The sequence below is a fragment of the Brachybacterium avium genome (genome assembly GCF_002216795.1).
Taxonomy (GTDB): Bacteria; Actinomycetota; Actinomycetes; order Actinomycetales; family Dermabacteraceae; genus Brachybacterium; species Brachybacterium avium.
The window spans coordinates 2,737,031-2,793,006 of record NZ_CP022316.1; the positions used below are offsets into that span (position 1 = coordinate 2,737,031).

Annotated in this window: 52 protein-coding genes and 3 pseudogenes (2 of these 55 running past the window's edge); 33 read left to right on the plus strand and 22 right to left on the minus strand. The window is 70.8% G+C overall.

Features of this window, described 5'->3' with window-relative positions:
* The 3 genes from CFK39_RS12240 to CFK39_RS12250 all read right to left on the minus strand — a co-directional run.
* Positions 1-238, minus strand: partial view of a DUF4129 domain-containing protein gene (locus tag CFK39_RS12240; protein WP_089065698.1) — the 5' end (the start) only. 521 nt of this gene lie to the left of the window's left edge; 238 of the gene's 759 nt are visible here — the first part of the coding sequence; it begins with the start codon at positions 236-238; its stop codon lies off the left edge, out of view.
* Positions 235-1,518, minus strand: coding sequence for a class I SAM-dependent methyltransferase (locus CFK39_RS12245; RefSeq protein WP_089066429.1), 1,284 nt, complete (start codon positions 1,516-1,518; stop codon positions 235-237). The genes CFK39_RS12240 and CFK39_RS12245 overlap by 4 nt, the downstream gene beginning before the upstream one ends.
* Positions 1,519-1,582: 64 nt before the next feature.
* Entirely contained in the window at positions 1,583-2,569 is a 987-nt protein-coding gene (locus tag CFK39_RS12250; RefSeq protein WP_089065699.1) for an NADP-dependent oxidoreductase, read from the minus strand.
* A gap of 83 nt (positions 2,570-2,652) precedes the next feature.
* On the opposite strand from CFK39_RS12250, the gene CFK39_RS12255 reads away from it, so the two are divergent.
* Both CFK39_RS12255 and CFK39_RS12260 read left to right on the plus strand, forming a co-directional pair.
* A complete protein-coding gene (locus CFK39_RS12255) occupies positions 2,653-3,864 on the plus strand; it encodes a molybdopterin molybdotransferase MoeA (protein WP_089065700.1) in 1,212 nt (403 codons plus the stop codon).
* 60 nt (positions 3,865-3,924) lie between these two features.
* On the plus strand, positions 3,925-4,602 hold the full coding sequence (locus CFK39_RS12260; protein WP_089065701.1) for a PH domain-containing protein: 678 nt from the start codon (positions 3,925-3,927) through the stop codon (positions 4,600-4,602).
* Between the two features lie 52 nt (positions 4,603-4,654).
* Here the strand turns inward: CFK39_RS12260 and CFK39_RS12265 are convergent, their stop codons facing one another.
* From CFK39_RS12265 to CFK39_RS12280, 4 genes are all read right to left on the minus strand, one after another.
* Positions 4,655-6,373, minus strand: coding sequence for an ABC transporter family substrate-binding protein (locus tag CFK39_RS12265; protein WP_089065702.1), 1,719 nt, complete (start codon positions 6,371-6,373; stop codon positions 4,655-4,657).
* A gap of 102 nt (positions 6,374-6,475) precedes the next feature.
* Positions 6,476-8,572: an ABC transporter ATP-binding protein gene (locus tag CFK39_RS12270; protein WP_089065703.1), complete on the minus strand. Its 2,097-nt coding sequence runs from the start codon at positions 8,570-8,572 to the stop codon at positions 6,476-6,478.
* Positions 8,565-9,563, minus strand: a complete 999-nt coding sequence (locus CFK39_RS12275; RefSeq protein WP_245822555.1) for an ABC transporter permease — start codon at positions 9,561-9,563, stop codon at positions 8,565-8,567. The genes CFK39_RS12270 and CFK39_RS12275 overlap by 8 nt, the downstream gene beginning before the upstream one ends.
* Position 9,564: 1 nt before the next feature.
* Complete coding sequence (locus CFK39_RS12280; RefSeq protein ID WP_089065704.1) at positions 9,565-10,554, minus strand: ABC transporter permease; 990 nt, start codon at positions 10,552-10,554, stop codon at positions 9,565-9,567.
* Between the two features lie 438 nt (positions 10,555-10,992).
* Between CFK39_RS12280 and CFK39_RS12285 the strand changes: the two genes are divergently transcribed.
* A complete protein-coding gene (locus CFK39_RS12285) occupies positions 10,993-12,078 on the plus strand; it encodes a ThiF family adenylyltransferase (protein WP_157697163.1) in 1,086 nt (361 codons plus the stop codon).
* A 28-nt stretch (positions 12,079-12,106) separates the two neighbouring features.
* Here CFK39_RS12285 and CFK39_RS12290 read toward each other — a convergent pair whose 3' ends face one another.
* Both CFK39_RS12290 and moaA read right to left on the minus strand, forming a co-directional pair.
* On the minus strand, positions 12,107-12,412 hold the full coding sequence (locus CFK39_RS12290) for a MoaD/ThiS family protein (protein WP_089065706.1): 306 nt from the start codon (positions 12,410-12,412) through the stop codon (positions 12,107-12,109).
* A gap of 11 nt (positions 12,413-12,423) precedes the next feature.
* The gene (gene moaA / locus CFK39_RS12295; protein WP_089065707.1) at positions 12,424-13,524 is read right to left on the minus strand and encodes a GTP 3',8-cyclase MoaA; all 1,101 of its coding nucleotides are present in this window, start codon (positions 13,522-13,524) and stop codon (positions 12,424-12,426) included.
* On the opposite strand from moaA, the gene CFK39_RS12300 reads away from it, so the two are divergent.
* From CFK39_RS12300 to CFK39_RS12320, 5 genes are all read left to right on the plus strand, one after another.
* Entirely contained in the window at positions 13,508-14,998 is a 1,491-nt protein-coding gene (locus CFK39_RS12300) for a molybdopterin molybdotransferase MoeA (RefSeq protein ID WP_245822557.1), read from the plus strand. The genes moaA and CFK39_RS12300 overlap by 17 nt on opposite strands.
* Entirely contained in the window at positions 14,995-15,516 is a 522-nt protein-coding gene (gene moaC, locus CFK39_RS12305; RefSeq protein WP_089065708.1) for a cyclic pyranopterin monophosphate synthase MoaC, read from the plus strand. The genes CFK39_RS12300 and moaC overlap by 4 nt, the downstream gene beginning before the upstream one ends.
* Entirely contained in the window at positions 15,513-16,061 is a 549-nt protein-coding gene (locus CFK39_RS12310) for a MogA/MoaB family molybdenum cofactor biosynthesis protein (RefSeq protein WP_089065709.1), read from the plus strand. Before moaC ends, CFK39_RS12310 begins: the two co-directional genes overlap by 4 nt.
* 188 nt (positions 16,062-16,249) lie before the next feature.
* Positions 16,250-16,621, plus strand: a complete 372-nt coding sequence (locus CFK39_RS12315) for a molybdenum cofactor biosynthesis protein MoaE (RefSeq protein WP_420836223.1) — start codon at positions 16,250-16,252, stop codon at positions 16,619-16,621.
* Positions 16,621-17,475, plus strand: a complete 855-nt coding sequence (locus CFK39_RS12320) for a metallophosphoesterase (RefSeq protein WP_089066431.1) — start codon at positions 16,621-16,623, stop codon at positions 17,473-17,475. The genes CFK39_RS12315 and CFK39_RS12320 overlap by 1 nt, the downstream gene beginning before the upstream one ends.
* Positions 17,476-17,584: 109 nt before the next feature.
* Here the strand turns inward: CFK39_RS12320 and CFK39_RS16280 are convergent, their stop codons facing one another.
* Positions 17,585-17,758: a hypothetical protein gene (locus CFK39_RS16280; RefSeq protein ID WP_157697164.1), complete on the minus strand. Its 174-nt coding sequence runs from the start codon at positions 17,756-17,758 to the stop codon at positions 17,585-17,587.
* Between the two features lie 465 nt (positions 17,759-18,223).
* On the opposite strand from CFK39_RS16280, the gene groES reads away from it, so the two are divergent.
* From groES to CFK39_RS12345, 5 genes are all read left to right on the plus strand, one after another.
* Entirely contained in the window at positions 18,224-18,520 is a 297-nt protein-coding gene (gene groES / locus CFK39_RS12325; RefSeq protein WP_089065710.1) for a co-chaperone GroES, read from the plus strand.
* A 22-nt stretch (positions 18,521-18,542) separates the two neighbouring features.
* Complete coding sequence (gene groL, locus CFK39_RS12330; RefSeq protein WP_089065711.1) at positions 18,543-20,129, plus strand: chaperonin GroEL; 1,587 nt, start codon at positions 18,543-18,545, stop codon at positions 20,127-20,129.
* Between the two features lie 232 nt (positions 20,130-20,361).
* The gene (locus CFK39_RS12335) at positions 20,362-21,063 is read left to right on the plus strand and encodes a hypothetical protein (protein ID WP_245822559.1); all 702 of its coding nucleotides are present in this window, start codon (positions 20,362-20,364) and stop codon (positions 21,061-21,063) included.
* Entirely contained in the window at positions 21,060-22,064 is a 1,005-nt protein-coding gene (locus CFK39_RS12340) for a pseudouridine synthase (protein WP_245822561.1), read from the plus strand. Before CFK39_RS12335 ends, CFK39_RS12340 begins: the two co-directional genes overlap by 4 nt.
* Positions 22,065-22,089: 25 nt before the next feature.
* Positions 22,090-22,872, plus strand: coding sequence for a hypothetical protein (locus CFK39_RS12345; RefSeq protein ID WP_245822562.1), 783 nt, complete (start codon positions 22,090-22,092; stop codon positions 22,870-22,872).
* Positions 22,873-22,898: 26 nt separating this feature from the next.
* On the opposite strand, the gene CFK39_RS12350 is transcribed toward CFK39_RS12345, so the two are convergent.
* Positions 22,899-24,542: an inorganic phosphate transporter gene (locus CFK39_RS12350; RefSeq protein WP_089065713.1), complete on the minus strand. Its 1,644-nt coding sequence runs from the start codon at positions 24,540-24,542 to the stop codon at positions 22,899-22,901.
* 351 nt (positions 24,543-24,893) lie between these two features.
* Here CFK39_RS12350 and guaB point away from each other — a divergent pair, with 351 nt between their 5' ends.
* Positions 24,894-26,393 carry an IMP dehydrogenase gene (gene guaB, locus CFK39_RS12355; RefSeq protein WP_089065714.1) on the plus strand — a complete coding sequence of 500 codons (1,500 nt, stop codon included), beginning with the start codon at positions 24,894-24,896 and terminating at the stop codon, positions 26,391-26,393.
* 53 nt (positions 26,394-26,446) lie between these two features.
* On the opposite strand, the gene CFK39_RS12360 is transcribed toward guaB, so the two are convergent.
* The gene (locus CFK39_RS12360) at positions 26,447-26,881 is read right to left on the minus strand and encodes a VOC family protein (RefSeq protein ID WP_089065715.1); all 435 of its coding nucleotides are present in this window, start codon (positions 26,879-26,881) and stop codon (positions 26,447-26,449) included.
* Positions 26,882-27,020: 139 nt separating this feature from the next.
* On the opposite strand from CFK39_RS12360, the pseudogene CFK39_RS12365 reads away from it, so the two are divergent.
* A pseudogene (locus CFK39_RS12365) lies at positions 27,021-27,736 on the plus strand (exonuclease domain-containing protein).
* 78 nt (positions 27,737-27,814) lie between these two features.
* Here the strand turns inward: CFK39_RS12365 and CFK39_RS12370 are convergent.
* Positions 27,815-28,432: a hypothetical protein gene (locus CFK39_RS12370; RefSeq protein WP_157697165.1), complete on the minus strand. Its 618-nt coding sequence runs from the start codon at positions 28,430-28,432 to the stop codon at positions 27,815-27,817.
* Between the two features lie 80 nt (positions 28,433-28,512).
* Here CFK39_RS12370 and CFK39_RS12375 point away from each other — a divergent pair, with 80 nt between their 5' ends.
* Genes CFK39_RS12375 through CFK39_RS12385 form a run of 3 tightly spaced genes read left to right on the plus strand, consistent with a single transcriptional unit; the run spans position 28,513 to position 31,044 of the window.
* Positions 28,513-29,622, plus strand: coding sequence for a GuaB3 family IMP dehydrogenase-related protein (locus CFK39_RS12375; RefSeq protein WP_089065716.1), 1,110 nt, complete (start codon positions 28,513-28,515; stop codon positions 29,620-29,622).
* Positions 29,603-30,514 carry a hypothetical protein gene (locus tag CFK39_RS12380; protein ID WP_089065717.1) on the plus strand — a complete coding sequence of 304 codons (912 nt, stop codon included), beginning with the start codon at positions 29,603-29,605 and terminating at the stop codon, positions 30,512-30,514. Before CFK39_RS12375 ends, CFK39_RS12380 begins: the two co-directional genes overlap by 20 nt.
* Positions 30,511-31,044: a hypothetical protein gene (locus CFK39_RS12385; protein WP_089065718.1), complete on the plus strand. Its 534-nt coding sequence runs from the start codon at positions 30,511-30,513 to the stop codon at positions 31,042-31,044. Before CFK39_RS12380 ends, CFK39_RS12385 begins: the two co-directional genes overlap by 4 nt.
* 55 nt (positions 31,045-31,099) lie before the next feature.
* Here the strand turns inward: CFK39_RS12385 and CFK39_RS12390 are convergent, their stop codons facing one another.
* Positions 31,100-32,317 (minus strand): acetate kinase, encoded by a 1,218-nt coding sequence (locus CFK39_RS12390; protein WP_089065719.1) that lies wholly within the window; start codon positions 32,315-32,317, stop codon positions 31,100-31,102.
* 35 nt (positions 32,318-32,352) lie between these two features.
* A pseudogene (gene pta, locus CFK39_RS12395) lies at positions 32,353-34,451 on the minus strand (phosphate acetyltransferase).
* Between the two features lie 384 nt (positions 34,452-34,835).
* Here pta and CFK39_RS12400 point away from each other — a divergent pair.
* The 8 genes and pseudogenes from CFK39_RS12400 (at position 34,836) to CFK39_RS12435 (ending at position 43,264) form a co-directional block, all read left to right on the plus strand.
* Positions 34,836-36,164, plus strand: a complete 1,329-nt coding sequence (locus CFK39_RS12400) for an ABC transporter substrate-binding protein (RefSeq protein WP_089065720.1) — start codon at positions 34,836-34,838, stop codon at positions 36,162-36,164.
* A gap of 240 nt (positions 36,165-36,404) precedes the next feature.
* Positions 36,405-37,304, plus strand: a complete 900-nt coding sequence (locus CFK39_RS12405) for a carbohydrate ABC transporter permease (RefSeq protein WP_245822564.1) — start codon at positions 36,405-36,407, stop codon at positions 37,302-37,304.
* Positions 37,301-38,149, plus strand: a complete 849-nt coding sequence (locus CFK39_RS12410) for a carbohydrate ABC transporter permease (RefSeq protein WP_172805668.1) — start codon at positions 37,301-37,303, stop codon at positions 38,147-38,149. Before CFK39_RS12405 ends, CFK39_RS12410 begins: the two co-directional genes overlap by 4 nt.
* 92 nt (positions 38,150-38,241) lie before the next feature.
* Entirely contained in the window at positions 38,242-39,174 is a 933-nt protein-coding gene (locus CFK39_RS12415) for an SURF1 family protein (protein WP_089065723.1), read from the plus strand.
* Positions 39,175-39,177: 3 nt separating this feature from the next.
* Positions 39,178-39,579: a DUF3817 domain-containing protein gene (locus CFK39_RS12420; protein WP_089065724.1), complete on the plus strand. Its 402-nt coding sequence runs from the start codon at positions 39,178-39,180 to the stop codon at positions 39,577-39,579.
* A 103-nt stretch (positions 39,580-39,682) separates the two neighbouring features.
* Positions 39,683-41,271 (plus strand): annotated as a pseudogene (gene guaA / locus CFK39_RS12425) (glutamine-hydrolyzing GMP synthase).
* A 212-nt stretch (positions 41,272-41,483) separates the two neighbouring features.
* Entirely contained in the window at positions 41,484-43,010 is a 1,527-nt protein-coding gene (locus CFK39_RS12430) for an MFS transporter (protein WP_089065725.1), read from the plus strand.
* Positions 43,010-43,264: a hypothetical protein gene (locus CFK39_RS12435; protein WP_172805669.1), complete on the plus strand. Its 255-nt coding sequence runs from the start codon at positions 43,010-43,012 to the stop codon at positions 43,262-43,264. Before CFK39_RS12430 ends, CFK39_RS12435 begins: the two co-directional genes overlap by 1 nt.
* Before the next feature lie 22 nt (positions 43,265-43,286).
* On the opposite strand, the gene CFK39_RS12440 is transcribed toward CFK39_RS12435, so the two are convergent.
* Both CFK39_RS12440 and CFK39_RS12445 read right to left on the minus strand, forming a co-directional pair.
* Complete coding sequence (locus CFK39_RS12440) at positions 43,287-44,381, minus strand: GNAT family N-acetyltransferase (RefSeq protein WP_089065727.1); 1,095 nt, start codon at positions 44,379-44,381, stop codon at positions 43,287-43,289.
* A 12-nt stretch (positions 44,382-44,393) separates the two neighbouring features.
* Entirely contained in the window at positions 44,394-46,169 is a 1,776-nt protein-coding gene (locus CFK39_RS12445; RefSeq protein ID WP_089065728.1) for an MDR family MFS transporter, read from the minus strand.
* A gap of 174 nt (positions 46,170-46,343) precedes the next feature.
* On the opposite strand from CFK39_RS12445, the gene CFK39_RS12450 reads away from it, so the two are divergent.
* A complete protein-coding gene (locus CFK39_RS12450) occupies positions 46,344-46,955 on the plus strand; it encodes a TetR/AcrR family transcriptional regulator (protein WP_245822597.1) in 612 nt (203 codons plus the stop codon).
* A gap of 40 nt (positions 46,956-46,995) precedes the next feature.
* Here the strand turns inward: CFK39_RS12450 and CFK39_RS12455 are convergent, their stop codons facing one another.
* From CFK39_RS12455 to CFK39_RS12470, 5 genes are all read right to left on the minus strand, one after another.
* Entirely contained in the window at positions 46,996-47,670 is a 675-nt protein-coding gene (locus CFK39_RS12455; protein ID WP_245822599.1) for an acyltransferase domain-containing protein, read from the minus strand.
* Positions 47,661-47,993 (minus strand): hypothetical protein, encoded by a 333-nt coding sequence (locus tag CFK39_RS16970; protein WP_245822601.1) that lies wholly within the window; start codon positions 47,991-47,993, stop codon positions 47,661-47,663. The genes CFK39_RS12455 and CFK39_RS16970 overlap by 10 nt, the downstream gene beginning before the upstream one ends.
* A 155-nt stretch (positions 47,994-48,148) precedes the next feature.
* Positions 48,149-48,895, minus strand: coding sequence for a phosphoglyceromutase (locus tag CFK39_RS12460; RefSeq protein ID WP_089065729.1), 747 nt, complete (start codon positions 48,893-48,895; stop codon positions 48,149-48,151).
* A 68-nt stretch (positions 48,896-48,963) separates the two neighbouring features.
* Positions 48,964-49,389 carry a D-aminoacyl-tRNA deacylase gene (dtd, locus tag CFK39_RS12465; RefSeq protein ID WP_089065730.1) on the minus strand — a complete coding sequence of 142 codons (426 nt, stop codon included), beginning with the start codon at positions 49,387-49,389 and terminating at the stop codon, positions 48,964-48,966.
* 64 nt (positions 49,390-49,453) lie between these two features.
* Entirely contained in the window at positions 49,454-51,118 is a 1,665-nt protein-coding gene (locus CFK39_RS12470; protein WP_089065731.1) for a phosphotransferase, read from the minus strand.
* 54 nt (positions 51,119-51,172) lie between these two features.
* On the opposite strand from CFK39_RS12470, the gene CFK39_RS12475 reads away from it, so the two are divergent.
* From CFK39_RS12475 to purF, 6 genes are all read left to right on the plus strand, one after another.
* Complete coding sequence (locus CFK39_RS12475) at positions 51,173-51,598, plus strand: DUF3151 domain-containing protein (protein ID WP_089065732.1); 426 nt, start codon at positions 51,173-51,175, stop codon at positions 51,596-51,598.
* Between the two features lie 126 nt (positions 51,599-51,724).
* Complete coding sequence (locus CFK39_RS12480) at positions 51,725-53,023, plus strand: adenylosuccinate synthase (protein ID WP_089065733.1); 1,299 nt, start codon at positions 51,725-51,727, stop codon at positions 53,021-53,023.
* Between the two features lie 4 nt (positions 53,024-53,027).
* Positions 53,028-53,489, plus strand: a complete 462-nt coding sequence (locus CFK39_RS12485) for a sterol carrier family protein (protein WP_420836206.1) — start codon at positions 53,028-53,030, stop codon at positions 53,487-53,489.
* Positions 53,486-54,283 carry a copper homeostasis protein CutC gene (locus tag CFK39_RS12490; RefSeq protein WP_089065734.1) on the plus strand — a complete coding sequence of 266 codons (798 nt, stop codon included), beginning with the start codon at positions 53,486-53,488 and terminating at the stop codon, positions 54,281-54,283. The genes CFK39_RS12485 and CFK39_RS12490 overlap by 4 nt, the downstream gene beginning before the upstream one ends.
* Positions 54,280-54,678, plus strand: coding sequence for a hypothetical protein (locus tag CFK39_RS12495; RefSeq protein ID WP_245822603.1), 399 nt, complete (start codon positions 54,280-54,282; stop codon positions 54,676-54,678). Before CFK39_RS12490 ends, CFK39_RS12495 begins: the two co-directional genes overlap by 4 nt.
* 97 nt (positions 54,679-54,775) lie before the next feature.
* A protein-coding gene (gene purF / locus CFK39_RS12500) for an amidophosphoribosyltransferase (protein WP_089065735.1) crosses the window boundary here: on the plus strand, positions 54,776-55,976 show its 5' portion. Its footprint extends 290 nt past the window's final position; only the first 1,201 of its 1,491 coding nucleotides appear in the window; it begins with the start codon at positions 54,776-54,778; the stop codon falls past the right edge of the window.

The following is a 55,976-nucleotide window of genomic DNA, read 5'->3' on the forward strand; positions in this document are numbered from 1 at the left end:
TGGACCAGTCCGGTTCCGAGTAGTCCTCCCGCTGCGGCCCCCAGTTGTACGAGCCCTCGGTCTTGCCGGTGTAGACCGCGCCCGGGCCGCGGTCGGCGGCGGCTCCGAGCGCGACCAGTCCGAGGGCTCCGAGCGAGACCATCAGCAGCAGCACGACCACCAGCCGGCGGTGCGCGGTGGTCCGGTCGGGGCTCCCGGCCCGGGACTCGGTGCCGGTGTCGGGCTCGGCACGGGTCACGCGGGCTCCTGCCTCGGGTTCGAGTCCGCGCGCCCCGGATGCGGGGAGGCGACGATCACGGACTGCTCGCCGGCGATGCGGGTGAGGATCAGCGTCGCGGACTCGTCGCCGAAGCGGCGCGGGCGCAGCTTGCGGCGCAGCTCGTCGGGTTCGACGGCGGTGCCGCGCTTCTTGATCTCCAGCACCCCCAGGCGGTGCTCCCGCAGATAGGAGGTGAGGCGCTTGAGGCCGAAGGGCATGACGTCCCGCACCGTGAAGCCGCGGGTGAAAGGGCTGGCAGTGTGCTGGTCGCTGGTGAGATAGGCGATGGTCGGGTCCAGCGTGTGCGCGCCGAGCTGCTCGGCGAGGCTGCCGATGAGGCCGGCTCGGATCACCGCGCCGTCGGGCTCGTAAAGGTGGTCGCAGAGCGGTCCGGGCTCGGGATCGGCGGCGGCGCCGGCCAGGCGGTCCAGTCGGTGGGCGCCCTGGCGATCCACGAGCACGGCGGAGGAGAGCACGCCCTGCCGGGCGAGCGGTCCGAACCAGGCGCTCGCCTCGAGCACCTGGCCGTGGAAGGACAGCCACTGCACTTCGACGTCCTCGGGCAGGGCATCCCGGGCGATGCCGGGGCCGAGCTTCGCCCCCAGCGGACCGGCTCCGCCGTCGCGCCCGAGACGCCGGGCGAGGTCGATCACCGTCGACAGCGGCGGCTCGTACTCCTCGGGATCGTGGAGGCGTCGGGTGCCGCCGCGGGCAGGAGCCCGCCGGGCAGGATCCAGCCAGATCCCCTCGGTGTCGTGAGGGTCGTGGCTCTCGGCCTGCCCCAGCTGGGCACGGGCGTGGGGGAAGGGGAGGAGGTTCACGGTGGCCACGGCGACGGTCACGGGGTCGCGATCCACGGCCTGGACGTCGAGTCCGAGGCCTGCCAGCGCCATCGAGTCCCCGCCGATGCCGCAGCCGAGGTCTGCGACGCTCGCCACGCCGGCACGCTGGAAGCGCTCGGCATGCAGTGCGGCGATCGGCAGTCGGGTGGCCTGCTCGAGACCGTGCGGGGTCAACAGCATCGTGGCCGCGAACTCCCCGAACTTCTCCTGGGCCCGGGTGCGCAGCCGGGACTGGGTCAGCACCGCGGAGACCAGCTCCGGCGCGTGCCCGGCCTCACGCAGCTGCGCCGCCTGCCGCAGCGCCTCGTCCTCGCGGTACGGGGGCAGGGAGTTCAGCAGTGCCCAGCCGGCGGGCTGCAGCACGGGTTCGAGGGCACGGAGCGCCGCCTGGGCATCATCGACAGGGGGCACGACCATGGGCACGAGCGTACCCGCCATGCGGCTGTCCGGTGGCGCGCAGCGCTGTGGGTACGGGTGGGGCTCAGCCGCTGATCTCGAGCACGAGCTTGCCGCGGGTGTGCCCCTCGGCGAGCCGATGATGCGCCTGCGCGATCTCGTCCATCGGCAGCACCTCGGAGACCTCGAGCGGGTAGCGGCCTGCGCGGATGCCCTGGGCGAGGCGGTCCAGGCGATCCCGCCCCGGGACGATCGCGGGGATCCGCGCCTCGATCCCGCGCTGCAGGGCGGGGGAGAGGTCCGCGAGCGAGGGCAGTGCGACGATCCGGCCGCCCCCGGCGAGCTGGTCGAGGCTGGGCAGGAACGTCGAGTGGTAGTGGGTGTCCAGCACGACGTCGACCCCGCGGCCGTCCGTGAGGTGCTGGACCTCCTGGACCCAGTCGGTGGTGTCGTAGGCGATCGGGATCGCTCCCAGTTCGCGGATCCGCTCCGCGTTCGCCGAGCGCCCGGTGGCCAGCACCGTCGTCGCGCCGGCCTCCAGGACCATCGGGATCAGCAGCTGCCCGACGCCGCCGGCGCCGCCGTGGATCAGCACCGTCTCCCCCTCCTCGATCCCGGCCGTGTCCCGCACGGTCGCGATCGCGGTGAGCCCCACCAGGGACAGGCCGGCCCAGCGGGGCAGGTCCTCGTCCGGGATCTCCCCGGGGATCGGGGCGAGATCATCCGCCGAGATCGCGATGACCTCGGCCGCCACGCCCCGTCCATCTCCGGGCGCGCGCATCCCGAACACGCGGGTGCCGACGGTCAGCCCGCGGGAGCCCAGCTCCGCCTCGTCCAGGTCGGAACCGGCACCGATCACGGTGCCCGCCATCTCGCGCCCGGTGCCGGCCGGGAGCTCCAGGTCCTCCGCCCGCCCGGAGGAGCCGTCGCGGATCTTGAAGTCCAGCGGGTTCAGGCCCGCGAAGGCGACCCGCACCAGCACCTCGTCGGGGGCCGGTTCGGGCACCGGCGCATCGGTGTGCAGGGTGAGGACGTCGGGGCTGCCGAAGCGGTCGAAACGGATCTCTCGCATGCCTCCATGATGCACCCCGCGCCGTCATCGCGGCCATGGGGGATCATGGGGGGCAGCCCGCCGGCCCGCCACCCAGGAGGATCATGTCCGAGACCCGCCCGGATCCCCAGCACTGGCGGGACCTCCTGCGCCGCGAGATCACGCTGCCGTCGGCCCTCGAGCAGGTGCCCACACAGCAGGCTCTCGGCCGCACCCTCGCCGCCGAGGTGCGCAGCCCGGAGGCGATGCCGGTGGTGCCGATCGCCGCGATGGACGGTTTCGCGGTGCGGCGCAACGACCTCACCGCCCCCGGCCGGACCACCCTGCCGGTGAGCGCCGAGCTGCCCGCTCGCCCCGGCGAGGTGCCCGCCCTCGTCCCCGGCACCGCGGCGCGCATCATGACTGGTGCCGCTGTGCCCCACGGGGCGGATGCCGTCATCGAGGTCGAGGCGAGCGACGCCGATCCCTTCGGGCCGGTGCCCGCGAGGGTGACCTTCACCCTCGATGTGCGGCCTCCCGCGCAGCGGCACGTGCGCGCCCCCGGCGAGGAGGTCTCCCGCGGCGAGCTGCTCGCCGCGGCCGGGGACCGGGTGGGGCCCGGCCTCGTGGGCCTCGCCCGCGCCCTCGGGGTGGCGGCCCTGCCCACTCGCCGTCGTTGCCGAGTGAGCGTCGTGGTCACCGGGGACGAGCTCACTGCGGAGGCCGACTCACCGGGCAGCGTGCGAGAGTCCAACGGCGCCATGCTCGCCGCCGCGCTGCGCGCCGACGGAGCCGAGGCGCTGCCCCCGCTGCACAGCGGTGACGACCACAGCGGCCTGCGTGCCGCGCTCTCCCGCGCCGCCGCGGACTCCGACCTGGTGCTCACCACCGGCGGGATCGGTCACGGCGCGTTCGACGTGGTCAAGACCCTGCTGGGCGAGCACGGCAGCGGCACCTCCTGCTTCGCGCACCTCGCGCTGCGGCCCGGCGGCCCGCAGGGGTGGGGCCGGCTCGACGGCGGGGTGCCGGTGGTGCACCTGCCCGGCACCCCGGTCGGTGCACTGGTGGGATACCACCTCTTCGTCCGGCCCGTGCTGGGCGGGGCCGCTGCCGCGGAGGTCGCTGTGCGCCTCGGCGACGTCAGCGCAGACACCGCTCGCCGACCGCCCGGCGCGGTGCACGCGATGGCCGGTCGCCTGCGCCCCGGCGAGGACGGGCGCGAGGTCGTCGACCTGCTGCCGGGGAGGCGCCTGGCGCCCTACGGGCGGGCCGACGCGATCGTGCTGCTCGGGGCACCCGGGACCGAGGACGGCTGGGCCCGGGTGGTGCGGCTCTGATGCCGAGGACGTGAGACCACGCGCTCACCGTCGATCACTGCGCTGGATTACCGTGGACCCATGTCTGCGCCGCTCACTGACCCCGATCCCGGAGGCACCCTCCACCTGCGCCCGCACGGGGCGACCATCCTCTGCGTGGTCGTCGCCGTGCTGGGGCTGGGGCTCACCCTCGATGCGGTGATCCGCGCCGGCTGGCAGGGCGTGCTGGTGCTGCCGGCGCCGCTGCTCTTCCTCGCCCTGGTGTGGATGGTGCTGTGGGCGCCGCGGGTAGTGCTGCACGAGGACTCCGTCGAGGTGCGCAACGTCCTGGTCACCCACCACCTGCCCTTCGCCGCGATCCAGGAGGTGCGCCTGGGCGCGATGCTCCGCTTCGAGGTGGCGACCGATCGCGCCGCCGCGTCGACGGTCACCGCCTGGAACGCCCCGGCGCTGGGACGGGACGCGCCCTGGCGGCGCGAGGTGGTGATGCACGAGCAGCGGCTGCGCGGGCGCGGCAGCACCCCGCAGGAGCGACTGGTCGCCGATCAGCGGCGCAGCCGGTCCGCCGTGGTCAAGCAGCGCTGGAAGGACTGGATGGACCGTCGGGACCGGCAGGGGAGCTCCCCGGTCGACGCCGCCGACGAGGTGATGACCACGCGCCCCAACGTGCTGCAGATCGCCGTGGTGGCGATCCTCGGGCGCTCGTGCTCGCGCGGGCGATGCTCTGAACGGGCGCGACCGGGCATGACCCGGGCATGAGAGGAGGGGCCGGACCGCGGCAGCGGTCCGACCCCTCCTGTCGATCAGAGGATCAGGCCTTGATCCCGACCTGGGTCCAGTCCGTGGTCTCGAACTGCGAGGCGCCGGTGTTCACCAGGCCCTCCTTGACCGCGAAGATGATCGGCGTCGCGTAGAACGGGATGATGACGAAGGACTCGGCGACGATCGTCGACAGCTCATTGGCGAGCTCGCGACGCTCGGTGTCGTCGAAGGCCCCCTTCAGCTTCTCGTTGATCGGGCCGATGCGGTCATCGGCGTAGCCGGTGAAGTTCTGCCCGGAATCGATCGGGTAGACCAGGTTCGCCGCCGAGCTCTCCGGGAACGCCGTGCCGACCCACGAGAAGGTCACCATGTCGAAGGAGCCGGGCATGACGTAGTCGGGGAAGTAGCCGTCGGACGGGACAGTCTGCAGCTCGCAGTTGAAGCCGACCTCGTTGAGGTTGGTCTGCACCTGACGGGCACGATCGGAGTTCGACTTGGTGTCCGCCGGGATGATGACCTTCAGGTCCATCGTCTTGCCGTCCTTGGACCGCTTGTCCCCGTCGAGCGCCCAGCCGGCCTCGTCGAGGATCTTGCCCGCCGCGTCCTGGTCGAACTCGAGACCGCCGAAGGAGTCCTCGTAGCCGTCCTGGCCGGGCATGTAGACGAAGTTGTTGACCAGCACGATCGGCGCCTCGAGCGGGCCCACCACGGCGCGGCCGATGGCGTCGCGGTCGATGGCGCGGGCCATCGCCTCGCGGACCTTGACGTCCTCGAGCAGGCCGTCGCCGCCCTTGACGTTCATCGTCAGGTGCGTCCAGGTCAGGCCGTTGGTGGTCTGGATGGAGGCATCCTTGCGGGTCTTCGCCTGCGAGAGCACGTCACCGGTGCCGACCTCGAGCCAGTCGATCTCGCCGTTGGCGAAGGACTGCGGCTGGGTGGTCTGGTCGACGACCTGGAAGATGAGGCTCTCGAGCTTCGGCGCCCGACCCCACCAGTTCTCGTTGCGCTCGAGGGTGACGACGCCGCCGGAGGCATCGAGGTTGCCCACCTTGAACGGGCCCTTGCCCGGGGTGGGTCCATCGGCGAAGCCGGTGTTGAAGGTCTCCGCATCCGCGAACACCGAGGCCGGCGATTCGGGGTGGAGCACGGTGATCCAGTCGATGTACGGGCTGGCGAAGACGATCTCGGCGGAGAACTCGTCATCGGTCTGGGTGATGGACTCGATCTGGTCCCAGCCCACGGTGGAGACCACGAGGTAGTCCTCGTCGGTGCCGTTGAGCGCCTTCCACTGGGCGATCAGGTCGTCGACCACGATCGGGTCGCCGTTGTCCCACTTGCCCTTGGGGTTGAACTTCACCGAGACCTTCTGCGGGTCCTCGGAGGTCATCTCCGCGGACTCGATGTAGTCCGGGTTCAGCGTCTTCTCGCCCTCCTCGGACAGGATGATCTCGGCGCCGGCGCCGCAGGGATCGGCGATGTCGGAGGTGTCGGCGTTGTTGCCGTCGACCTGCGAACGGTTCCAGTTCGCCGGGAAGGTGAGGATGGCCTTGCGCAGGGTGCCGCCGTCGGGGACCTCGTCGTAGTCCATGCGCTCCCAGCCGGTGGAGGGGAGCTCCCCCTGCTCCTCAGCGGCCTTCTCATTGGCCTCGGCAGCCTTGGACTGCTGCTCCTCCTCGGAGGCCTGGCCGCCGCAGGCGGCGAGGGCGGCGGCGGAGCCGACCACGCCGGTTCCGGCGAGGAAAAGTCGACGAGTGCTCGTGATCTTCATGGGTTTCTCTCTTCCTGGTGAGATGTGCAGCTCTGCACAGGGTCTTGGGATCGTGGGGTGGTGGACGGGTACTGCGGTCTGGGGGTGCTGGGACGCGGGGCGTCAGTCGCCGGTGGGGGACAGTGCGGAGATGTCGATGTCATCGAGGCGCCCGATCTGGTCGACGTGGTGGCAGGCCACCGTGGACCCGCCATGGGGCAGAGCCACCGGGTCCTCCCCGAGGCACCGCGCCTGGCGGTCCTCGTCGAGCATTCGGAACAGGGGGCAGCGCGAGGCGAAATTGCACCCGGGGATGTCCTCGGTGGGGCTGGGGAGATCACCGGTGAGCAGGATCCGCTGCCGCTCCCGCTCGACCGCCGGATCCGGTACCGGCACCGCGCTCATCAGGGCGCGGGTGTAGGGGTGGCGAGGGGACTCGTACACCTCCTGCACGGGGCCGTACTCGACGATCCGCCCCAGGTACATGACCGCGATCTTGTCGGCGATCTCCCGGATGATGGCGAGGTCGTGGGCGACGAACAGGTAGGACAGTCCCAGGCGGTCGCGCAGATCCTGGAGCAGGTTCATCACCCCGGCCTGCACCGACACGTCGAGTGCCGAGACCGGCTCATCCAGCACCAGCACCTTCGGGTTGGTGATCAGCGAGCGGGCGATGCCGATGCGCTGGCGCTGGCCGCCCGAGAACTCGTGCGGGTAGCGGTCGGTCATCTCCGGTGCCAGGCCCACCAGCTCGAGCATCTCGATCACGCGCCGGCTCCGCTCCGCGCGGGGGACCCGGTGGACCGTCAGCGGCTCGGCGATGATGTCACCGACCGGCATGCGCGGATCGACCGCGGCCATCGGGTCCTGGAAGACGATCTGGACGTCCTGCCGCATCGCGAGGCGCTCGGCCCGCGAGAGCGTCCCGACGTCCTTCCCGTCCACCTCCAGGCTGCCGCGCTGCGGCGTGACCAGCTCCATGATCTCGAGCGCGGTGGTGGACTTGCCCGAACCGGACTCGCCCACCAGCCCGAGGGTCTCGCCGGGCAGGACCTCGAAGTCCACGCCGTCGACGGCCTTCACGCTGCCCACCACGTGGCGGAAGACCGCACCCTTGTAGAGCGGGAAATGACGCACCAGGTCCGTGGCCCGGACCACCGGGTGCAGGGTGTCCGACTCCTTGAGCGCACGTTCCTCATGCGGCGGTCGCGGGAAGATGTCCGAGGGCTTCAGGGTGCCGGCGACGATCTCGTCGGCCCGGTGGCAGGCGACCTCGCGCCCGTCCCCGAACTCGGCGATCAGGGTGGGCTCGGTGACGCGGCAGCGGTCCTGGACGGCGGGGCAGCGATCCGCGAAGGGGCAGCCCGGCGGCAGGTCGGCGAGGTCCGGCGGACGCCCCTCGAGGGGCACGAGTCGTTCCTTGCCGGCGGTGAGCATGTTCGGCACCGAGCGCAGCAGGCCCATCGTGTAGGGCATCCGCGGCGTGCGGAAGACGTCGTCGACGGGGCCCTTCTCGACCAGCTTGCCCGCGTACATCACGGCCACCCGGTCCACGTTGCCGGCGACGACGCCGAGATCGTGGGTGATCAGCACAACGGCGGCCCCGGTGACCTCCTTGGCCTTCTGCAGGACCTCGAGGATCTGCGCCTGGATCGTCACGTCCAGCGCGGTGGTGGGCTCGTCGGCGATGATCAGCGTCGGATCGTTCGCGATCGCGATCGCGATCATCGCGCGCTGGCGCATGCCCCCGGAGAACTCGTGCGGGAACGCCTTGACCCGGCGCTCCGGGGCCGGGATCCCGACGATCTTCAGCAGCTCCACGGCCCGCTTCTCGGCGGTGCGCGGAGCGAGCTTCGTGTCGTGGAGGGTCAGCGCCTCCTGGATCTGCTGACCGACGGTGTAGACCGGTGTCAGCGCCGAGAGCGGGTCCTGGAAGATCATCGCGATGTCCCGGCCGCGCAGTCGGGACAGCTGACGATCGCTCATCCCCAGCAGGGACTCGCCGCGGAAGGTGATGTCGCCGTCGATCTTCGCGGAGCTGGGCAGCAGGCCCATCACCGCGAGGGAGGAGACGGACTTGCCGGAACCGGACTCGCCGACGATGCCGAGGAACTCGCCCTCGTCCACGGCGTAGTCCACTCCGCGCACGGCGCGCACGCCGCCGGTGGCGTTGGGGAAGGTGACGGTCAGATCTTTGACCTGGAGCAGCGGCTCAGGCACGGTTCACCTCACTGGTGGGGTCGATGGCGTCGCGCAGGGCGTCGCCCACGAGGGCGACCCCGGTCAGCAGGGCGACGAGGAAGGACGCCGGGATCACGAACAGCCAGGGGCGGGACACGGCGGCGCCGGTGCCGTCCTGCAGCAGCGTGCCCAGGGAGACGTCCGGGGCCTGGATCCCGAGGCCGAAGAAGGACAGCGAGGTCTCCGCCAGGATCGCCATGGCGACGCCGAGGGCGCCGTCGATGATCAGCAGCGAGGCGACGTTGGGGATGATGTGGCGACGCAGGATGGTCGGGGTCCGCACCCCCATGAACCGCGCCGCCTTGACGTACTCGCGCTCCTTCAGCGACTTCGTCTGGTTCTTCACGATCTGAGCCATGATCATCCAGCTGAACAGACCGATCGCGATGACCAGCAGGCCCCAGGCGGGGAGGAATCCGAGCCACTGGAGGGCTGCGGGCAGGTTGCTGGGGTCGGCGATGGCGGGCGAGACGATCATCAGCACGTAGAAGACCGGCAGCACCAGCAGCAGGTTGATCAGCCAGTTGGTGAACATCTCGAACACGCCGCCGAGGTACCCGGCCAGCGATCCCATGATCGCCGCGATCAGCGTCGAGGTGGGGGCGGCGAGGAAGCCGATCAGCAGCGACTTGCGCAGCGCCGAGGTCATCGAGGCGTAGAGATCCACGCCGATCGCATCGGTGCCGAAGTAGTGCTGCGCGCTCGGCGGCGAGTTGAAGTTGAAGTTGTCCTGCTGGCCCTGCGCATAGATGTTGAACAGGTCGCCGAACAGGGCGAAGGCCACGATCACGACCACGATCACGCCGCCGATGTAGAAGTTCGGCTTGGTCTTGAGCCGACGCCACACCAGACGGCCGCGGGAGATCGGGCGATGCGGGGTGGCCCTCTTCTCCGTCATGGCGGCGGTGGGTTCGATGTCCTGGGCGAGATCGGCGCTGTGATCGGCAGGCTGCTGAGCATTCATCGACATGTCAGACCCTCACTCTCGGGTCGAGTGCCGCATAGAGCACTTCGGACAGGGTCGAGCTGAGCAGCAGCAGCACTGCGGTGAAGCAGACATTGCCGGCCAGCGCGTTGACGTCGGAGGTCTGCACGGCGACGATGCCGTACTTGCCCATGCCGTCCCACGAGAAGATGATCTCGAGGAAGGCCGAGCCGGCCACCAGGGTTCCGAAGCTGTAGGCGAAGTAGGTGGACATCGGGATCAGCGCCACCCGCACGCCGTGCTTGATCAGCGCATGGTTCCGGGTCGCGCCCTTGGCGCGGGCGGTGCGGATGAAGTCGCTGCCCAGCACGTCGAGCATCAGGGAGCGCTGGTAGCGGGAGTACCCGGCGGCTCCGAACAGCATCAGGGCGATCGTGGGCAGCAGCAGGTGCACGAACCCGTCCCACACCTGCGGGAAGAATCCCTCGGTGCCCGCCGTGTAGGGACCGGTGAAGCGGATCGCCTGGACGCCGATCAGGTTGTTGAACTTGGTCGCCAGGATCATCAGGATCACGCCGCCGACGAAGGTCGGGGTCGAGATGAGGATGAACGAGAGGTAGGAGGTGATCTGGTCGGACGCCTTGTACTGGCGCACCGCGCCCCAGACTCCGAGGGTGACACCGAGGATCGCCGCCAGCAGGGAGCCCAGCAGCAGCAGGCGCAGGCTCAGACCGGCGCGGCTGAAGATCTCGTTGACCACCCAGTCGCCGTTGAGGTCCTGGCCCAGCTTCTGGGAGAGCGGCTCGAAGATCACGCGCTCGATCCACCACCAGGTGCGCAGCAGGACCGGGTCCTTGTCGTTGACGCCGTAGGCGCTGAGGATGCCGTCGATCGACTCCTCCGGGATGGGGGGATTGAGCCCGAGGTACCGCCGACGGGGGAAGAAGAAGAGGCTGGCGGCGATGTAGGCGAAGACGGTCGCGACGACCGTCAGGATCAGGTAGTTGACGAACCGACGCAGGATGTACTTGGTCATGCAGGGACTCCTGGGGTGGAGTCCGGGACGATCCCACGGGAGGCCGGGCGGGCGCTGCAGCTGCGGCGCAGGCGCGTCCAGGCAGACGAACGTGATCGCATCGTCGGGAATCCTCACATTGTCGGTGCTCGATCCACAGCGATGCGGATCACAGAGCAGGTTTCTGAACTGTAGGGCACTCGGAGGCGCATCTTCGCGCCTGTCACGGCTCCATCACCGAATTGTTATCCATCGGTAGCCTGTCGCCCCAGTGCGTGGCCGTGAGGGAGACTACATCACATGGTGGAAAGACATGGAGTTTTCGGTGCGACTGTGCTGCGTGGCTTGACAGGTCCCGACGGGCACGGGCCGACTGCGACCGGGCCCGATATCCGCGAGCGCGCCGCGGACCCGGCGCCCGCCTCCGCGACGGGCTCTCAGGAGCGTTATCTCCGCCAGATGCGCCTGCCCGAGCTGGGCGCCCTCGGTCAGCGCCGCCTGGCCGCCTCCCGGGTCGCCGTGATCGGGGCGGGCGGGCTCGGTGCACCGGTGCTCACCTATCTCGCCGCCGCCGGCATCGGGGAGATCACCCTGCTGGATCCGGACACCGTCGATGCCACGAACCTCCACCGCCAGGTGCTGTTCACCGGCGCGGACCTGGGACGGTCCAAGGCGGTGGCCGCCGCAGACCATCTGCATGCGCTGAACCCCGAGGTCACGGTGCGCGCCGTGGTCGAGGTGGTCACCCACGAGAACGCGCTCGAACTGCTCGCCGGGCACCATCTGGTGCTCGACGGCACCGACAACTTCCCGACCCGCTATCTGGCCTCCGATGCCTGCGAGCTGCTGGACATCCCTCTGGTGTGGGGCTCCATCCTCGGCTTCGCCGGGCAGGTGAGCGTGTTCTGGGGAGCCGGCGGGCGCGGGGTGACCTACCGCGATGTGCATCCGGTGCCGCCGCGCCCCGGTGAGGTGCCCAGCTGCTCCGAGGCCGGGGTGCTGGGGATGCTGTGCGGAGTGATCGGCTCCAGCATGGCCATGGAAGCGGTCAAGGTGCTGGCGGGCCTGGGGGACGTGCTCTTCGGTCGGCTCGCCCTCTACGACGCGCTGCGCGCCCGCTGGGACGAGCTGCCGCTGGCGCGGGACCCCCATCGCCTCCCGGTCGAGGCGATCGAGGACGTGATGGCCACCTGCGGGCTGCCCGGACCGACCGGTCCGGCCCTGGACGAGGTGACCGTCTCCGAGCTGCCCTCGCTGCTGGAGGACGGGGTGCGGGTGATCGACATCCGCGAGGAGCATGAACTGTCCGCAGGCATGATCCGCGGCGCGGAGCACCTGCCGATGGGGGCCGTGCTCGCACTGGCCGGGTCCGCCCCGCCGGCGGATCCCGGCCGCGCTCTGGAGGGTGCCGTGCTGTACTGCGCGGCCGGCTCCCGGTCGGGGAGCGTCCAGCGCAGCCTCGCCGCGCAGGGGATCCGGGTGCGCTCGCTGCGCGGCGGCTTCGGCGCCGTGGAGGGCACGGAGCTCGCGGCGCCGCCGCGCTGAGCGTCGTCGGCGGCAGCAGCGGGGAGGCTCAGCCGCCCGCGAAGGGCGGCAGCACATCCAAGCGGTCGCCGTCTGCGAGGCTCTGCTCGCGGTCGGTGCAGGCCACCGCGTTGAGCAGGAAGCTCGAGCGGTCGATCACCCGCGCCGCCGCGGCGGAGGCATCCACCTGCAGCGCTTCGATCGCCTCCCCGAGCGTGCTCGCCTGCAGCGAGACCGCATCGGCCCCGAATTCGGCCGCGGCTCCCGCGAACAGGCGCACGGAGATGCGCGGTGCGGCGGTGCCGGGGTCGGTCGCGGGGACCGTCCCGGTGGTCGTCGGATCGATGCTGGTCATCTCTCTCCCTCTCAGCCGCCGATCGCGCTCATGGGGCGCTCCGGCTGTACGAAGTCCTCGCGGTCCATGCCGTGGCCGGCCTTCTTCCCCCACTGGGCCGCGCGCCAGATCTCGGCGATCGCCTCGTCATCGCCGCCCGAGCGCAGCGCGCCGAGCAGGTCCGTCTCCTCGCGGGAGAACAGGCAGGTGCGCACGCGGCCCTCGGCCGTGAGTCGGGTGCGGCGGCAGTCGGCGCAGAACGGACGGGTCACCGACGCGATGATCCCGACCCGCCCGCGGTGGCGCCCGCCGGCACGGTCGGCCACCTCGAACAGCTCCGCGGGCGCGCCGTTGCGGGCCTCGGCGACGGGGGAGAGGGTGAAGCGGTCGGCGAGCATCGAGTGGACGTCCCCGGCGGTGATCATCGCGCCGCGATCCCAGATGTGGTCCGCATCCAGCGGCATCTGCTCGATCACTCGCAGCTGGAGCTCACGCTCCAGGCACCAGTCCAGCAGGTCCGGCAGCTCATGGTCATTGACCCCGGGCAGCAGCACGGCGTTGATCTTGATCGGTGACAGCCCGGCCTCGCGCGCGCCGTCGATGCCCGCCAGCACCCGGTGCAGCAGGGGACGTCGGCTGAGACGCTCGAAGGTCTCCGAGACCACCGAATCCAGCGAGACGTTGATCCGGTCCAGGCCCGCAGCGCGCAGCGTTGCGGCGCGGTGGTCGAGACCGATCGCGTTCGTGGTCAAAGAGATGTCCGGGCGCTGCTCGAGCGCTGCGACCCCGGCGATGATCTCCTCGAGGTCGGGGCGGGTCAGCGGCTCGCCGCCGGTGAACCGGACCTGCTCGATGCCCAGATGCTCCACGCCGATGCGCACCAGGCGCACCACCTCGTCCACGCTCAGCAGCTGATCCTTCTTCAGGAACGTCATCCCCGAGGCGGGCATGCAGTAGGTGCAGCGCAGGTTGCAGAAATCGGTCAGCGAGAGCCGCAGGTCGGTCGCCTCCCGGCCGAAGCGATCCGCGAGGGCAGGGGTGTCGGGACGATCGGAGGTGTCCGGGAGGGACGCGGCCGTCTCGTCGGTCCTGCGCGGCGTCGGCATCCCCAGCGAGATGCGGCGCGAAGCCATCTGCTCACCTGCTTCCGGTGTGGCCCGGCCGGGGCCGGGGTGGGTATCCAGCATACGGGGGAGAGCTGCTCGGTGGTGGGGACCGAGGACCCGCTCCGGCGCCCCGGACCGTCAGCACCGCCGGGCGGACGGGGCACGCCATACTGGGAGGGCGCCGACGGGAGCATCACCCGTGGCGCGGATCAGCCCAGCCCGGCGACAGGAAAGAGCATGCGATGTCGGAGGACCAGCGGATCCCCCTGGCGGACCACGTGGCGGACGCCGTCGCCCTGCTGGGGGCCGTGCGGGGGACCGAGGTGCTCCCGCTCGGGGGAGCGCGGTCGGGCGCATCGCCCTGGTCGAGCTGCGCTCCCGCGTCGACGTCCCCGGCCATGACAACTCGCAGATGGACGGCTTCGCGCTGGCCGCCGCCGACCTGGCCGCCGCCGGCGAGGGCGTGACCCTGCCGCTGGGACCGATGATCGCCGCCGGCGATGCCCCCGGCACCCTGGAGCCCGGCACCGCGCGCCCGATCATGACCGGCGCGCCGATCCCCGACGGCGCCGATCTGGTGATCCCCGTCGAGGAGAGCGCCCGGGGCCGGTTCACACCCGCGGCCGCGGCGGACACCGCCGTCACCCTCGTCCCCACCTCTGCCGAGCCCGGCCGCTTCGTGCGCGCCCGCGGCTCGGACACCCGTCGCGGTGACACCGTGCTCCGCGAGGGACGTCTGCTCACCCCGCCGCGGATCGCCCACCTCGCCGCCTGCGGGGTCCGCGACCTTCAGGTGCGGGCGCCGGTGCGCACGATCGTGCTGTCCACCGGCTCCGAGGTCCGCTCCGCCGGGGGCGGTGCTCCCGGCCCCGGGGCCCTGTTCGACGCCAACGGCCCGGGGCTCACCGCGGCCCTCGCCGAAGCCGGCGCAGAGGTGGTGCACACCGGCGCCGTGCCCGATGATGCGGCGACGCTGCTGGAGCACCTGCGCGCGCAGGTCCTCAGCCACGACGCCGACCTCGTGGTCACCAGCGGCGGAGTGAGCATGGGGGCGGTCGAGGTGGTCCGCCACGCGGCCGGGCACGACGGGGTCGCTCTCGCCTTCCCGACGGTCGCGATGCAGCCCGGCGGCCCTCAGGGCATCGGCACCCTCGAGGTCGAGGGCCGCCGTGTCCCCTGGCTGGCCTTCCCCGGGAACCCCGTCTCCGCGCTGCTCAGCTGCGAGCTGATCGCCCGGCCCGCCCTCGGTGCCCCGGCCCGTCGGCGGCTGCGCCTGCCGATCCGGCTCGCGGCCGAGGAGCCCTCACCGCCGGGCCTGGACCAGTACCGTCGAGCCCGGGTGCTCCCGTCGGGGCAGGTACGACTGGTGGGCGGCGCCTCCTCGCACCTGCTCGGCGGATATGCCACCGCCGACGCCCTGGTCCTGGTGCCGCGGGGCACCGCCGTCGTCCGTGACGGCGACGAGCTCGAGACCCTGCTGATCCCTGGAGGAGACTCATGAACGATCTGTCCCACGTGCGGGCCGACGGCTCCGCCCACATGGTCGACGTGACCGAGAAGGCGCTCACCTCCCGCGAGGCGAGCGCCCGTGCGGTGCTGCGCACCCGGCCCGACGTCGTCGGCCGCATCGCCAGCGGCGACCTGCCCAAGGGCGAGGCCCTGGCCACCGCCCGGATCGCGGGCATCATGGGGGCCAAGCGCACCCCTGAGCTGATCCCGCTGTGCCATCCGCTGCCGCTGTCCGGCGTCGAACTGGATCTGCTGCCCCGCGAGGACCGCGTGGAGATCACCGCGCGGGTGCGCACCAAAGGCGTCACCGGTGTCGAGATGGAAGCACTGACCGCCGCGACCGTCGCCGCACTGACCGTGTACGACATGATCAAAGCGGTCGATCACCTCGCGACCATCGAGGGCGTGCAGGTGCTGACGAAGTCCGGCGGCCGCAGCGGGGACTGGACCCGCGCCAGCGCCCAGGCGCATACGCCGGCCCCGGCGGGAGCCGGAGAGGAGCGAGGATGAAGCACGTCCCGGCCCGACGCACCGACGCCGACTGCACCGTGCGCGAGGACCCGGCGGAGATCCCCGCTCTGCGCGGCACCGCCAGGGTCATCATCGCCTCCACCCGCGCCGCCGACGGCAGCTATGAGGACCGCACCGGACCTCGCCTGGTGCAGTGGCTGCAGGCGCGCGGCCTCGACGCCGTCGACAAGCGGGTGGTCAGCGACGGCCCGGAGGTCGGGCAGGCGCTCGCCGTCGCGCTCGGGGAGGGCATCGACATCGTGGTCACCTCCGGAGGCACCGGCATCAGCCCCACCGACGTCACCCCCGAGCAGACCGCGCCGCTGATCGACCGGGAGATGCCCGGGATCCTGGAGGCGGTGCGTCGCCGCGGGGCCGAGAAGATCGCGACCGCCCTGCTCAGCCGTGGACTCGCCGGGATGGCAGGGCGCAGCTTCGTGGTCAACCTGCCCGGCTCCCGCGGCGGGGTGGAGGACGGCATCGCCGTGCTCGACCCGATCCTCGACCATCTGCTGGAACAGCGCGACGGAGGAGACCACGCATGACGAGCAACAGAACAACCGCCGCCGGAGCGGGCAGCGGCGAGCGGGTGCAGCTCGACCCGACCCGCGGCGCCACCCCCTTCGGGTCCGGTGGCGAGGACCTGCGCATCGCGGGGGACCCCACGATGGGCGATGCCGCCGAACGCACCCGGTGCGGCGAGATCAGTGAGGAGCCGCTGGCTGTGGACCGGATGATCTCCGCGGTCACCGATCCTCGCTGCGGCGCGGTGGTCACCTTCGACGGCGTGGTGCGCGATCACGACGGCGGGCGCGGGGTGGATCGGCTGGAGTACTCCGCGCACCCCAGTGCGGGGACGGTCATCGCCGAGGTCGCCCGCGAGATCGCCGCACGCTATCCGGACACCCTGGTCGCCGTCGCCCACCGCCACGGCCCCCTCGTGATCGGGGACTCGGCCCTGGTGTGCGCCGTCGCCGCGCCGCACCGCAAGCAGGCCTTCGCCGCCTGCGACGACCTGGTCGACACCGTCAAGCAGCGGGTGCCGATCTGGAAGCATCAGATCTTCGACGACGGTGCGGCCGAATGGGTGGGGGCGCTGGGCTGATGCGCATCCTCCACCTGAGCGACACCCACCTCTACGGCGACCCCGCCGCCCGCCACTACGGACGCATCGACACGGAGGCCGCCCTGCGCGGCCTGCTGGAGAGGCTCGAGGGGCTGGGCGATATCGACGCCGTGGTCCACACCGGGGATGCCTCCGAGGACGGCACCGCCGAGAGCTACCACCGGCTGCACGAGATCCTCGATCCCTTCGCGGCCTCGGTCCAGGCGCCGCTCGCGGTGGCGATGGGCAATCACGACGTCTCCGTCGTCTATGGGGAGAGCGTCACCCCCGGCCAGCGGGTGGCCGAACGGCAGGATCGCGTGGTGCCGCTGCCGGGAGGGGGGCGGCTGGTGCTGCTGGACTCCAGCGTCCCCGGTGCCGGGTACGGGCATCTCGAGGCGGCCCAGCTGCACTGGCTGGCCACCGTGCTGGCCGAGCCTGCGCCGGCCGGGACGGTGCTCGCGCTCCATCACCCGCCGCTGGTCGCCGCGACGGCGCTGCTGCGTGCTCTGGACCTCGACGACCTGGCGGAGCTGGGCGCGGTCCTGGAGGGCTCGGACGTGCGGATCGTGCTGGCCGGTCATTACCATCATGCGATGACCGGGTCGATCGCCGGGATCCCGGTCCACGTCGCCCCCGGTGTCACCAATGTTGTCGACCCTTTCGCTGCCGGCGGCCATGAGCAGGCGCTGGCGCTGTCCGGAGCGAGCCTGATCGAGCTGGGGCAGGGGCTCCCGCAGGTGATCAGCGCGGTGCATCCGAACCGGGGCGACGCGCTCGAGGACGTGGAACGGCCGGTGTACCGCTTGAGCCCCGAGGAGGTCGCGCGGATCGTGGCGGCCGCGGGTCGGTGACCGGAGGGCCGCCCTCGCAGCACGATCGGCGGTCGGCACCCGGTGGAACCGGACAGACGGAAGCCCCTGCAGAGGCGGTCTGCAAGGGCTTCGACGAGGGGGGCGGTGGTCAGCGACCCATGCCGATGGAGCTGATCCCCTGGCTCGAGCGAGCCTTGGCCAGTGCGGCGTAGTCCGCGCCGAGGCGGCTTCCACCGACCAGGCGCTGGCGCTCGATGTCCTGGCCCTGCATACGGTCGGAGAGGCGCTCCAGAGCGGAGCTGAGGTTGCGGAGGAAGGTCATGATCGATGCCCTTTCGGTGAGTGGCGAGGTGATCGCCCGGGCTTCTGGATCGCAGGCGCCCCGGCGGAATCGATGACTCCTTTTTATCGCTTGGACAAGGGGAAGTCACGGGTTCTCGTCGCCCAAGTCGGCGAGTTCACAAAAAGCATGTGACCTGGTGCTCGTCCGCTCCCCGTTGTGGTGGTGAAGGCGGCCCGGGCAGTTGCGGCGGATTCGCGTGCAGGCGTGTCGGATCCAGGGTCGGTGTCCTCCTGTGCGTCTCGCTCGCGACCAGCTTTTAGCACTCGCCTTGCATGAGTGCCAGCGAAGGTTCTACAGTTGCGCCGTTGGCAGTCAACGGCCGAGAGTGCCAGAGGCTGCCGCAGAGGGATCTACCCCGGTCGGCACCGCGACGACGATCGGGAACGGGTCCCGCCACCCAAGAACTCACGCAGAGTCACATCTCTTCATGAAGGAGTGAGCCGCATGTCGGTCTCCATCAAGCCCCTCGAGGATCGTGTCGTCGTCAAGCCGCTCGAGGCCGAGCAGACCACCGCCTCCGGCCTGGTCATCCCGGACACCGCGAAGGAGAAGCCCCAGGAGGGCGAGGTCGTCGCCGTCGGCGCCGGCCGTTTCGACGACAAGGGCGAGCGCGTGCCCATGGACGTCAAGGTCGGCGACAAGGTCGTCTTCTCCAAGTACGGCGGCACCGAGCTCAAGTACGGCAACGACGAGTACCTCGTGCTCGGCGCCCGTGACATCCTCGCGGTCATCAACGACTGAGTGAACTGAGGCTCATAAAGTTATGGCAAAGGAAATTCTGTACAACGAGGATGCGCGCCGCGCCCTCGAGCGCGGTGTCGACAAGCTCGCGAACACCGTCAAGGTGACGCTCGGCCCCCGCGGCCGCAACGTCGTCCTGGACAAGAAGTGGGGCGCCCCCACCATCACCAACGATGGCGTGACCATCGCCCGTGAGATCGAGCTCGAGGACTCCTACGAGAACCTCGGCGCGCAGCTCACGAAGGAGGTCGCGACCAAGACCAACGACGTGGCCGGCGACGGCACCACCACCGCCACCGTCCTCGCACAGGCCATCGTGCACGAGGGCCTGCGCAACGTCGCCTCCGGCGCCGCTCCGTCGGCGCTGAAGCGCGGCATCGAGAAGGCCGTGGACGCGCTCTCCGAGAAGCTCGCGGAGATCGCCACCCCGGTCGACGGCAAGGCGCAGATCGCCTCGGTCGCCTCGGTGTCCAGCCAGGACCGGGAAATCGGCGACCTGCTCGCCGAGGCCTTCGACAAGGTCGGCAAGGACGGCGTCATCACGGTGGAGGAGTCCTCCACCACCGCGATGGAGCTGGACTTCACCGAGGGGATGCAGTTCGACAAGGGCTACATCTCCCCGCACTTCGTCACCGATGCGGATCGCCAGGAGACCGTCCTGGAGGATGCGCACGTGCTGCTGCACCAGGGCAAGATCTCGGCCGTGGCCGACATCCTGCCCCTGCTGGAGCAGGTCGTCGAGGGCGGCAAGCCGCTGTTCATCATCGCGGAGGACGTCGACGGCGAGGCCCTGTCCACGCTGGTCGTCAACAAGATCCGCGGCACCTTCAAGGGTGCGGCGGTCAAGGCTCCCGCGTTCGGTGATCGCCGCAAGGCGATGCTCCAGGACATCGCCGTGCTCACCGGTGCCCAGGTCGTGACCTCCGACCTCGGTCTGGACCTCAAGACCGTCGGCACCGAGGTGCTCGGCCGGGCGGGCCGCGTCGTCATCACCAAGGACTCCACCACCATCGTGGGCGGCGCCGGTGATGACCAGGCCGTGGACGACCGGGTCGCGCAGATCCGCGCCGAGATCGAGAACACCGATTCCGACTGGGATCGCGAGAAGCTCCAGGAGCGCCTCGCGAAGCTGGCCGGCGGCGTCTCCGTGATCAAGGTCGGGGCTCACACCGAGGTGGAGCTCAAGGAGAAGAAGATGCGCATCGAGGACGCGGTCTCCGCGACCCGCGCTGCCATCGAGGAGGGCATCGTGGCCGGTGGCGGAAGCGCCATCGTCCAGGCCTCCGCCGTCCTGGCCGACGGCCTGGGGCTCGAGGGCGACGAGGCCGTGGGCGTGCGCGCCGTGGCCCGTGCGGTCGTCGAGCCGCTGCGCTGGATCGCCGAGAACGCTGGTCTCGAGGGCTACGTCGTCGTCGAGAAGGTCAAGGAGGCTCAGACCGGCACCGGACTGAACGCCTCGACCGGCGAGTACGTCGACCTCGTCTCCGCAGGCATCATCGACCCGGTCAAGGTCACCCGCTCCGCTCTGCGGAACGCGGCCTCGATCGCCGGCATGGTGCTGACCACCGAGACCCTCGTCATCGAGAAGCAGGACACCGACGAGGACTGACGGTGACGCCGTGAGCCGGTGCTCAGCACTGCGCTGAGCCGGCGCGCATGGCCCGGGGCGGGCGGCAGGGGTGACCCTGCCGCCCGCCCCGTCTCCATCCCGGCAACCGGCATCGGTGCTGGTCGTGCACGACCCGTCGGAGTGGCCGCGACCCGGCGCGCCCGCCTCGGGATGTCGCCGGGCGGCTTAGAATGGTCTGCGTCACATGAGATCGATGGCAGGAGGAGCAGTGGTGATCAGCACTCCCGATGCCTCCGCCCCGGTCGAGGGCGGAGACCTGCCCACCCGGACCTTCGGCCCGCCCGCCGCCGTGGTGATCGGCAGCCTGGTGGTGGGCATCTTCTTCCTCGTGGTGCTCGAGTTCCTGGTGATCATCAGCTTCGTCGGCCAGAAGCTGTGGCGGGATCCGGCGCTGATGCACGATCTGGTGTTCACCCTGCCGCTGTTGATCTGGGTGCTGATCGCTGTCGCGGTGACGGTGGTGTGCCTGCGGGTGATCACCTCCTGGCTCCACATCGACGAGGACGGCTTCGTCCTCCGGAGCCTGTTCCGTCGTACCCGCAGCGTCCGCTGGGAGGATGTCGGGCTGGTCATCGCCGCGCGGGACATCGATCGCGGTTCACCTGCTGCAGAAGCGCTCGACGCCCCCGAGACCGCCTATGACGGCGTCTACGTGATGGATTCCGCTGGTCGCCGGATCCTGGCGGTCTCGAGCCGGTTCTTCGGTCACCGCGCGCAGGAGATGACGCTGCACCGCTCCCGGGAGGCCGGCGTGCGCATCGAGCACATCGACGCGATCACCCACCTCGAGCTGCGTCAGCAGGCACCGCAGGCGATGAGCTTCGTGGATCGCCATCCCAACCTGCTGCTGGCCGCGCTGATCCTGTTCTACATCGGCCACAACCTGCTCACCTTCATCGTGTGGGGGCTGTGAGCCGTCCGCCCGCCGCAGACGGCTCACCGGACCCGCGTCCCGGACGTGCCGCCCGGCGACGTGCTCGACGACCCCCGCCGCCGCTGGCCCAGCGCGAGGGCCTGGACGCCGTGCGCTGGCAGGTCCCCCACGACGCCGCCCCCGGTCGAGGTGCGCTCGAGCTGCTGCAGGAGCGCTTCCCCGCGCTCGCGGATCCGGCCGCGACTCCGCTGCCGGCGCGCTTCGCCGCCGGGGAGATCGTCGATGCCCAGGGGCGGGCCTGGGCCGCCGAGGATCTGGTCGGCCCGGGGGAGCAGCTGTGGTTCCACCGCGAGCTGCGTGCCGAAGCGGTCCCTGAGGTCGAGCTGCCCGTCCTGCACCGGGACGAGCATCTGCTGGTGATCGACAAGCCGCACGACATCGCCACCATGCCCCGCGGCGCGCATATCCTCGCCAGCGCGCTGGTGCGGCTGCGACGCGCCACCGGGATCCAGACCCTGGTGCCGCTGCATCGCTTGGATCGGCGTACCGCCGGAGTGCTCGCGTTCGGTATCCGCCCTGCAGAGCGGTCCGTCTATCACCAGCTGTTCGCTCGCCACGAGGTGGACAAGGCCTATGAGGCGCTCGTGGTCCCGGAGCCGGGCTCGTCGCTCCCGCGCGGCCCGGGGGAGCGGTGCACGATGCGGGACCGCTTGCTCAAGCAGCGCGGCGAGCTCACCACTGGGGTCCTCACCGGACCGGCGAACGCCGAGACCGAGCTCGAGGTGCTCGAGGCCGGGAGCGAGGGCGTGCTGCGGGTGGGGCTGTGGCCGCGCACCGGTCGGACCCACCAGCTGCGCGCCCAGCTCGCCGTACGCGGGGCGCCGATCCTGGGGGAGGACCTGTACTGGCCCTCGCAGCGGTCACGGCCGGCCCTGACTCTTCAGCCCGGGGCCTGCCGCTCCAGCTGCTGGCACGGCGCCTCGCCTTCGTCGATCCCGTCACCGCGGAGCGTCGGGAATTCCGCAGCGAGCAGGAGCTGACCGCACGGTCTCGTACCCTGGGGCCGTGAGCGCCCCCCGCATCCCCGACCGTGACGTGCCGCCGCCGGCCCCGCGCCGCACCCGCGCCGGAGAGGTGGTCGTGGGCCCCACCGTCCGTGCGCGCTACGTGCCCGCCGCGCTCATCGGGCTGCCCCTGGTGGCAGTGCTGCTGAGCACCTTCGCCGGTGCGGGGATCCAGCAGTGGCGCTCTTCGCGCCTGCGCGCCGGGCACGACGGAATGCTCGAGCAGCTCCTCGCCCCCGCCTGGGCGCAGCTGCTGCTCGGCGCCGTCCTGCTCTGGGGGCTGCTCGCGCTGTGGGCGCTGATACCGCTGGTCCTGACTCATCGCGTGGTGCTGCTGGACGAGCGGGCAGGGACGCTGGCGCTGCGCAGAGGCCTGCGCATCGCCGACCGAGCACCGCTGTCGCAGGTTCGCTATGCGACCGGCGACAGCGAGCGCGGCGGGGTCGCACTGATCGGGCTGGAGAAGGGGGGCGCCCGCGGCGAGGGGGAGGCTCTGCGGCAGTGGGTGGTGCCCGAGAGCGGGTGGGACGACGCCGCCTTCGACGGACTGCGCACCCTGCAGACTGCAGCCGGTCTGCGCCCTGCCCCGCCCCGCGCGGTCCTGGTGCGCGAGAGCCGTCGGATCCACCGCGAGCGCAACCACCGGGAGCTCGCCGCCCGCCTCGGGATGCCCTGGCGGGAGGAGTATGTCCGTGACGAGGCCGCCTTCCGGGACGAGTTCGACCGGATCCGCCGCATGCTCGGCGGCAAGGAGCAGCGGCGGGACGAGGACCCCCGCCCCTGAAGCGCGGGCCCAGGGAACCGGGAGGCTCAGAAGATGGCGCGCAGGCCGAGGACGACCGCGGCACCGATGCCCGCAGCGGCGGGGAGGGTGATGATCCAGGCCAGGAAGATCGGCCGCATCAGCTTCCAGTTGGCCGCATGGTTGACGATCCCGACGCCGAGGACGGCACCGATCAGGATGTGCGTGGAGGAGACCGGCAGTCCGAGCACCGAGGCCAGCAGCACGACGGTGGCGGCGGCGACCTCGGCGGCGAAGCCCGAGGACGGATGCATGGCGGTCAGCCCGGTGCCGACGGTGTGGATCACCTTGCGGCCCACGAACCACAGCCCGGAGACCAGAGCGATGCCGAAGGCGACCAGCACTGCGGTGGGGACAGCGGCCTCCTGCCCGATCTCCCCGGTGCGCAGCACATCGAGCACTGCGGCGAAGGGCCCGATGGCGTTGGCGATGTCGTTGGCGCCGTGGCTGAAGGCGAAGGCGCAGGCGGTGAAGACCTGCATCCAGCTGAACATGATGAAGGTCGCCCGCGAGATCGACTGCTTCTTCAGAGCGCGGGCGAACACGGTGGTCGCCACCCAGACGCCCACCGCGAGCATCACCAGCATCAGCACGCCGCCCGCGAGCGGGATGTCCAGGCCCACGTTCTTCAGACCCTTGAACACGAGCATCGCCGCCAGCAGCACGGAGGTGCCCGCCGCGAGCGGGGGCACGCGCTTCTCGAGCGCGTGATAGGCGGCCCGACGCTCCACCTTCCGCGCCGCCTTGCGCTGCTTCTTGGACAGGTGCGAGGCCTGTTCGGCGAGTTCCGCCCCGGGCCCGCCGGGAGTGAGGTCGAGCGCGGCGGACTCGGCGAAGGCCAGCTGCTGGAGCTCGGAGACGCGCTCGTACCCGTACAGGTGACGGCCCTGCGCGTCCTCGTCCTCGTCCTCGTCGTCATCGTCGTCGTCCTCGGCGTCGTCGAACCCGCGGGATCCCAGGGCGATCGCCCGGGCGGCGGGTGCGAGGACATGCCGCTTGATCGCACCGAAGAGGAGGTACGCGGTCACGCCGCCGAGCAGGGGGGAGAGGACCCAGGAGACGACGATCTTGCCGATCTCGCCCCACTGCACCATCTCGAATCCACCGGTGCCGGTGACCACCCCGGTGGTGACGGCCGCGCCGACGATGCCGCCGATGATCGCGTGGGTGGTCGAGACCGGCCACCCCATCCGGGTGGCGAGGAGCAGCCACACGGCGGCGCCCAGCAGGGCGGCCATCATGATGTAGGCGAAGGACAGCGGATCCACGTGCATGGCATCGATGTCGACGATGCCGCTGCGTACGGTCTCGGTGACCGAGCTGCCGGCGAGGACCGCGCCGGAGACCTCGAAGACGGCGGCGACCACGAGCGCCTGCTTCATGGTCAGCGTCCCCGCCCCGACGCTGGTGCCGAAGGAGTTGGCGACGTCGTTGCCACCGATGTTGAACGCCATGAACAGCCCGAAGGCGATCGCGAGGATCAGCAGGAAGACATTGACATCGGTGCCGGTGTGGGTGAACGCCCAGATGGTGAAGGCGACAGCGGCGGCCGCCGTCATCAGCCCGGCACCGAGGTGCCAGTTGCGGTCGGGGCCGAGGAATCCCGTGGAGACGGGGGCGTCGGTGGTCTTCGGGGCGGGCGTGCCAGGCATCGTCGAGTTCCCGGGGGTGAGGAGGATGGGGGCACCGGCGAGCCCGTGGGCGCTCCGGAAGCCCCGACAGGGCCGCGGCCACTCTAGGCGGTCGGGCGTCCCTGCGGCGACCAACGAGCGAACATCCCCCGCACTCCGCACGACGTCACAGCGCGGTGTGCTCCGCGGCACCCGTCCGCGGACCACCTGCTGCGGCAGCGGTTCCGGCAGGTGATCGGACGCTCGGGCCCGGCGACCTCAGGCGTGAGCCTGCCCACCACCTCCGACGACGCAGGTCAATGACCTCGGGCGCGCACCGCGCTGTGGCGGGCGAGGCACCACGCGAACCGGTTGCGCCGCTACCATCGATCCATGACGAGCGCGGATCCCTTCGGTTTCATCGGACTCACCTACGACGACGTCCTCCTCCTGCCGGGCGAGACGGATGTGATCCCCTCCGAGGCGGACACCTCCAGCCGTCTCACGCGCGAGATCTCCTTGAAGATCCCGCTGGCCAGCGCCGCGATGGACACCGTCACCGAATCGCGGATGGCGATCGCGATGGCCCGGCACGGGGGCATCGGCATCCTCCACCGCAACCTCTCCATCGAGGACCAGGCCCACCAGGTGGATCTGGTCAAGCGCACCCAGACCGGCCGCATCACCAACCCCGTCACCATCGGCCCCGAGGCCACCCTCGAGGATTTCGACGCCCTGTGCGGGCAGTTCCGTGTCTCCGGGCTGCCGGTGGTTGATCCGGACCTGCTCCTGCTGGGCATCTGCACCAACCGCGACCTGCGTTTCATCCCGGTCGCGGAGTGGGCGAGCACGAAGGTCGGCGACGTCATGACCACGGAGCTGTTCACGGCCCCCGACGATGTCACCTCCGAGCAGGCCACCGCGATGCTGCGGAAGAACAAGCGCGAGCGCCTGCCGCTGGTCGATGGCGGCGGCCGTCTGACCGGTCTCATCACCGTGAAGGACTTCGTGAAGTCCGAGCAGTTCCCCGACGCCTCCAAGGACGGCCAGGGCCGTCTGCTGGTCGGCGCGGGGGTGGGTTTCTTCGGGGACTCCCTCGAGCGGGCCGCAGCGCTGCGGGAGGCCGGGGTGGATGTGCTGGTGGTCGACACCGCCAACGGCCACGCCCGCCTCGCGCTGGAGATGATCCGCTCCATCAAGAGCGACCCCTACTTCGCGGACGTCCAGGTGATCGGCGGCAACGTCGCCACCCGCGCCGGGGCGCAGGCCCTGGTGGATGCGGGCGCCGACGCCGTGAAGGTCGGCGTCGGCCCGGGCTCGATCTGCACCACCCGCGTGGTCGCCGGCGTCGGCGTCCCGCAGATCACCGCGATCTACGAGGCCGCCAAGGCGTGCGGCCCGGCCGGGGTGCCGCTGATCGGCGACGGCGGCCTGCAGTACTCCGGCGACATCGCCAAGGCGCTGGTCGCCGGGGCGGACACCGTGATGGTGGGCTCCCTGCTGGCCGGCACCGAGGAGTCCCCGGGTGAGGTGGTGCTGGTGGGCGGCAAGCAGTACAAGGCCTACCGCGGCATGGGCTCGCTCGGTGCCATGTCCTCCCGCGGCAAGAAGTCCTTCTCCAAGGACCGCTACTTCCAGGCCGACGTCCCCAGCGACGACAAGATCGTGCCCGAGGGCATCGAGGGCCGGGTCTCCTACAAGGGTCAGCTCGGCTCCGTCGTCCACCAGCTCACCGGCGGCCTGCACCAGTCGATGTTCTACGTCGGCGCGAACACCGTGCCCGACCTGAAGGAGCAGGGGAAGTTCGTGCGGATCACCGCCGCCGGGCTCAAGGAGTCCCACCCGCACGACATGGCCGCGATCATGGAGGCCCCGAACTACAGCTCGCACTGACCGGGAGCGGGGACGCGGCCGGGGGGAGAGCGAGACCCTCGGCCGCCAGCTGCTCAGCTCTCGGTGCTCGCGGCCTGCTCCGCCACCCGGGTGCCGTGCTGGTAGCCGATCAGCCACAGCACGCCGTAGCGGTCCCGCACCTGCCCGTCGGATGCGCCCCAGGGCCGTCGCTGCAGTTCATCGACCACCTCGCCGCCCTCGGCGAGTCCGACGAACCAGGTGCGCAGCGTCGTCGGCTCCGCGGCGCCCAGCAGGGCGACCATGAGCCCGCGGGCGGAGAACGGCTCCTCGCCCTCGCCGGCGTCGGCGACGAACAGCTCCACCGCACCGCTGAGCACCCCGTGGGCGATCGCGGAGCCCGGGCCGTCGGCCCGCTCGAACTGGGCGAAGGTGTGCTGCTCGACGGTGCCGCCGAACACGCCGCGGTAGAAATCGAGCGCCTCCGCCGCGGTGCCGGGCAGGTGGAGGTACAGGGACGGTGCGGGCATGGGCTCTCCTCCGGATCGTGCCGTCGCCCCGGGGACCGGAGCGGGCGTGGTGGGGGTGATCATTCCTCCCCGACGGGCCCGCGTCCACATCGCCGGACTCGCGGTCCCTCCGGTCGGCTCCCACGTCTAGGCTGAGCCCATGAGCGCGAGCACCACGTCCTGGATCGATGCCCCCCTGCTCGGTTTCGACACCGAGACCACCGGCACGAATGTCGCCGGCGACCGGATCGTCACCGTCGCCCTGGTGCACTCGGTGGGACCGGGGCGGGAGAACGAGACCGTCGCGACCTGGCTGATCGACCCGGAGATGGACATCCCCGAGCCGGCACAGCGGGTGCACGGGATCAGCACGGAGCACGCTCGGGCCCACGGGATGAAGGCCGCCGACGCCCTCGACGAGGTCGCCGCCATGATCGCGGACGCACTCGGCAAGGACATCCCGCTGGTCGCCTTCAACATCAGCTTCGACCTCTCGATCCTGGAGAACGAGCTGACCCGTCTGGGCCTGCCCACCCTCACCCAGCGCCTCGGCCACGACATCGCCCCGGTGATCGACGGCCTGGTGATCGACCGCGGGGTGGACCGCTACCGCAAGGGCAAGCGCACCCTCACCGATGTGCTCGCACACTTCGGGATCGAGCAGGACGGCCGTCTCCACACCGCCGATGTCGACGTCTCCGCCACCTTGGACGTGGTGCGCGCGATCGCCGCCAAGTACCCGAAGGTCGCCGCTTCCTCGCTCGAGGAGCTGCACCGGGAGCAGACGGGCTGGCACCGCCGCTGGGCCGAGGGATGAACGAGTGGCTGACGAAGAAGGGCAAGACGCCGGACGTCAGCACCGCCTGGCCGCTCTGACCCCCACGGCCGCCGCGAGGGCTCGGGCTGCGCCGGATCGCCGGTGCTCCTGCCGCTCGCGGGCTCGCAGTCCGGCGCTCACCGCACGTCGCCGGCCTCCTCCCAGCACCGCGAGGTCCGCCCGCGCACCAGGTGGACGAGCAGGGCCAGGGCACCGCCGCTGAGCAGCAGCGGCCATCCGGGTTCGAGACCGGAGGGGTGGCCGTCGAGCAGCGACCACACCCCGAGCAGTCCCATCAGTGCGACCGACGCCCCCACCCCGATCGCCCACACGGCGTGCAGGGAATGCGCATCGAGCAGCTGCCAGCGCACCTCGGGCAGCTCGGCCCCGGCCGCGTGGCGCCGTCGCCGCGACTCGGCCAGCACCCACAGCTGCAGCAGCCGGGTCAGGGAATATCCGCCGAGCGCGAGCGCGGCGGCGAGCACCAGGATGCTCATCGGCCGCACCTGTCCGTCGGCGGGGACCGTCCGCACCGCCTCCACCACGCCCAGCACCGTCAGGACCACCCCGGCGGCGGTGACCAGGGTCGCCAGCAGCGGCGACGGACCGTCCAGCGGTGCAGCGGTCCGCTCGTCGGCCGGGCCGCCGGCGATCATCCCGTCGGCGTCCAGCCGTGGGAACCGGGCGAGCCCGTCGGTGATCCCGTGCTCGAGGCCCGGCTCGGGATCGGGGCCGGCGGCAGGGTCGGAGCTCATCGGTCCACGGTAGCCCGCGACCCGCCCTGAGCCGAGAGCGGGGCGGAGCGGTCATGGCCGACGGTAGACTCCCCGATGTGATGAACGAGATCGAGATCGGCCGCAACAAGCGGGGACGGCGCAGCTACAGCCTGGACGACGTGGCGGTGGTCCCCTCCCGGCGCACCCGGGACCCGGAGGACGTCTCCACCTCGTGGCAGGTGGACGCCTACCACTTCGACATCCCGATCTTCGCCGCGCCCATGGACTCCCTGATGTCGCCCGAGACCGCGATCGCGCTCGGCCGCCACGGCGGGCTCGGCGTGCTGGACCTCGAGGGCCTGTGGACCCGGTACGAGGACCCCACCCCCCAGTTCGACCGCATCGCCGGCGCCTCCGATGACGAGGTGGTGGACGTGATGCGCTCCGTCTACGCGGAGCCGATCAGGACCGAGCTGATCCGCGACCGGCTCCAGCAGCTGCGCGACGCCGGGGTCACCGCCGCCGGCTCGCTGTCCCCCCAGCGCACCCAGGAGCACTGGAAGACCGTCGTAGACGCCGGGGTGGACCTGTTCTTCATCCGCGGCACCACGGTCTCGGCCGAGCACGTCTCCACGGGCCGCGAACCGCTGAACCTCAAGCGGTTCATCTATGAGCTCGACGTCCCGGTGATCGTCGGCGGCTGCGCCACCTACACCGCCGCCCTGCACCTGATGCGCACCGGTGCGGCCGGAGTGCTGGTCGGCTTCGGCGGTGGCGCCTCCCAGACCACCGAGGAGACCCTGGGCATCTCCGTGCCGCTGGCCGGCGCGGTGGCCGATGTCGCCGCCGCCCGCCGCGACTACATGGACGAATCCGGTGGCCGCTACGTGCACGTCATCGCCGACGGCGGCCTGGGTCGTTCCGGCGACCTGGTCAAGGCGATCGCCTGCGGCGCCGACGGGCTGATGGTCGGGGCGGCGCTCGCCCGGGCCGAAGAAGCCCCGGGGCATGGCCATCACTGGGGCAGCGAGGCCCACCACCCGACGCTCACGCGCGGGCATCGGGTCAGCGTCGGCACGGTGGCCCCGCTCGAGCAGATCCTCTTCGGTCCCTCGATCGCGGCCGACGGCAGCACGAATCTCGTCGGCGCGCTGCGTCACGCCATGGCGACCACCGGCTACCTCGACCTGAAGGAGTTCCAGCGGGTCGATGTCATCGCTCAGCCCTGATGCCGTCGACGGGGCATCGACCGTGACCGCGGCCGGTCGGGGCAGCAGCACCGCATCGGGACGCGGCCTGCCGCCCATCGTGATCCTGCTGCTCGGCATGCTCATCGCCGGGGCGTGCCTGCCGCTGCTGTTCGGGTCGTTCTACGCCCCGAACCCTCCCCCGGGGGAGATGGTCCGGTACCTGCTGCTCGGACTGCTGGACGGGCGCGGGCCGTTCTTCGTCCAGGACCTGCTGTGGAACCGGTTCGTGCTGATCGTCGCCGTGCTGCTCGTGCTGGTCCTGGCAGTGCTGCCCTGGTGGGCGGTGCACTCGCAGCGTCGTGGTGGTCCGGGCGGCGGTCACCGCATCGACGTATCGTTCGGCGCCGCCGGATCGACGTCCCCCGGCCCCGGCGGGATGCGGGTCACCCGCACGGAGCACCGCTCCTCGCTCACCTTCTCCGATGACGGCCGGATCCTGGACGAGGAGTGCCCGGACGCTCTGACGATCCAGCGCAGCGTCCCGGAGCTGCGGTCGATGGCCCGGGCGACCGGGATCCCCTGGAACTCGGCCTTCGAGACCGAGGGCGGTGCGCGCGGCTTCCTCGAGATCCTCAGAGCGCTCAGCACCGCGCCCGTGCGGGTGCGGACCGAGGCGGGGGGCAGCCCCGCCGAGCAGGACCTCGGCACCGACCCGGCGCGGTCTGCCGGGCAGCCGGATCCCGGTGCCGATCCCGAGCCGTCCGGCGATCCCGCGGAGCGCGCTCCCCTCGAGGAGGGCGGCTCCGACGGGCACCGCTACTCCACCTCATCCTGGTCGTCGATCTACTCCGGATCCGACTACACCTCCACCACCCGGTACACCGGGGACCGTTCCGAGGGCCCGGGCGAGGACGAGGAGCAGGACCGATGACCCTCCACCCCGCATCGCGGACCGGGCCGGGACAGGGGCGACGGCGCCTGGCAGCGCTCATCCGCTCGCTGCTCCTGCTCCTGCTCGCCGTCGTGCTCTCGCTGCTGCTGATACTGCAGTGGGCGCAGTGGACCCTGGAGCCGAGGATGGTGCAGTACATCGCCTCCTGGCTGCTGCGTCCCGCGTCGGGGTTCCTCTCGCTCACCCTGGTGCTGTGGCTGCTGTTCGTCGTGCCCCGTGCCCTGCGCTTCCTGGGCGGAGCGCGGCGCAGCGGGGGATCCGCCCCTCAGACGGGGGAGGCGGCGTCCGCCGAGTCGGAACCGGCCGGGTCGCAGGGCACGGACAGCGCGGGTGGGGACGGGCTTCGCGTCCCCACCGGCACCTTCCGGCAGCTGGATGCGGGCCATCGCCGGGAGATGGCCGCGGCGCTCGGCATCCCGTGGCGGGATGAGCTGATCCACGATCACCAGAGCTGGGCGGTCGCCTGTCTCGAGGCCGCGCAGGCACGGGCCGCGACGCTGCGCCGCTGAGGAGCCGGGCCGCGGCGGGGAGCAGCTCCGGGGCGGCGCCCGGCGCCGGGCATCCTCAGGCGGTGCGCGCCACCTCGGCGGCCTGCTGGGCGATCGAGAGCTCCTCGTTCGTCGGCACGATCATCACCGTCACCCGGGACTGCGGCGTGGAGATCACCCGAGCCTCCTTGCTGCGCACGGCATTCGCCTCGAGATCCAGCTCGATGCCGAGCTCCTCCAGGCCCGTCAGCAGCCGTTCGCGCACCATCGGCACGTTCTCGCCGATGCCCGCCGTGAACGTCAGCACGTCCAGCCCGCCGAGCACGTAGGTGTAGGAGCCGAGGTACTTGCGCAGCCGGTGCACGTAGATCTCGGTGGCGAGGGTCGCGGCCTCATCGCCCTCCTCGACCGCCCGGGTGATGTCCCGGAAGTCGCTCATCCCGCACATGCCCAGCATCCCCGAGCGCTTGTTGAGGATGTCGTCGATCTCGGCGGTGGCGAAGCCGGCGCGGCGGTGCAGGTGCAAGTAGATCGTGGGGTCGATGTCGCCGGTGCGGGTGCCCATCACGAGCCCCTCGAGCGGGGTCAGTCCCATGGAGGTCTCCACCGCCCGGTCCCCGAGCACGGCGGAGGCCGAGGCGCCGTTGCCCAGGTGCAGGACGATCTGCCGCAGCCCCGACACCTCGTGGCCCTGGCCGGCCAGGTGCTCGGAGACCGCCCGGGAGACGTACTGGTGGCTGGTCCCGTGGGCGCCGTAGCGGCGCACCTTGTACTCGGCCGCGATCTCGGGGTTCAGGGCATAGTTCGCCGCCGCCTCGGGCAGCGCGGTGAAGAAGGCGGTGTCGAACACGGCCACATGCGGCACCTCGGGCAGCAGCGCCAGGGCCCCGTCGATCCCGTCCACTGCCGCATAGTTGTGCAGCGGTGCGAGCTTGCCGAGGTCGTGGATGTCCCAGCGCACCTGGTCGTCGATGAGGACGGGCTCGGAGTACCGGGCCCCGCCCTGGACGACGCGATGGCCGACGGCGCGGATCCGGTCGTCGCTCAGCGACAGACCGACGTCCTCGAAGAGGGACTGCACGATCGTCATCGCCGCCTTGTGGTCCGCCACTGGGCCCTCGAAGCCGGACTCCTGCTGACCCGCGGCGATGGTCGCGCTGCCGTTGTCCTGCCCGACCCGTTCGACGATGCCGGAGGCATCGACGGCACCGTCCACCGGGTCCAGCAGCTGGAACTTCAGCGAGGAGGAACCGGAGTTGATGACGAGGATGCGAGGGGCGGTGGGATCTGCCATGGGGTGAGCTCCTAGGCGCTGGGGAGGGAGGGCCGTCAGTGGGCGGCGGACGAGGAGGGCTCGGCCTGCGCCTGTATCGCGGTGATGACCACGGTGTTGATGATGTCGTCCACCAGGGCGCCGCGGGAGAGGTCGTTGACCGGTTTGTTCAGGCCCTGCAGGACCGGGCCGATGGCGATCGCGCCGGCGGAGCGCTGGACGGCCTTGTAGGTGTTGTTGCCGGTGTTCAGGTCCGGGAAGACGAACACCGTCGCCCGGCCGGCGACCGAGGAGTCGGGCAGCTTCGTCTTCGCGACCGAGGCATCCACGGCTGCGTCGTACTGGATGGGACCCTCGACGTCGAGCTGCGGATCGGCCGCCCGCACCAGCGCGGTGGCCTCACGGACCTTGTCCACGTCCGCCCCGGTCCCGGAGGTGCCGGTGGAGTAGGAGAGCATCGCGATGCGGGGATCCACCCCGAACTGGGAGGCGGTCGTCGCGGACTGCACAGCGATGTCTGCGAGCTGCTCGGCGGTCGGATCGGGGTTCACCGCGCAGTCGCCGTAGACCAGCACCCGGTCCTCGAGAGCCATCAGGAACACCGAGGAGACGATCTTCGCGCCCGGCTTGGTCTTGATGATCTCGAAGGAGGGTCGAATGGTGTGGGCGGTGGAATGGGCCGCGCCGGAGACCATCCCGTCGGCCTCGCCCATCTGCACCATCATGGTGCCGAAGTAGGAGACGTCCTGGACCTTCTCGCGGGCCTGCTCCAGGGTGACGCCCTTCTTCGCCCGCAGCCGCGCGTACTCGGCCCCGTAGCGCTGGACATGCTCCTCATCGTGCGGAGAGACGATCCCGGCCTCGGAGATGTCGTGCCCCAGCTGGGCGGCCTTCGCCCGGATGGAGTTCTCGTCCCCCAGCAGGATCAGCTCGGCGACGCCGCGGGCCAGGAGCGCCTCGGCGGCTGCGATGATCCGCGGCTCATCGCCCTCGGGCAGCACGATCCGCTTCTTCTCGCCGCGCGCCCGGCCCAGCAGCTCGAACTCGAACATCATCGGCGTGACGACCTCGCTGCGACTCACCTCCAGGGCGGCCAGCAGTTCCGGGATCGGCAGGTGCTCGGCCACAGCGCGCCGGGCGGCATCCACCTTCTGGGGGCTGGCGACGTCCAACCGGCCCCGGGACCTCGCGACCATCAGGGCGGTGTCGAAGGTGGACAGATCGGTGGTGATGATCGGCAGGTCCTGCTGCACGCCGGTGATCAGGCGTCCCACCTCGTCCGGCACGTCGTAACCGCCGGTCAGCACGATCGAGGAGAGCGCGGGGAAGGTACCGGACTGCTGGGCCATCACCAGCCCCGGCAGCAGGTCGTACCGGTCTCCGGGGCGATCACGGTGCAGTTCTCGGTGAGCCGGCTGAGCACATTGGGCAGGCTCATCGCCGCGATGACCGTCCCGACGGCGACCCGGTCCAGCCATTCGGGGTTGCCCTGCAGCAGGGTGCCGCCGACAGCATCCTTGAGCTCCTGCACGGTGGCGGCCAGGATCACCGGGTTCTCGGGGATCGCGGCGACCAGCGCCCCGGGCACCCGTGCGGCGACGGCCTCTCGGACCGAGTCCAGCGAGCCGGGCTCGGCCCGGTTGACGACGATGGCGATCGGCAGGGCGTGGTGCCCGCCGAACTCGCTGACGGATACCGTCGCGAGGGCGGCGATCTGGTCGGGGCTGCGGTCCAGACCGGACAGGACGATCACCACGGGCGCGCCCATATTGGCCGCCACCTCGGCGTTGAACGCGAGCTCGGTGGGGTTGGCCAGGTCGTTGTAGTCAGATCCGAGGATCACCAGCACCGCATAGCGCTCGGCGAGCTCGCGGTGCTGGGCGAGGATCTGTTCATGGGCACCATCGGGGTCCGAGAGCACCAGCTGGTGATCCACCCCCAGCGCGTCCTCATACGTCTGATCCACCGCTGGATGGCTGGTGAGGAGGTCGACGGCGTAGTCGCGCGAGCGGCCGGACTGGACGACGGGGCGGAACACCCCGACGCGGTCGGATCGTGAGGCGAGGGCTTCGAGAAGGCCGAAAGCCACCATCGACTTGCCGGTCATCCCCTCCGGGCTGGCGATATAGACACTCTTGGACACGGTCCCCAGCATAAGCGCGCCACCCGCCCGGGGCGCGGGACCGATGGGACCGGTCCGGTTCCCGTGCGCAGGTTCGTGGCCCGGCCCTGCAGTCGGATGGCCGCGCGGCAGGGAGGCGGGGCTGCCGGGACCCCACTGGCCGCCGGGACCCCACTGGCCGCCGGGACCCCACTGGTCGGCGGGACCTCGATGTGAGATCAGCACGCGCAGGGCTGCACCGCTGTGAAACGACATACCTCATAGTGTTAAAGTTCGTTACGATTCTGAGGGATCGCCTCGCGGCTGGTCCTCAGGCTCACTCCGACCATCGTCGACGCCTCATCTCGCGCTGGGGCCCGCGAACGGCCATCCAGCATCCGGTGCCGCACAGAGCGGCAGGTATCTCAAGGGAGAGAAATGATTCACAGTGTCAAGAAAGGTAACAAGGCACTTTTCGGTGCCCTCGTCGCCTCCGTCCTCGTGATCAGCGGATGCGGCGGCACGGCAGAGTCGACCGACGAGGGGACCACCGGCGGCACCGCCGAGGACCCCGTCGTCATCCAGTACCTCCACCGTCTCCCCGACGGCGAGGGCATGACCCTGGTCCAGGACTCCATCGACCGCTTCAACGACGAGCACCCCGGCATCCGGGTCGAGGCCACCAAGTTCGATGGCCAGCCCGACGAGTCCTACGCGAAGATCCACCAGAGCGTGGTCGCCGGCGACGGACTGTGCCTGGCACAGGTCGGGTACGACTCGATCGGCGCGACGTTCGTCGCCGGCGATCTGATGGATGTCACCGACTATGCCGACGAGTACACCGGCAACTATGCCGAGGGGCCGATGGCCCAGATGACCGTGGGCGGCGCCGTCGTCGGCCTCCCGCAGGACACCGGCCCGCTGATCTACATGTACGACACCGCCGCGTTCGACGAGCTCGGCATCGAGGTCCCCACCACCTGGGACGAGTTCTACGAGGCCGCCAAGACCGCCCGTGAGGACGGCAAGTACATCGGCACCTTCCAGACCGACGAGGTCAAGGCGCTCATGTCCGGGCAGGCCGCAGCAGCCGGGTCCACCTGGTTCGAGGGCACCGAGGACGGCTGGGAGGTGAGCCTGGATGACGAGGCCACCGCGCAGGTCGCCGAGGTCTACCAGAAGCTCATCGACGAGGACCTGATCAAGGTCGTCGGCCGGTGGGACACCTCCTTCACCGACGCCCTGGTCGGCGGCGAGATCATCGGCACCGTCGGCGCAGGCTGGGAGCCCGCCTTCTTCCTCGGCGACTTCGAGCAGGAGGAGACCTCCTGGGAGGTCGCCCATCTGCCCGCCTTCGATCCCGCCAACCCCTCCACCGGGCCCGACGGCGGCTCCGGAGTCGCCGTGGTCAAGGGCTGCGAGCACCCCGAGGAGGCGATGCTGGTGGCGAACTGGTACAACACCCAGGTCCCGGATCTGGTCTCGCAGGGCCTCGTGGTCGCCGCCACCACGGAGGAGCCGCAGACCCCGGAGAACATCAAGCAGCTGTGGAACGGCCAGGACGTCTACAGCGTCCTCGCCGAGGCGAACGACCGTATGAACCCCGACTTCGCCTTCGGCCCCACCTGGCCCTCGGTCGGTGCGGTCCTGAACGAGACCGGTGCGACGGTCTCCAAGGGAGGCACCTCGATGGAGGAGCTGTTCGAGGCCGGCCAGACCGCTGCCGTCACCTCCCTCGAGGATGCCGGACTGCCCGTCGTCGAGTGACCCCGCGGGCTCCCGAGGAGCCCGGGTGATCCGGCCGAGGCCGGAGCGCCCAGATGCATGACCGTCGGCGGGCGGGGTGGGGACCACGGCGTCCCACCCCGCCCGTCGTGCGGGCCGCACGCACACCCAGCAAGGAGAGCAGGAACAGGTGAGCACTCAGACCGCAACCGCACCTCCCACGGTGCGGCAGCCACGACGGAGCCGGGCACGGCGCCGCGAGGGATGGTCGGCTGGGCCTTCATGGCCCCCTTCGCCCTGCTGTTCCTCCTGGTCTTCATCGTCCCCATCCTGGCCTCCGTGAAGGAGTCCTTCTTCCGCCAGGTCGCGACCATCGACGAGGAATGCGCCAATCCGCTCTACGGCTGCACCACCGGATCCGCCGATGAGGTGGTCAGAAGCAGCTTCGTCGGGTGGGACAACTTCGTCTACGTGCTGACCAGCGAGATGTTCTGGTCCGGGGTGGGCCGCGTGATGCTCTTCGGCGCCGTCCAGGTGCCGGTGATGATCATCGCCTCGCTGTCCCTGGCCATCCTCATCGACTCCACCGTCCTCAAGCGGGTGACGGTCTTCCGGCTGGGCTACTTCCTGCCCTACGCGATCCCCGGCGTGATCGCCGCCCTGGTGTGGACCTACCTGTACACCCCGGAGCTCTCACCGATCTCCGACGTGCTGGGCTGGTTCGGTCTCGAGGTCGACTTCTTCTCCACGAACCTGCTGCTGTGGTCGATGGCCAACATCACCACCTGGACCTTCACCGGCTACAACATGCTGATCTTCCTCGCCGCGCTGCAGGCGATCCCCGGCGAGCTGTATGAGGCCGCCCGGATCGACGGCGCCAACGCCTGGCAGGTCGCCACCAGGATCAAGGTCCCCATGGTCCGCGGCGCCGCGATGCTCGCCGTGCTGCTGTCGATCATCGGCACGGTGCAGCTGTTCAACGAGCCCACGGTGCTGGCGGTGCGCAACGGCTGGATGGGCCCGGGCTACACGCCGATGATGATGGCCTACAACACCGCCATCGGCGGCCAGATCTCGCCCTCCGGGGTGGGACCGGCCTCCGCGATCTCCCTGGTGATGGCGGTCCTGGCCGGACTGCTCGCGCTGGTGTACATGCTGGTCCAGAGGAGGCTTGCCAAGTGAGCGCTGCATTGCGGACCCGTCGGAGCGCCAAGGTGCTCACCATCATCGTGCTGTCGGTGGTGCTGATCTACTTCCTGTTCCCCATCTACTGGCTGCTGCTGGCCTCCACGAAGTCCAACGCGGCGATGACCACGAGCAACGGCTTCTGGTTCGCGGACGAGTTCCGCCTGAAGGAGAACTACGAGACGCTGATCGGCTGGACCCGCGGCTATTTCTGGCGCTGGGTGGGCAACTCTGTGCTCTACTCCACCGTGGCCGGCGCGGCGGGCACGCTGATCTCGGTCTCCGCGGGCTACGCGATCGCGAAGTTCCGCTTCCCGGGGCGCACCGCGAGCGTCGGCATCATCTCGGCGGGACTGCTGCTGCCGATCGCTCTGCTGACGATCCCGATGTTCATCGTGTTCCACTCGCTGGGGATGACCGACACCATCTGGGCGATCATCCTCCCCTCCTGCGTGAGCCCCTTCGGCGTCTTCCTGGGGATGATCTACGCGGACTCCTCGGTCCCCACCGAGCTGATCGAGGCGGCCCGCATCGACGGCGCCTCCGAGCTGCGGATCTTCTTCGATATGGTGCTGCGACTGCTGGCCCCGGCGATGGTCACCATCTTCCTGTTCATCTTCGTGGCGACCTGGAACAACTTCCTGCTGCCCCTGATGATGCTGAACTCCGACTCGCTCAAGCCGATCACGCTGGGGCTGTACGGGATGATGAGCTACTTCGACCCGACCTACGGTGCCGTGATGCAGGGCGCCCTGCTCGGTGTGCTGCCCCTGATCGTGCTGTTCCTCGGCCTGCAGCGGTTCTGGCAGGCCGGCCTCGCCGCCGGAGCGGTCAAGGGCTGAGGGCCCGACGCGGCCGCCCGGGCCCGCGCGGCAGGATGTGAGAGACGTCCCTGCCCAGGGTTCGTCCCAGCAGCGGCTCGTACCATGGGGGCATGCTCCGCGTCGCTCTCCGTCCCCGGTTCCTGGGGATGCTCGCCCTGATGGTCGTGGCGACCGTCGTGTGCGGGCTGCTGGCCACCTGGCAGTGGGACCGGGCGCACGAGGTGATCACCGACCAGGCCGCAGGACCCGCCCAGCTGGGCGATATCCGCGGCGTGCTCGACGTGGGGAGCCCGGTCACCAACCAGATCGCGGGGGACACCGTCACGGCCACAGGCAGCTTCGAGACGGGCGAGCAGGTGCTCGTGCCGGATCGGAAGATCGGCGGCACCCAGGCCGTGCTGGTGGTCTCCTCCTTCCTCGTGGACCTGGACGACGGCACCCAGGCCCGCCTGCCGGTCGCTCGCGGCTGGCTGCCCGCGACCGATGTCACCGGGGCCGACGGGCAGATCGATCCCGCGCTCGCCCCCGTCGCCCCGCAGGGCGAGATCGAGATCTCCGGGCAGCTGGAAGCCAGCGAAGCGGCCCGCAGCGGCGTGGACGGGGGAGTGGTGGGCGAGATCGCGACCCCGCTGCTGGTCAACGAATGGGGATCTCCGATGTACTCCGGCTACGTCTCCCTCGACGAGCCCTCCGGAGCGCTCGAGCCGCTGCCGGCGGCGGAGTCCGATTTCTCGCGCGGCCTGAACTGGCGGAACATCGGCTACTCCTTCCAGTGGGTGATCTTCGGCGGGTTCTTCCTCTACCTGTGGTGGCGTTCGGTGCGGACGACCCACCTCGACGAGGTCGCCGATCGTCGCGAGGCGATGCAGGCGCTGCTCGGCCACGACGACTCGAGCGCTGAGGCTCCCGCCGCCGACCCCAGCGCAGACGAGGCCCCCGCTGACCGGGGCTCCCCACCCGAGCCCCAGCCGGCCAGTGCCGGTCCCTCCCGTACCTCGGCCGTCGACACGACGACCGGCCCTCCCTCCGACAAGGACGTGTGACCCGTGCCTGCTCCCCGCCCCCTCGACGAAGTCGCTGCCAGGACCTCCTTCGCCCGCTTCCGCGTGGCCTCCATCGTGGAGGGCATCGCCCTGCTGGTGCTGGTCTCGATCATGGTGATGCGGTACGTGGTGTTCGGCGGCGATGTCGCCTTCACCACCACCTCGGATCAATGGACCCAGATCTCGAAGGTCTGGTCCCCGATCCACGGCCTGATCTACATGGTCTACGTGGTCCTCGGCTTCGACCTGTGGCTGAAGATGCGCTGGGGACTGCCGCGGATGCTGCTGCTGATGTTCTTCGGCGTGATCCCGGTGCTGTCCTTCTTCGGGGAGCGCTGGACCCATCAGCGGGTCGAGTCCGACCTCGCCCGCCGTCCCACCCTGCAGGACGAGGCCCGCGCCTGAGCCCCCGCGGGGCTGAGCCCCGGCCGCAGGCGTGACGAGGATTGCCCCCGCCGCTGCCGGACTCCCGCGCCCTGGAGCCGGGCACCCACGTAGACTCTCTCGGGTGAACGACACCGACCAGCGCCCCGTCCTCGTCGTCGACTTCGGCGCCCAGTACGCACAGCTCATCGCCCGGCGAGTCCGAGAGGCCCGGGTCTACTCCGAGGTCGTCCCGCACTCGATGACCACCGCGCAGATCCTCGCCAAGCGGCCCCGCGCGATCATCCTCTCCGGCGGCCCCAGCTCCGTCTACGCCGAGGGAGCCCCGCGCCTGGACCCGGCCCTGCTGGAGGCCGGGGTGCCCGTGCTGGGGCTCTGCTACGGCTTCCAGTCCATGGCCGCGGCGCTGGACGGCACCGTCGCGCCGACGGGGGTGCGCGAGTACGGCGCGACCCGCCTGGAGAGCATCGAGGGCTCCTCGCAGCTGCTGAGCGACCAGGATGTCGAGCAGAACGTGTGGATGAGCCACGGCGACTCCGTGACCGCCGCCCCCGCGGGCTTCGAGGTCCTCGCCACCTCCTCCGGCAGCCCCGTCGCGGCGTTCGAGAACACCGAGAAGCGGCTCTACGGCGTGCAGTGGCACCCCGAGGTGGGCCACTCCGACCGCGGCCAGGAGGTGCTGGAGAACTTCCTCCATCGCGGCGCCGGCATCGCGCCGGCCTGGACCACCGGCAGCGTCATCGAGGAGCAGCTCGAGCGGATCCGCGCCCAGGTGGGCGAGGGCTCAGCGATCTGCGGCCTCTCCGGAGGGGTGGACTCCGCCGTGGCCGCCGCGCTCGTGCAGCGCGCCATTGGGGATCGCCTCACCTGCGTGTATGTGAACCACGGGCTCATGCGCCAGGACGAGTCCGAGCAGATCGAGCAGGCCTTCGGCGCCTCCACCGGCGGCGCGAGGCTGGTGATGGTCGATGCCGAGGAGCAGTTCCTGAGCGCGCTCGCCGGGGTCACCGATCCGGAGACGAAGCGCAAGATCATCGGCCGCGAGTTCATCCGCACCTTCGAGCAGGCCCAGGCGGATATCCTGCGCGAGCAGGGCGTCGTCGAAGGGGACCACGCCGAGGCCACGGCCTTCCTCGTGCAGGGCACCCTGTACCCCGACGTCGTCGAATCAGGCGGAGGTGAGGGCGCGGCGAACATCAAGAGCCACCACAACGTCGGCGGTCTGCCCGAGGACCTCTCCTTCGAGCTGGTCGAGCCGCTGCGCGCCCTGTTCAAGGACGAGGTGCGCGCCGTCGGCTCCGAGCTGGGGCTGCCCGATGAGATCGTCTGGCGCCAGCCCTTCCCGGGGCCGGGACTCGGCATCCGCATCATCGGCGAGGTCACCAAGGAGCGCCTGGACATCCTGCGCGCCGCCGACGCGATCGCCCGCGCCGAGCTCACTGCCGCGGGCCTGGACCGCACCATCTGGCAGTGCCCCGTGGTGCTGCTGGCCGACGTGCGCTCCGTGGGCGTGCAGGGTGATGGCCGCACCTACGGCCACCCCGTGGTGCTGCGCCCCGTCACCAGCGACGACGCGATGACCGCGGACTGGGCCAAGGTCCCCTACGACGTGCTCTCGCGGATCTCCACCCGCATCACCAACGAGGTCAGCGAGATCAACCGCGTCACCCTCGATATCACCAGCAAGCCCCCGGCACCATCGAGTGGGAGTGACCTCCCGCTGAGCCCCGCCGTCAGCTGCCGGGCCGACGACATCTCGCCAGCGCGCCGCGCTCCCGCCGTGGGCTGACCGCTCCCGGCCCGACCGATCGGCGGGGCGATCGCTTGCCGCTGCGGAGGCGGAGGGGTTATCTTCCCGGGACGCTGCGCAACCGGGGCCCTCTGGCGGCCGTCGCGGCGCCGTCGACCGCAGGGAGGGCAGAGAGATGACCCAGCCGCAGACAGGCACCATCACGACCCAGGTGCCCTCCAGACTCGACCGGCTGCCCTGGTCCCGCTTCCATTGGCGGGTCGTGCTCGGGCTCGGCGGGGTCTGGATCCTCGACGGCCTCGAGGTGACGATGGTCGGCAACGTCGCCGCCCGGCTCACCGAGGACGGCAGCGGGCTGGACATCAGCACCGCCCAGATCGGTGTCGCCGGAGCCATCTATATCGTCGGCGCCTGTCTCGGTGCGCTGTTCTTCGGCCAGCTCACCGACCGGCTCGGCCGCAAGAAGCTCTTCCTGTGGACGCTCGTGCTCTACCTGGTCGCGACCGTCGCGACGGCGTTCTCGTTCTCCCCCTGGTTCTTCTTCCTCTGCCGCTTCCTCACCGGTGCCGGGATCGGCGGTGAGTACGCGGCCATCAACTCCGCGATCGACGAGCTGATCCCCGCGAAGGTGCGGGGCCGGGTGGACCTCGTCATCAACGGCTCCTACTGGCTGGGCTCCGCCGCGGGCTCCGCGCTGGCGCTGGTGCTGCTCAGCACGGCGTTCTTCCCCATCGACCTGGGCTGGCGTCTGGCCTTCGGCTTCGGCGCCGTGCTCGGGCTGGTCGTGCTCCTCGTCCGGCGCCACGTGCCGGAGAGCCCGCGCTGGCTGTTCATCCACGGCCACGAGGACGAGGCCGAACGGATCGTCCGCGGTATCGAGGAGTCGATCGAGGACGAGAAGGGAGTCGAGCTGCCTCCCGCGGAGCAGTCGCTCACCGTCCGTCAGCGCACCGCCATCCCGTTCCGGGAGATCGCCAAGGTGGCGTTCAAGACCTACCCCAAGCGCTCGCTGCTGTGCCTGGCGCTGTTCGTCGGACAGGCGTTCCTCTACAACGGCATCACCTTCAACCTGGGCCTCCTGCTCACCTCCTTCTACGGGATCGGTGAGGCCCTCGCCCCGCTGTTCATCATCTTCTGGGCGCTGTCGAACTTCGCCGGTCCGGTGATCCTGGGCCACTTCTTCGACTCCGTGGGGCGCAAGCCGATGATCATGCTGGCGTACCTGGGCAGCGCACTGGTGACCTTGCCGCTGGCCTGGGTCTTCCTCAGCGAGACCGGGGGACTCACCGCCTTCATGATCCTGCTGGTGGTGACGTTCTTCCTGGCCTCCTCCGGGGCCAGCGCCGCCTATCTGACGGCGAGCGAGATCTTCCCGATGGAGACACGGGCGCTCGCGATCGCCTTCTTCTACGCAGTGGGCACGGCGGTCGGCGGCATCGCCGGCCCGCTGCTGTTCGGCAACCTCATCGCGACCGGGGAGAGGATGCCGGTCGCAGTCGGCTTCCTCATCGCGGCCGTCGTGATGGCCGTGGGCGGCCTGGCCGAGCTGTTCTTCGGCGTCAAGGCGGAGGGCGAGCAGCTCGAGGACATCGCCGCTCCGCTGACGGCCGAGGAGGCCGACGAGGAGGGCGGCGGTGACAGCGCCGGTGGTTCCTCCGACCACGGCGACCGCGGCCCGGGCCCGGCGCAGGAGCGCACCTGATGCCGGTGGGATGCCTGATCTTCGGCCATCGCCCCGCCTTCCGCGCGGACGGCCCCGTCATGCGCTGGGAGTGCGAGCGCGGGTGCGGTGAGGGCGGCGAGAAGGTCTATGCCACTGCGGCGGAGGCGCAGCAGTTCGCCGCGGCCTTCGACCGGAGGGGCGATGCCCGGCTCGGGGAGAACGCGCCCCTGCTGGGCATGTTCCCGTTGCGGATCTGGCGGTGGCTGCGCCGTCGTGGCGCGCGCATCGACTGAATGCTCTGCGCCGCGGGCCCGCTCAGGCGCTCGGCGGCTCGAGCAGGCGGGAGGGGTGCGAGGGCGCTGAGGAGTGCCAGGACTGCGTGCGCTCGTAGGTCTGCCAGCCCATCGCTTCGTAGAGGCCGTCGGCGCCGGTGGGGGAGTCGTCGTCGACCTCGAGGTCCACGTGGGTGCGTCCCCGCTCGGCGGCGTCCCGGATCGAGGCGTTCAGCAGCGCTTTCGCGATGCCGTGGCCGCGAGCGGAGCGGTGCACGCCCAGATACTCCAGATAGGTCCCCTCGCCCCAGCTCTGCGTCGCCGGGACGACGGCGGCGACCAGGCCGCCGGCCGGCAGCCAGATCCCCTCGCGGTTGATCTCCGCGATCCACCAGTGGTCCCAGCCCGCCTCCTCGGGGTTCTCGATGAGGCGCTGGACGAACTCGGCGAAGGATTCGCGGTAGGAGTTGAAGTGGTCGGCGAAGGACTCCTCGAGCATCCGGTGCACGGTGCGCACGTCCTGGGCGACCGGCAGGCCGGACTCGTGGCGGTGGACCTGCCGCACGCGGGTCCCTTCGCGCGGCGCAGGCAGCTCCGTCAGCTCCGCCGGGTCGACGGGGCGGCGCATGTGCAGCCAGGTGCGGACCCTCTCGTAGCCCGCCGCCTCGAGGAGTCGGCTGCGGTCGGTGTCCAGCTCGTTCGCATCGGCGTCCAGCTGGGTGCGCTCGACCCCGCGCGCCCGGGCGAAGGATCCCCCCACCTCGACCGCCCAGTCCAGCAGCGCGCCGGCCAGGGCGTCACGCTCCGGGCAGTCCTGGGCGATCACGAACTGGACGTTGGTGCGACCGGTGGCGCGGTCCTCGAGGGCGATCCAGGCGACCGGCGGCTGATCGAGTGTGGGTGAGCCGTCGGCGGCGACGGGCACCACCACCACCTCCCGTCGTGCCCAGGACTTCAGCCCCACCATCCGCGAGCGCATCCCGGCCTCGTCGGCCGCCCCGTCGGGCGTGTGGCGGCGGATGTCCGCGGTGACCAGTGCGACCACTGCTGGGACGTCAGCCTCGATCGGTACCCGGGATGTCAGCAGACCTTCCAGGGGCACGGGCATCGTGGGCGGGAAGTGATCGGTCAGCAGCATCCGCCCATCTTTTCATGATTCCGCCGAGGTGCGAGGGGAGTCCGCGGCCGCCTCGGCATCAGCGGCGCCGAGCCGCTCCGGATCGATCACCGGGAGCGGGCCGGTGCGCGGGTGCAGCTCCTGTGGCTCCGCGCCGGTGCCGCCGAGCTCCGCGGCGGCGTCGACCCCGGGCCGGGTGGCGAGCTCCTCAGCGGTCTGGACCGTCTCGCGCAGCGGCACATGCTTGATGAACAGCGAGAGCACCAGGGCGACCAGCGCGAAGGGCACCGCGGTGAGGAACACCATGTGCATCGCCTCGCCCATGCCCATGCGGATCGGCTCCACGAGGACGTCGGGCAGCTGCGAGAGGGCCGAAGGATCCAGCGCCGCGTTCTCGAGACCGGAGACGTCCATGCCGCCGGAGGCCTGCAGGGAGGCGAGGTCCTTCGCGGGCAGCGCCGCGATCCGCTCGCTGATCGAGGTGGTCATCGAGGCGGTCATCACGGTGCCGAGCACCGCGGTGCCCACGGTGGAGCCGATGTTGCGGAAGAACTGCACCGCTGCGGTCGCGGTGCCGAGCTCGCGCCGCGCCACCGCGTTCTGCACGATCAGCGTGTACACCTGCATCGACAGGCCCAGCCCCAGACCGATCACGATCATCGCCAGGGTGAGGCGCCACTGGGAATCGCCGTACTCGAGCGCGACCAGCAGCCCGTAGCCGATCACCATCACGATGCCGCCGGTGATGAGGAACGGCCGGTATCGGCCGGTCTTCGAGATCAGCAGGCCCACGGTGATCGAGGTGAGGATCATCGCGAGGGACTGCGGGATCAGGATCATGCCGGAGGCGGTGGCGGAGACGCCCATCACGCCCTGCGCGTAGACCGGGATATAGATGATCGCGCCGAACATCGCGACCGCGATGGTGAAGGAGGCGGCGACCGACAGTGCGACGATCGGGCGCAGCAGCAGGTGCATCGGCAGCAGCGGTTCCTCGACCCTGGTCTCGATGACCACGAAGGAGATGAGGAAGGCCGCGGCGAGCGCGTACATCCCGAGGATCACGGGCGAGCTCCAGGCGAAGTCGCCGCCGCCCCAGGTGGTCGCGAGCAGTGCGAGGACCAGGCCCGGCGTGAGGGTGAAGATGCCGGCGAAGTCGACCTTGCCGTGCTGCGAGGACTGCTCCAGGTGCAGGAACTTCAGGATGAAGGCGAAGGCCGCGATACCGATCGGCAGGGTCAGGTAGAACAGCCAGCGCCAGCCCAGGTGGTCGGTGACCAGGCCGCCGATGAGCGGGCCGGCGATCGAGGTCACCCCGAACACGGCGCCCATGATGCCCTGGTACTTCCCCCGCCGACGAGGCGGGATGATGTCGCCGATGATGGTCTGGGACAGCGGCATCAGGGTGCCCATCCCCAGGCCCTGCACGGCCCGGGCGAGCACCAGGAACCAGAATCCCTGGGCCATGCCGCCCAGGATCGAGCCGAGCATGAAGACGGCCAGGCCGCCCAGGTAGAACCAGCGGCGGCCGTAGAGGTCGGAGAGCTTGCCGACCACGGGCACGGTGACGGCCGAGACCAGCATCGCGGCGGTGGCGATCCAGCTGTAGTGCTCGATCCCGCCGAGCTCGCCGACGATGCGGGGCATCGCGGGGCCGACGATCGTCTGGGACAGGGAGGCGACGAACATGCCGAGCATGAGGCCGACGAAGACGAGCTTGCCCTGCCGGTCCAGTCCGGTGAAGGCTGCGGTGTCGGGGGAGGTGGATGCGGCATCAGGTGATGGCGCAACAGTCGATGCTGTGCTCATTGAGCCCCTCGGGGAGAGTGGTGCGGACGGTGACGGTGGGGACGGGCGCGGGGAGCGTCCGACGGCCGCAGCACTTCAGCGGGCTTCGACCGGAAGAGAATATCCCCTTCTTGCAGTCGATGCACTATTTCACTGAGTGCAGTTTCTGTGATCTGTCGGACCTACGATGGAGCCGTGACCGACGAGAACCACCCGACCGAGAAGACCCTGGGGCTGCGCGAGCTGAAGAAGCGCCAGTCCCGCATCGCCATGCACCGTGCAGCCCTCGAACTCGTGAACGAGCACGGACTCTCCGGTGTCACCGCCGAGGCGATCGCCCATCGCGCAGGGGTCTCCACCCGTACCTTCTTCAACCACTGGAGCACCAAGGAGTCCGCGATCATCGGGATCCTCGGCGCCGGCGGGCAGGAGATCTCCGAGCACCTGCGCCAGCAGATCGAGGAGACCGGACCGCTGGGAGCGCTGCGCACGGTGCTGCGGGAGTTCGTCTGCTCCGCCCCGGTGGATGCGGAGCTGCGGGAGCTGAAGAAGCAGGTGATGGTCAAGGAGCCGAAGCTGCACGCCCTCTCCTCCGGCAACCTGATGTCGGTGCAGACCGAGATGGTCGCGATGCTGACGGAGGCTCTGCCAGGAGAGGACGCCCACGAGCGAGCGATGCTCGCGGTGCAGCTGGGCTTCGCCGTGACCCGCACGGCGTTCGCGATCTCGATGGCCCGCGGCCTGGACCTCGGCACCGCCTTCGATGACGTCCTGGCGCACTACGACCAGGGCGACCCCGTCTTCTGACCCGGGTACGGCCGCCCCGGGCGCACCGGGGACGGACCCCTCACCTCACCAGGCGCCCCAGTCCGACCTCCCAGCCGCGGCCGTCGGCCAACCGGTCTGCGACCAGGCGCTCCAAACGGGTGCCGCGCGGCAGCGATGCGGCGTCGTACGGCGGGCGCTCGCCGAAGACGAAGAACGCCGCGGAATCGTCGGAGCGGTCATGGTGCAGGAGCTCCCAGCGCTGCGCGAAGGAGCCGAGGTTCGAGCCCGCGCCGAACTCCTCGGTCAGCAGCGGGTTGATCAGCCAGGAGTCGCAGTGGAATTCGTGGCCGAACGGCGGCGCTCCCTGCGGGCGGTCCGTATCGAGATCGGCGTAGCGGGTGCTGAAATAGGCGGTCGCGCGTGCCAGCGAGTCGTCGACCGCGGCGGGCGTGAGCGGGCCCGTGGCCGGGATATGGGTGCCGATCACCCAGCGCTCCTGCGCCGTGCCCCGGTCTGCCCGGTGCAGATCGAACTGCAGCCTTCCCAGGTGCACCAGCCGGCCCCGCCAGTTCAGCGCCATCCAGGGCAGCTGGTGCAGCCCCAGTCGGCCGCTGCTGCGCCGGTGGATGCGCATCTGCTGGCCGAGATCCGCGAGCACCTGCCAGGACTGCTCGGCGCTCAACCCTCGCTCGCGATGCCAGGCGCGCACCGTGGAGGTGCTGACCATGAGGGCGAGGATCGCGATCAGGCCCACGCCCGGCGCGAGGCGCTGCTGCAGGGCGGTCTGCTCCTCCTCCCGGGCGCCGAGCGCGGCCTCGGGACGTCGAGTCCGGCACCGGCACGCAGCAGGTTCGCGGTGGCGGTGATCTCCGCGAGGACCTCCTGATCCTCCACGGCGGGACCGATCAGGGCACTGAGCTCGGTGTGATCCTCTCCGGTGATGCCCAACAGCTCGTACAGCGCAGGGGCCGACGGGGCCCGCAGCATCGCTGCGATCGCGGCGGGAGACAGCTCTTCGGTGGCGCGGACGGCGCGCGGGGGATCCCCGAGGACCTCGAACTGGGCGTCATCGTTCATGCGCACACCGTAGCCTCCGCCGTCCGTCGGATGTGAGCTGGGCCGGGATGTCACCCGCAGTCTGTTCGGCGCCCGACGCCGCCGCTGAGAGTGCCCGACGCGGACGGCGCCCCCACCTCGAAAGGTGGGGGCGCCGTCCGCGCGGGAGCGTCAGTTCACTTCTTGCCCTGATTCGCGACCGCCTCGGCGGCGGCCTTCGCGGCGACCGGGTCGAGGTAGCGGCCACCCTTCTCGACGGGCTGGAAGTCCTCGTCCAGCTCGTACACCAGCGGCTGGCCGGTGGGGATGTTCAGCCCGGAGATCTCCTCGTCGGAGATGCCGTCGAGGTACTTCACCAGTGCGCGCAGCGAGTTGCCGTGCGCGGCGACCAGCACCGTCTTGCCGTCGACCAGGTCGGGCTTGATGCCCTCCTCCCAGTACGGCAGGAAGCGCTCGACGACGTCCTTGAGGCACTCGGCCTTCGGCAGCTGGTCACCGAGGTCCGCGTACTGCGGGTCCTGGTCCTGGGAGAACTCGGTGCCGAACTCGATCTCGGGAGGCGGGGTGTCGTAGGAGCGGCGCCAGGCCATGAACTGCTCCTCGCCGTACTTCTCCCGGATCTCGGCCTTGTTCATGCCCTGCAGTGCGCCGTAGTGGCGCTCGTTCAGACGCCAGTCGCGCTTGACGGGGATCCAGTGACGGTCCGCCGCGTCGAGGGACAGGTTCGCGGTCATGATGGCGCGGCGCTGCAGGGAGGTGTGCACCACGTCGGGGAGGATCCCGGCCTCCTTGAGGAGGTCACCGCCCTCGATCGCCTCCTGGCGGCCCTTCTCGGTGAGGTGGACGTCCACCCAGCCGGTGAACAGGTTCTTCGCATTCCAGTCGCTCTCGCCGTGGCGGAGCAGCACGAGTGTGTAGGTCATGGGGCCAGGGTACGCGGGCCGGGCGGGGGAGTGCAGATCCTGCTCACGGGCCGCCCGGTGAGCGGTGCTCAGGCCTCGAGCAGGATCGTGAAGGGGCCGTCGCCCGTGAGCGCCACCCGCATCATGGCGCCGAAGCGTCCGGTCGCGACGGTGATGCCGCGCTCCCGGATGGCTTCGACCACCTGCTGGACCAGGGGCTCGGCGACCGGGCCCGGTGCGGCCCCGCTCCAGGACGGCCGGCGCCCCTTGCGCGCATCGCCGTAGAGGGTGAACTGGGAGACCACCAGCACCTGCGCCCCGGCATCGAGCACCGAGCGCTCACCGTCCAGGATCCGCAGCTCACAGATCTTCCGAGCGATCGTGGCCACCTGCTCGGGGCCGTCCTGATGGGTCACTCCCACCAGGGCCAGCAGGCCCTCGCCGTCGATCGCACCGACCACCTCGCCGTCCACCTCGACCTGGGCACCGTCGACTCTCTGGAGCACTGCACGCATGCCCCGATGGTGGCACAGCTCCGCAGTGCCCGGCGCCGCCGGCGGGCGCCGGTCACGGAGGCCATCAGCTCGGGAGGATCGAGTCGATCCGTCGCTCCTGGGTGGGGGAGTCGTCACCGTCATCGGAGCGGCCACCGGACACCTGCGGCTGGGGCGGATGCGGCTCGGCGGCCTGGACCGGTCGAGGCGAGAGGCTCTGCGGGGGCAGGGGCGCGGTGTTCTCCGGCGGCGCCGAGTACGCCGAGGGACCGGAGGGCTGCACCGGAGCCTGCTGCTGCGCCGGGGCCCGCTGTGGGGGTGCGGGCTGCTGAGCGGGGCCGGGGCTCTGCGGTGGCGGGACCTGGCGCACCCCCGTCGGGCCTTGTGTCGGTGGGACGGGAACGGCCGGTCGCGAATCGGTGATCGGAGCAGCTGCGGCCTGCTTCGCGGCCTCGGCCTCACGCCGCCGGGACTCGGCATGCCGGGCCGCGGTGACCCATTCCTCGGCGACCCGCACGATCGCCTCGGTCGCGGCCTCCCACGCCGCCTCCTGCTGACGGTGCGGGCCGGTGGCCAGGGACAGCACCACGCCGGCGGAGCGGAGCGCGAGCTCGGTGGGGTCGACCCGTTCCGAGAACATCTCGTGCCAGGTGCGGATGGCCTCCTCGACCCGCTCCTGCGTGGCGCGATCGATGCGGCCGGCATTGCCGTAATCGGCCAGGACGCTGAGATGGGCCAGCAGGCAGGCCAGGTCGTCGGCGCGCCTGCCCGGGCCCACGGTGTCGATGTCGAGCAGGCCGACCACCCTGCCGCCATCGACGAATACCTGCGCCTCGTAGAAGTCTCCGTGCACCACGTCGTGGGGACGCATGTCCATCCGCTGCTCGAGCGCGGACAGCCCGTCGCGGATCGACCGCACCAGGGCATCCAGCCGCGGCCCCAGCGAGGGGACCGACGAGCTGACGATGCCGGAGTAGAAATCCACCGAGTCGGTCCAGGGCGGGCGCAGCGAGAGCGAGTACATCGAGGCGGGCAGCCGGTCCAGCAGAGCGACCAGGTCCTCGGCCCGGCAGGCGTCCACGCCCTCGTCGACCACGGCGCGGGCGAGAGGCCGCCCGGGCAGCTCGGCGAGGACCACCAGCCCGTTGTGGTGGGCGATCACCTCGGGCACCGGGACACCGGCTGCGAGCAGCCGATGGTGGCGGTCGACGATCTCCCCGCTGCGATGGGGCTGCATCACCTTCAGGTAAACGGCCCGGGTGCCCTGGGAGGCACGCAGCACTGCCCGGCGTCCCGGACGGTAGGACACGACGTCGATCGCGATCGGCACCGACGGGTCCGGGCCGATGGCGGCGCCGAGATCGTGCAGGGTGCGGCCGACGATGTCCGGATAGCAGACCAGCGGCAGCATCGGCAGCCAGGGGTCGTGGGGGTAGCGCCACACTCGGACGTTGATATCGCCGTCGGTCATCACCAGGGTCTGCTCGGCGACATGGAGGTTCTTCTCGCGCTCGCCGATATGGGCGCTGGCGCCGAACAGCTCCTCGCGCGCCGGCGCCTGCGGACCGTCCAGCTCGGGCCAGGACACCTGGGTGCGGTACAGCGCCTTGGTGCTGCGCCCGGGACGGTGATCGACGTGGTCGAGCTGCCAGCTGTGCAGCACTCCACCGGAGTTGCCGACGGCCGAGCGGAGCAGTCCTCCCGCGCCGGGCCCGGTGAGGAGCTCAGACCCGTCCTGCGTGTGTGACATGGGTGAATCATTCCGGTCATGTGGTCATCAGGCGACACCGCCTACGATGCTTGCATGGCTGATCGTACCGATAACCTCACCAGCGGGAACCTTCTGGGGATTCCCGAGACCCGACTTCCCGACGACTTCGTCGATGTGCAGGTGAGCGAGGAGCTGGTCGACGGTGACCCGCGGGAGATCACCGCCCGCCATCTCGACTCCCCGCTCGCGTGGGCCACCCTCGCCCAGGATGCCCTGACCGATGGCGATGACGTCGCGGCCTACGCCTACGCCCGCACCGGCTACCACCGTGGCCTGGATGCGCTGCGCCAGGCCGGCTGGCGCGGGCAGGGGCCGATCCCTGCCTCCCACTCCCCGAACCGCGGTTTCCTGCGGGCGCTGGCGATGCTGGGGGAGACCTCGCGCCGACTCGGCGACGAGGCCGAGGCCGATCGCGTCACCGGCTTCCTCCGCGAGGCCGACCCGAGCCTGCTGGACTGAGCGCACCGGCCGGGCGCCCCCGGTTCGCAGGGGGCGTCCGGCCGTGCTTGGTAGGATCCACGCGGCCCCGTGCGCTCCACGTGGCCGACTGCCCGGAAAGTCACATCCCGTTCCTCAGGAGTCGCCATGCCCGCCGTCGTGATCGTCGGAGCCCAATGGGGTGACGAGGGGAAGGGCAAGGCCACCGATCTCCTCGGTGAGCGGGTCGACTACGTGGTCAAGCCCAACGGAGGCAACAACGCCGGCCACACCGTGGTCGTCGACGGTGAGAAGTTCGAGCTCAAGCTCCTTCCCGCCGGCATCCTCTCGCCGCAGGTCACGCCGGTCATCGGCAATGGCGTGGTGGTCCATCTCGGCGCGCTGTTCGAGGAGATCGGGATGCTGGAGTCCCGTGGCGTGGACACCACCCGGCTGCGCATCAGCGCCAACGCGCACATCGTGGCGCCGTACCACCAGACCCTCGACAAGGTCACCGAGCGCTTCCTGGGCAAGCGGGCGATCGGCACCACCGGTCGCGGCATCGGCCCTGCGTACATGGACAAGATCGGCCGCCTCGGCATCCGCGTCCAGGACCTCTTCGACGAATCGATCCTGCGGCAGAAGATCGAGGGGGCGCTGCGCCAGAAGAACGAGCTGCTGGTCAAGCTCTACAACCGTCGCGCCGTCGAGATCGACGAGATCGTCGAGGAGCTGCTGGGCTACGCCGAGCGGCTGCGGCCGATGGTGGTGGACACCACGCTGCTGCTGAACGACGCGCTGGATCGCGACGAGGTGGTCCTGATGGAGGGCGGCCAGGCCACCTACCTGGATGTCGACCACGGCACCTACCCGTTCGTGACCAGCTCCAATCCCACCGCCGGCGGTGCCTGCACGGGAACCGGCATCGGCCCCACCCGCATCGATCGCGTGATCGGGATCGTCAAGGCGTACACCACCCGCGTGGGTGCCGGCCCCTTCCCCAGCGAGCTCGAGGACGAGTGGGGCGAGTACCTCCAGCGCGTCGGCGGCGAGGTGGGTGTCAACACCGGTCGAGCGCGTCGCTGCGGCTGGTACGACGCGCTGATGATCCGTCATGCAGTGCGCATCAACGGCTTCACCGACATCGTGCTGACCAAGCTCGATGTGCTCACCGGCATCGATGAGGTGCCGATCTGCACCGGTTACGACGTCGACGGCGTCGTCCACCGCGAGATGCCGATGACCCAGACGGAGTTCCATCACGCCACCCCGGTCTACGAGACCCTCCCGGGCTGGACCGAGAACCTCTCCGCAGCCCGCACCTTCGAGGAGCTGCCCGAAAACGCACGGAACTACGTGCGTCGCCTGGAGGAGCTCGCCGGGTGCCGGATCAGCGCCATCGGGGTGGGCCCGGATCGTGCCGCGACCATCGCCGTCCACGACCTGCTGCCGGAGACGACCAGCTGACGTGGTGACCCGTCGTACCGACCCCGAGGCGGGCCGCCGTGCGCTGACCTCGTGGGCGACCGACCCGGAGGGGGCAGGGCGCCCGGTGCTCGCACCGGCCGTGCGCCACACCCTGGAGCTGTTCGCCGAGGAGTACCCCGGTGGCGCCGTCGAGCTGCGGGTCCCGCCCTACGCCGCGGCGCAGGCCATCCCCGGCACCCGGCACACCCGCGGCACCCCGCCGGCGGTCGTGGAGACCGATCCCGCCACCTGGCTGGGGCTGGCCACCGGCGATCTCGACTGGGAGCAGGCGGTGGCCGAAGGGCGCGTGCGCGCGAGCGGTGAGCGCAGCGACCTGGGCGGGCTGCTTCCGCTGCTGGGCCCGCGCCGTGTCGTGCGCACGGCCCGTGACCAGGCTGCCCGTGAGCAGCCGGTCCAGGATCAGTCAGTCCAGGATCAGTCAGTCCATGAGCAGGAGGAGCGATGAGCGTGGCCGTGGAGATCGCGGTGGAGGACCTTGCCGGGCTGGAGGTCGCCGCGCAGGCCGGTGCTGACCGGGTGGAGCTGTGCGTGGACCTCGCCCGGGGCGGGCTCACCCCGCCGGCGACGCTGGTCCAGGAGTGCACAGCCCGTGCTGCCGCCCTGGCTGGGGCGCGCGATGCCAAGCCCCACTTCGACGTGCACGTGCTGATCCGCTGCCGCGCCGAGCACGGCGACTTCCTGGACCGGCCCGAGGAGTTCGCCTACTCGGCCGACGAGATCTCACTGATGGCGAGGCAGGCCGAGGAGAGCGTCGCCGCAGGGGCGGCCGGTGTGGTGATCGGTGCGCTCACCGAGGACGGCGAGCTGGACCTGCCCGCGATCGAGGCCATCCGCGACGGCGCGCTGAGCGCCGGCAGCAGCGCCATGCGAGGGGTCACCCTCACCGTCCACCGCGCGGTCGACGCGCTGGCGGACCGGTCGCGGCGGGAGGACGCGGCGCGGACCCTGCTGGGCCTCGGGATCCACCGGATGCTGACCTCCGGGGGAGCGAGCCGGGCCCTGGACGGAGCCGAGGACCTGGGCGCCATGGTCGATGCTGCCCAGGGGCTGCTGGACATCTGCGCCGGAGGCGGGGTGCGCCCCGCCGATATCGGAGATCTCGTGCGCCGCACCGGAGTGGCCGATGTCCATCTCTCCGCCCGCCGACGACCTGGCGCCCCGGTCGAGGACGGCGCCCCGAAGACCTGCACCGACCCGGCGATCGTCGCCGCGGCGGTCGATGCCGCTGAAGGACTGTGAGCACTGTGAACGACTCCGAGAACCCCAATCATCCAGAACACCCCACGGACCCGGTGGGCCCCGAGGACGGCGCAGGCATCGAGAGCGGCGCCGACACCGCGCACTCCGCGGGCCGCGGGAGCGCCGAGCCCGTCGATGCCTTCTCTGAGACCGAGGTCACCAGCGTGTACGTGCGCCGGCGCCGCACCCCGACCCTGGGCTTCTGGGTCGCTCTCGCGATTCTCGTCCCGGCCGTGGCGGCTCTGCTCAGCGCCCCCTTCTTCGATTTCGCGGATCTCAGCGGGGTGGTCAACTTCATGCTGGTGGCCGCGGTATTCATCGGCCTCCCACTGGCTGCGATCGCTGCCCTGGTGGACGCGATCAGGCACCGCGACGAGTCGAGACGACGCCGCTGAGCCGAGGCGACTCCCGCGTCCGGATCGCGAGGGATGCCGCTCCCGGTCCCTGCGGACAGTGCTGGGCCGCGCCAGAGGCCTGTGGCACTATGGACCAGTGGCACGTGGCGACGGAAAACTCTCCCATGACCTGCTCCCCGGGGAGAAGGGCCCGCAGGACGCCTGCGGGGTCTTCGGCGTCTTCGCCCCCGGTGAGGACGTCTCCAAACTGACCTACTACGGTCTCTATGCTCTCCAGCATCGCGGGCAGGAGTCCGCGGGCATCGCAACCAGCGACGGCTCCCAGATCATGGTCTACAAGGACATGGGTCTGGTCTCCCAGGTCTTCGACGAGGCGTCGCTCGAGGCGCTCCAGGGCCATATCGCGATCGGGCACACCCGGTACTCGACCACCGGCGGCTCGAACTGGTCCAACGCTCAGCCCGCCCTCGGCCCCCGTCCCGACGGCACCGTGGCCATGGCGCACAACGGCAATCTGGTCAACACCGAGGAGCTGCTCGACCTGATCGAGGAGCGCCACGGCAGGCCCCGCACCGGCGAGATCGCCCGGGGCAACACCACCGACACCGCTCTGGTCACCGCGCTGCTGAACGTCGAGGGGAGCCTCGAGGCTGCCCTGCGGGAGCTGATGCCGCTGCTCCACGGCGCCTACTGCTTCACCCTGATGACGGAGACCACGCTGTATGCGGCGCGGGATCCCCAGGGCATCCGCCCGCTGGTGCTGGGGCGCCTCGAGCGCGGCTGGGTGGTCGCCTCCGAGACCGCGGCCCTGGACATCTGCGGTGCCAGCTTCGTGCGCGAGGTCGCGCCCGGCGAGATGATCGTGATCGACGAGCAGGGACTGCGCTCCGAGCAGGTGATGCCCCCCGTCCCCAAGGGGTGCGTCTTCGAGTACGCCTACCTCGCCCGCCCCGATACCCGCATCGCCGGGCGCAGCGTGAACGAGGCCCGCACCGAGATGGGCCGCCAGCTCGCCCGGGAGCATCCCGTCGAGGCGGATCTGGTGATCCCGACCCCCGAGTCCGGCACCCCGGCCGCCATCGGCTACGCCCAGGAATCAGGCATCCCCTACGGCCAGGGCATGGTGAAGAACGCCTATGTCGGCCGTACGTTCATCCAGCCCAGCCAGACCATCCGTCAGCTCGGCATCCGCCTGAAGCTGAACCCGCTGCGGGAGGTCATCCAGGGCAAGCGGCTGGTCGTCGTCGACGACTCGATCGTGCGCGGCAACACCCAGCGCGCCGTGGTGCGGATGCTGCGCGAGGCGGGAGCGGCCGAGGTCCATGTGCGGATCTCCT

What these genes read in the sequence shown, in the direction of transcription:
- CFK39_RS12430 (WP_089065725.1), top strand. Translation starts at nt 41,484, where the DNA reads ATGACCCAGCCGCAGACAGGCACCATCACGACCCAGGTGCCCTCCAGA.
- CFK39_RS12400 (WP_089065720.1), top strand. Translation starts at nt 34,836, where the DNA reads ATGATTCACAGTGTCAAGAAAGGTAACAAGGCACTTTTCGGTGCCCTC.
- CFK39_RS12370 (WP_157697165.1), bottom strand. Translation starts at nt 28,432, where the DNA reads ATGAGCTCCGACCCTGCCGCCGGCCCCGATCCCGAGCCGGGCCTCGAG.
- CFK39_RS12490 (WP_089065734.1), top strand. Translation starts at nt 53,486, where the DNA reads ATGAGCGTGGCCGTGGAGATCGCGGTGGAGGACCTTGCCGGGCTGGAG.
- CFK39_RS16970 (WP_245822601.1), bottom strand. Translation starts at nt 47,993, where the DNA reads ATGAACGATGACGCCCAGTTCGAGGTCCTCGGGGATCCCCCGCGCGCC.
- CFK39_RS12415 (WP_089065723.1), top strand. Translation starts at nt 38,242, where the DNA reads ATGCTCCGCGTCGCTCTCCGTCCCCGGTTCCTGGGGATGCTCGCCCTG.
- CFK39_RS12405 (WP_245822564.1), top strand. Translation starts at nt 36,405, where the DNA reads ATGGCCCCCTTCGCCCTGCTGTTCCTCCTGGTCTTCATCGTCCCCATC.
- CFK39_RS12320 (WP_089066431.1), top strand. Translation starts at nt 16,621, where the DNA reads ATGCGCATCCTCCACCTGAGCGACACCCACCTCTACGGCGACCCCGCC.
- CFK39_RS12260 (WP_089065701.1), top strand. Translation starts at nt 3,925, where the DNA reads ATGTCTGCGCCGCTCACTGACCCCGATCCCGGAGGCACCCTCCACCTG.
- CFK39_RS12380 (WP_089065717.1), top strand. Translation starts at nt 29,603, where the DNA reads ATGTCATCGCTCAGCCCTGATGCCGTCGACGGGGCATCGACCGTGACC.
- CFK39_RS12390 (WP_089065719.1), bottom strand. Translation starts at nt 32,317, where the DNA reads ATGGCAGATCCCACCGCCCCTCGCATCCTCGTCATCAACTCCGGTTCC.
- CFK39_RS12245 (WP_089066429.1), bottom strand. Translation starts at nt 1,518, where the DNA reads ATGGTCGTGCCCCCTGTCGATGATGCCCAGGCGGCGCTCCGTGCCCTC.
- CFK39_RS12310 (WP_089065709.1), top strand. Translation starts at nt 15,513, where the DNA reads ATGAAGCACGTCCCGGCCCGACGCACCGACGCCGACTGCACCGTGCGC.
- CFK39_RS12435 (WP_172805669.1), top strand. Translation starts at nt 43,010, where the DNA reads ATGCCGGTGGGATGCCTGATCTTCGGCCATCGCCCCGCCTTCCGCGCG.
- guaB (WP_089065714.1), top strand. Translation starts at nt 24,894, where the DNA reads ATGACGAGCGCGGATCCCTTCGGTTTCATCGGACTCACCTACGACGAC.
- CFK39_RS12460 (WP_089065729.1), bottom strand. Translation starts at nt 48,895, where the DNA reads ATGACCTACACACTCGTGCTGCTCCGCCACGGCGAGAGCGACTGGAAT.
- CFK39_RS12290 (WP_089065706.1), bottom strand. Translation starts at nt 12,412, where the DNA reads ATGACCAGCATCGATCCGACGACCACCGGGACGGTCCCCGCGACCGAC.
- CFK39_RS12360 (WP_089065715.1), bottom strand. Translation starts at nt 26,881, where the DNA reads ATGCCCGCACCGTCCCTGTACCTCCACCTGCCCGGCACCGCGGCGGAG.
- CFK39_RS12275 (WP_245822555.1), bottom strand. Translation starts at nt 9,563, where the DNA reads ATGTCGATGAATGCTCAGCAGCCTGCCGATCACAGCGCCGATCTCGCC.
- CFK39_RS12445 (WP_089065728.1), bottom strand. Translation starts at nt 46,169, where the DNA reads ATGAGCACAGCATCGACTGTTGCGCCATCACCTGATGCCGCATCCACC.
- CFK39_RS12475 (WP_089065732.1), top strand. Translation starts at nt 51,173, where the DNA reads ATGGCTGATCGTACCGATAACCTCACCAGCGGGAACCTTCTGGGGATT.
- CFK39_RS12285 (WP_157697163.1), top strand. Translation starts at nt 10,993, where the DNA reads ATGCGCCTGCCCGAGCTGGGCGCCCTCGGTCAGCGCCGCCTGGCCGCC.
- CFK39_RS12250 (WP_089065699.1), bottom strand. Translation starts at nt 2,569, where the DNA reads ATGCGAGAGATCCGTTTCGACCGCTTCGGCAGCCCCGACGTCCTCACC.
- CFK39_RS12300 (WP_245822557.1), top strand. Translation starts at nt 13,508, where the DNA reads ATGCGGCGCGAAGCCATCTGCTCACCTGCTTCCGGTGTGGCCCGGCCG.
- groES (WP_089065710.1), top strand. Translation starts at nt 18,224, where the DNA reads ATGTCGGTCTCCATCAAGCCCCTCGAGGATCGTGTCGTCGTCAAGCCG.
- CFK39_RS12480 (WP_089065733.1), top strand. Translation starts at nt 51,725, where the DNA reads ATGCCCGCCGTCGTGATCGTCGGAGCCCAATGGGGTGACGAGGGGAAG.
- CFK39_RS12440 (WP_089065727.1), bottom strand. Translation starts at nt 44,381, where the DNA reads ATGCTGCTGACCGATCACTTCCCGCCCACGATGCCCGTGCCCCTGGAA.
- groL (WP_089065711.1), top strand. Translation starts at nt 18,543, where the DNA reads ATGGCAAAGGAAATTCTGTACAACGAGGATGCGCGCCGCGCCCTCGAG.
- CFK39_RS12470 (WP_089065731.1), bottom strand. Translation starts at nt 51,118, where the DNA reads ATGTCACACACGCAGGACGGGTCTGAGCTCCTCACCGGGCCCGGCGCG.
- CFK39_RS12255 (WP_089065700.1), top strand. Translation starts at nt 2,653, where the DNA reads ATGTCCGAGACCCGCCCGGATCCCCAGCACTGGCGGGACCTCCTGCGC.
- moaA (WP_089065707.1), bottom strand. Translation starts at nt 13,524, where the DNA reads ATGGCTTCGCGCCGCATCTCGCTGGGGATGCCGACGCCGCGCAGGACC.
- CFK39_RS12315 (WP_420836223.1), top strand. Translation starts at nt 16,250, where the DNA reads ATGATCTCCGCGGTCACCGATCCTCGCTGCGGCGCGGTGGTCACCTTC.
- CFK39_RS12375 (WP_089065716.1), top strand. Translation starts at nt 28,513, where the DNA reads ATGAACGAGATCGAGATCGGCCGCAACAAGCGGGGACGGCGCAGCTAC.
- dtd (WP_089065730.1), bottom strand. Translation starts at nt 49,389, where the DNA reads ATGCGTGCAGTGCTCCAGAGAGTCGACGGTGCCCAGGTCGAGGTGGAC.
- CFK39_RS12280 (WP_089065704.1), bottom strand. Translation starts at nt 10,554, where the DNA reads ATGACCAAGTACATCCTGCGTCGGTTCGTCAACTACCTGATCCTGACG.
- CFK39_RS12265 (WP_089065702.1), bottom strand. Translation starts at nt 6,373, where the DNA reads ATGAAGATCACGAGCACTCGTCGACTTTTCCTCGCCGGAACCGGCGTG.
- CFK39_RS12350 (WP_089065713.1), bottom strand. Translation starts at nt 24,542, where the DNA reads ATGCCTGGCACGCCCGCCCCGAAGACCACCGACGCCCCCGTCTCCACG.
- moaC (WP_089065708.1), top strand. Translation starts at nt 14,995, where the DNA reads ATGAACGATCTGTCCCACGTGCGGGCCGACGGCTCCGCCCACATGGTC.
- CFK39_RS12385 (WP_089065718.1), top strand. Translation starts at nt 30,511, where the DNA reads ATGACCCTCCACCCCGCATCGCGGACCGGGCCGGGACAGGGGCGACGG.
- CFK39_RS16280 (WP_157697164.1), bottom strand. Translation starts at nt 17,758, where the DNA reads ATGACCTTCCTCCGCAACCTCAGCTCCGCTCTGGAGCGCCTCTCCGAC.